Annotated in this window: 43 protein-coding genes, 1 pseudogene and 1 riboswitch; of the genes and pseudogenes, 3 read left to right on the top strand and 41 right to left on the bottom strand. The window is 50.4% G+C overall.

Translation table 11 applies throughout. The features are described from left to right. Positions 1-175 precede the first annotated feature (175 nt). A riboswitch (cyclic di-GMP riboswitch) is annotated at positions 176-262 on the bottom strand. Between the two features lie 228 nt (positions 263-490). From IT084_RS15585 to IT084_RS15520, 14 genes are all read right to left on the bottom strand, one after another. Then, complete coding sequence (locus tag IT084_RS15585; RefSeq protein ID WP_195713817.1) at positions 491-1,027, bottom strand: hypothetical protein; 537 nt, start codon at positions 1,025-1,027, stop codon at positions 491-493. Beyond that, entirely contained in the window at positions 1,024-1,500 is a 477-nt protein-coding gene (locus IT084_RS15580) for a TadE family protein (protein WP_243277018.1), read from the bottom strand. The genes IT084_RS15585 and IT084_RS15580 overlap by 4 nt, the downstream gene beginning before the upstream one ends. Positions 1,501-1,502: 2 nt before the next feature. Next, positions 1,503-1,682: a Flp family type IVb pilin gene (locus IT084_RS15575; RefSeq protein ID WP_195713815.1), complete on the bottom strand. Its 180-nt coding sequence runs from the start codon at positions 1,680-1,682 to the stop codon at positions 1,503-1,505. Between the two features lie 50 nt (positions 1,683-1,732). Next, positions 1,733-1,930: a Flp family type IVb pilin gene (locus tag IT084_RS15570; RefSeq protein WP_195713814.1), complete on the bottom strand. Its 198-nt coding sequence runs from the start codon at positions 1,928-1,930 to the stop codon at positions 1,733-1,735. Between the two features lie 110 nt (positions 1,931-2,040). Then, a complete protein-coding gene (locus IT084_RS15565) occupies positions 2,041-2,826 on the bottom strand; it encodes a type II secretion system F family protein (protein WP_195713813.1) in 786 nt (261 codons plus the stop codon). Beyond that, positions 2,823-3,713, bottom strand: coding sequence for a type II secretion system F family protein (locus tag IT084_RS15560; RefSeq protein WP_195713812.1), 891 nt, complete (start codon positions 3,711-3,713; stop codon positions 2,823-2,825). Before IT084_RS15560 ends, IT084_RS15565 begins: the two co-directional genes overlap by 4 nt. Next, the gene (locus tag IT084_RS15555) at positions 3,689-4,930 is read right to left on the bottom strand and encodes a CpaF family protein (protein ID WP_195713811.1); all 1,242 of its coding nucleotides are present in this window, start codon (positions 4,928-4,930) and stop codon (positions 3,689-3,691) included. The genes IT084_RS15560 and IT084_RS15555 overlap by 25 nt, the downstream gene beginning before the upstream one ends. 1 nt (position 4,931) lies before the next feature. Continuing rightward, the gene (locus IT084_RS15550; protein ID WP_195713810.1) at positions 4,932-5,591 is read right to left on the bottom strand and encodes an SAF domain-containing protein; all 660 of its coding nucleotides are present in this window, start codon (positions 5,589-5,591) and stop codon (positions 4,932-4,934) included. Between the two features lie 181 nt (positions 5,592-5,772). After that, positions 5,773-6,141: a DUF5615 family PIN-like protein gene (locus IT084_RS15545; protein WP_195713809.1), complete on the bottom strand. Its 369-nt coding sequence runs from the start codon at positions 6,139-6,141 to the stop codon at positions 5,773-5,775. Positions 6,142-6,151: 10 nt separating this feature from the next. Beyond that, positions 6,152-6,373 carry a DUF433 domain-containing protein gene (locus tag IT084_RS15540; protein ID WP_195713808.1) on the bottom strand — a complete coding sequence of 74 codons (222 nt, stop codon included), beginning with the start codon at positions 6,371-6,373 and terminating at the stop codon, positions 6,152-6,154. Positions 6,374-6,599: 226 nt separating this feature from the next. Then, positions 6,600-8,009, bottom strand: coding sequence for a hypothetical protein (locus tag IT084_RS15535; protein ID WP_195713807.1), 1,410 nt, complete (start codon positions 8,007-8,009; stop codon positions 6,600-6,602). Between the two features lie 105 nt (positions 8,010-8,114). Continuing rightward, entirely contained in the window at positions 8,115-11,795 is a 3,681-nt protein-coding gene (locus tag IT084_RS15530; protein ID WP_195713806.1) for a PKD domain-containing protein, read from the bottom strand. 138 nt (positions 11,796-11,933) lie between these two features. Next, positions 11,934-12,842 (bottom strand): stalk domain-containing protein, encoded by a 909-nt coding sequence (locus IT084_RS15525; RefSeq protein WP_195713805.1) that lies wholly within the window; start codon positions 12,840-12,842, stop codon positions 11,934-11,936. Positions 12,843-13,250: 408 nt separating this feature from the next. Continuing rightward, positions 13,251-13,706, bottom strand: a complete 456-nt coding sequence (locus tag IT084_RS15520; protein WP_195713804.1) for a prepilin peptidase — start codon at positions 13,704-13,706, stop codon at positions 13,251-13,253. A 159-nt stretch (positions 13,707-13,865) separates the two neighbouring features. Between IT084_RS15520 and IT084_RS15515 the strand changes: the two genes are divergently transcribed. After that, positions 13,866-14,351 carry a type II toxin-antitoxin system VapC family toxin gene (locus IT084_RS15515; protein WP_195713803.1) on the top strand — a complete coding sequence of 162 codons (486 nt, stop codon included), beginning with the start codon at positions 13,866-13,868 and terminating at the stop codon, positions 14,349-14,351. A 3-nt stretch (positions 14,352-14,354) separates the two neighbouring features. Next, positions 14,355-14,531 carry a hypothetical protein gene (locus IT084_RS15510; protein WP_195713802.1) on the top strand — a complete coding sequence of 59 codons (177 nt, stop codon included), beginning with the start codon at positions 14,355-14,357 and terminating at the stop codon, positions 14,529-14,531. Positions 14,532-14,537: 6 nt separating this feature from the next. Here the strand turns inward: IT084_RS15510 and IT084_RS15505 are convergent, their stop codons facing one another. Genes IT084_RS15505 through IT084_RS15485 form a run of 5 tightly spaced genes read right to left on the bottom strand, consistent with a single transcriptional unit; the run spans position 14,538 to position 17,623 of the window. After that, on the bottom strand, positions 14,538-15,326 hold the full coding sequence (locus IT084_RS15505) for a GGDEF domain-containing protein (protein ID WP_195713801.1): 789 nt from the start codon (positions 15,324-15,326) through the stop codon (positions 14,538-14,540). Next, entirely contained in the window at positions 15,323-16,051 is a 729-nt protein-coding gene (locus IT084_RS15500; protein WP_195713800.1) for a hypothetical protein, read from the bottom strand. The genes IT084_RS15505 and IT084_RS15500 overlap by 4 nt, the downstream gene beginning before the upstream one ends. Before the next feature lie 27 nt (positions 16,052-16,078). Further along, a complete protein-coding gene (locus IT084_RS15495) occupies positions 16,079-16,786 on the bottom strand; it encodes a pilus assembly protein TadG-related protein (RefSeq protein ID WP_195713799.1) in 708 nt (235 codons plus the stop codon). Positions 16,787-16,797: 11 nt separating this feature from the next. Further along, positions 16,798-17,232: a TadE/TadG family type IV pilus assembly protein gene (locus IT084_RS15490; protein ID WP_195713798.1), complete on the bottom strand. Its 435-nt coding sequence runs from the start codon at positions 17,230-17,232 to the stop codon at positions 16,798-16,800. Continuing rightward, on the bottom strand, positions 17,189-17,623 hold the full coding sequence (locus IT084_RS15485) for a TadE/TadG family type IV pilus assembly protein (protein WP_195713797.1): 435 nt from the start codon (positions 17,621-17,623) through the stop codon (positions 17,189-17,191). Before IT084_RS15485 ends, IT084_RS15490 begins: the two co-directional genes overlap by 44 nt. 242 nt (positions 17,624-17,865) lie before the next feature. Here IT084_RS15485 and IT084_RS15480 point away from each other — a divergent pair. Next, positions 17,866-18,121, top strand: a pseudogene (locus IT084_RS15480) (transposase); the annotation flags it as partial. Here the strand turns inward: IT084_RS15480 and IT084_RS15475 are convergent. The 22 genes from IT084_RS15475 to IT084_RS15375 all read right to left on the bottom strand — a co-directional run bounded on the left by IT084_RS15475 (position 18,114) and on the right by IT084_RS15375 (position 41,858). Then, complete coding sequence (locus IT084_RS15475; protein ID WP_195713796.1) at positions 18,114-18,266, bottom strand: hypothetical protein; 153 nt, start codon at positions 18,264-18,266, stop codon at positions 18,114-18,116. The pseudogene IT084_RS15480 and the gene IT084_RS15475 overlap by 8 nt on opposite strands. Before the next feature lie 119 nt (positions 18,267-18,385). Further along, positions 18,386-20,422, bottom strand: coding sequence for a DNA (cytosine-5-)-methyltransferase (gene dcm / locus IT084_RS15470; protein WP_195713795.1), 2,037 nt, complete (start codon positions 20,420-20,422; stop codon positions 18,386-18,388). A gap of 110 nt (positions 20,423-20,532) precedes the next feature. Beyond that, a complete protein-coding gene (locus IT084_RS15465) occupies positions 20,533-21,039 on the bottom strand; it encodes a phospholipase D-like domain-containing protein (protein ID WP_195713794.1) in 507 nt (168 codons plus the stop codon). Continuing rightward, positions 21,036-22,823 carry a DUF1998 domain-containing protein gene (gene drmB, locus IT084_RS15460; protein WP_195713793.1) on the bottom strand — a complete coding sequence of 596 codons (1,788 nt, stop codon included), beginning with the start codon at positions 22,821-22,823 and terminating at the stop codon, positions 21,036-21,038. Before drmB ends, IT084_RS15465 begins: the two co-directional genes overlap by 4 nt. A 14-nt stretch (positions 22,824-22,837) precedes the next feature. Next, positions 22,838-26,797 (bottom strand): DISARM system helicase DrmA, encoded by a 3,960-nt coding sequence (gene drmA, locus IT084_RS15455; RefSeq protein WP_195713792.1) that lies wholly within the window; start codon positions 26,795-26,797, stop codon positions 22,838-22,840. A gap of 927 nt (positions 26,798-27,724) precedes the next feature. After that, complete coding sequence (locus tag IT084_RS15450; protein ID WP_195713791.1) at positions 27,725-28,429, bottom strand: hypothetical protein; 705 nt, start codon at positions 28,427-28,429, stop codon at positions 27,725-27,727. Between the two features lie 29 nt (positions 28,430-28,458). Further along, positions 28,459-29,808, bottom strand: coding sequence for a hypothetical protein (locus tag IT084_RS15445; RefSeq protein ID WP_195713790.1), 1,350 nt, complete (start codon positions 29,806-29,808; stop codon positions 28,459-28,461). Then, positions 29,808-30,845, bottom strand: a complete 1,038-nt coding sequence (locus IT084_RS15440; RefSeq protein ID WP_195713789.1) for a stalk domain-containing protein — start codon at positions 30,843-30,845, stop codon at positions 29,808-29,810. Before IT084_RS15440 ends, IT084_RS15445 begins: the two co-directional genes overlap by 1 nt. A gap of 116 nt (positions 30,846-30,961) precedes the next feature. Further along, positions 30,962-31,159, bottom strand: a complete 198-nt coding sequence (locus tag IT084_RS19085; protein WP_395879970.1) for a putative toxin-antitoxin system toxin component, PIN family — start codon at positions 31,157-31,159, stop codon at positions 30,962-30,964. A gap of 458 nt (positions 31,160-31,617) precedes the next feature. Beyond that, positions 31,618-32,040, bottom strand: a complete 423-nt coding sequence (locus tag IT084_RS15435; protein WP_195713788.1) for a hypothetical protein — start codon at positions 32,038-32,040, stop codon at positions 31,618-31,620. Between the two features lie 185 nt (positions 32,041-32,225). Next, positions 32,226-32,576, bottom strand: coding sequence for a DUF192 domain-containing protein (locus IT084_RS15430; RefSeq protein WP_195713787.1), 351 nt, complete (start codon positions 32,574-32,576; stop codon positions 32,226-32,228). Positions 32,577-32,632: 56 nt separating this feature from the next. After that, positions 32,633-32,797, bottom strand: a complete 165-nt coding sequence (locus tag IT084_RS15425; RefSeq protein WP_195713786.1) for a Flp family type IVb pilin — start codon at positions 32,795-32,797, stop codon at positions 32,633-32,635. A 21-nt stretch (positions 32,798-32,818) separates the two neighbouring features. Further along, positions 32,819-33,640 (bottom strand): type II secretion system F family protein, encoded by an 822-nt coding sequence (locus tag IT084_RS15420; RefSeq protein ID WP_195713785.1) that lies wholly within the window; start codon positions 33,638-33,640, stop codon positions 32,819-32,821. A 5-nt stretch (positions 33,641-33,645) separates the two neighbouring features. Continuing rightward, positions 33,646-34,479, bottom strand: coding sequence for a type II secretion system F family protein (locus IT084_RS15415; protein ID WP_195713784.1), 834 nt, complete (start codon positions 34,477-34,479; stop codon positions 33,646-33,648). After that, complete coding sequence (locus IT084_RS15410; protein WP_195713783.1) at positions 34,476-35,819, bottom strand: CpaF family protein; 1,344 nt, start codon at positions 35,817-35,819, stop codon at positions 34,476-34,478. Before IT084_RS15410 ends, IT084_RS15415 begins: the two co-directional genes overlap by 4 nt. Then, positions 35,809-36,714 carry an AAA family ATPase gene (locus tag IT084_RS15405; RefSeq protein WP_195713782.1) on the bottom strand — a complete coding sequence of 302 codons (906 nt, stop codon included), beginning with the start codon at positions 36,712-36,714 and terminating at the stop codon, positions 35,809-35,811. Before IT084_RS15405 ends, IT084_RS15410 begins: the two co-directional genes overlap by 11 nt. Before the next feature lie 2 nt (positions 36,715-36,716). Then, positions 36,717-37,364, bottom strand: a complete 648-nt coding sequence (locus IT084_RS15400; RefSeq protein WP_195713781.1) for a hypothetical protein — start codon at positions 37,362-37,364, stop codon at positions 36,717-36,719. Between the two features lie 14 nt (positions 37,365-37,378). Further along, the gene (locus IT084_RS15395) at positions 37,379-39,241 is read right to left on the bottom strand and encodes a hypothetical protein (protein ID WP_195713780.1); all 1,863 of its coding nucleotides are present in this window, start codon (positions 39,239-39,241) and stop codon (positions 37,379-37,381) included. Further along, positions 39,238-39,567 carry a hypothetical protein gene (locus IT084_RS15390; RefSeq protein ID WP_195713779.1) on the bottom strand — a complete coding sequence of 110 codons (330 nt, stop codon included), beginning with the start codon at positions 39,565-39,567 and terminating at the stop codon, positions 39,238-39,240. The genes IT084_RS15395 and IT084_RS15390 overlap by 4 nt, the downstream gene beginning before the upstream one ends. A 465-nt stretch (positions 39,568-40,032) precedes the next feature. Beyond that, positions 40,033-40,266: a hypothetical protein gene (locus tag IT084_RS15385; RefSeq protein WP_195713778.1), complete on the bottom strand. Its 234-nt coding sequence runs from the start codon at positions 40,264-40,266 to the stop codon at positions 40,033-40,035. A 389-nt stretch (positions 40,267-40,655) separates the two neighbouring features. Beyond that, positions 40,656-41,492, bottom strand: coding sequence for a hypothetical protein (locus IT084_RS15380; RefSeq protein WP_195713777.1), 837 nt, complete (start codon positions 41,490-41,492; stop codon positions 40,656-40,658). A gap of 51 nt (positions 41,493-41,543) precedes the next feature. Beyond that, positions 41,544-41,858, bottom strand: coding sequence for a hypothetical protein (locus IT084_RS15375; protein ID WP_195713776.1), 315 nt, complete (start codon positions 41,856-41,858; stop codon positions 41,544-41,546). Between the last annotated feature and the right edge of the window lie 122 nt (positions 41,859-41,980).

Genomic DNA, 41,980 nt, shown 5'->3' with positions numbered 1-41,980 from the left:
GCCCCAATTCCATGACATTAATCAATGCCCGCGCGGCATGGACAAGTGTGGATTTCATGCTACACCTCTTAAATACGGAAATTACTGTGCAATAGTTCACCTGATAAATGAACATGTAAAAAATCAAAAGGACCAGGTCGTTTTTAAGGATGACCTGATCCCTGAAAAAAACAACCCCGGCAACCTGGCAATCATGCTTCATAAGAAGTTTAGACCCATGGCTTTGCGTCCCGCCCTTTCGGACGGTTTGCCTTTGTCGAATATTGTTGAATTATGTGGTTATTGTTTCTTCTTTAGGCACGATTTAGAAATTTCGACAATATAAACGTTTTTCCTTTAAAAAACATCTGTTGCTTTTGGACTAATTTTCCGCGGGACCAACGTCCTATTTTGTAGAATATATGGGCAATCGCCCGTATTACGGCACGGAGTATTATGGCTGCGGCCAGGCGGCGGTAGTTATGCTTGTCGATGTCTCTATCACCTCTTGCTACAAATGTTTTGAAATCAGTTCAGGCATAACCGTTGAATGGACATACATATCGGTATCCGGTTCATCGCTTATAACTCTACCCCAAAAGCTGATTTTTACCGGGAACCTGATTATCCCGGTCACCGCCGGGCGCGATATGGTTTCACTGTAATTGTCAAAGGTATAAGAGAAGGGGAGCCTGTCGCCGTTGACCACCTGAAAATAACATACTTCCACGGGGCCGTCCGCAATTGACCCCGGCAACGGGTTGTTGTTCATATCCAATTTTAGGTTAGCTCGCAATATTTCATAAAATTTATTTGTCGCCGCCGCCTCGTCGATTACAACCCGGTTGTCCTTCAATTCCTCGGGGTCGAGTTCGGCTGCCGCCGCTCTCAGCGACAGGTTCAACATATGCCTGGCGGCGATCCTGGTGGCATACAGCTGGGCCACGTCGGCCAGCAGAGAGCCCACCGCCATAACCGCCACCAGCAGGACCAGGAAGGTGACGGAAGCGACGCCCCTCCGGTCCCGCATGAGCTGATTGATCGTCATTGCTCAAAGAACACCTCACTGGCCGCCTTCATATTAACCTTCAAAACCACCTGGTTTTCACCCGTGGCCCACCGCCCCAGGGCGTCGAAGAAAAATGTCCTGAATCTAAAGGGGTACGCCACGCCGACGTCAATCATGCCACCCCTCTGTACATCTGTGTTGGCGTCGGTGCCGTAGACATAGATGGTTTTTGGATTGACGCTCCCCGGGGGCGCTGTGCCCAACGCGTTCAAACTCATGCTATCCCCGTCCGTGGTCCAGTTCCTGATGTGATCCGCCGTGGCCTGGCGGATGTCGGCGGAGAAACGGCCGGTCATGGCCGCCTCCACCGCCGCCGCGCTGGCGGCATGGTTAACCACCGCCCAGTTGTACATGACAAAGCCCATCTCAATGATGAAAAAGAACAGCATCAGCAGGACCGGCAGCACAAACAGTGCCTCGATACTGACCGAACCCCGGCAATCCTTCCGCATGCTCAAGGGCCGCCCACCTGCCCGATTTTGTCACGCATTTCCTGCATCTTGGTCCCCACTTCGCCTGCAAGGCCCGATACAAAGGGCGCCAGGGCGAGGGTGAACAGTATGATATACAGAGCGACCTCCAGGAACTGGTTGCCCCGCTCGTCCCGCCAGAGCTGCTTTAATAACTCGATCATCCGTTTATGGGGCAGTGGCGTGTACCGCTGCCCCTCCCCTCCCTTATGTTTTAGTTGCCGCCGATGTTGGGCACCTGGGTGTTTGAAACCTGGTTTTGAATATCCGTAAATTTTGCTTTGATACCCTGGTTGGCCAGGGCGTAACCCGCGCCCGCCACCAGAAGCACGACCACGATGATCCACAGGCCGTTTTCGATGAAGGCGTTGCCCCTTTCGTCATTCCATAAACGCTTTAAAAAGTTTTTCATTGGAAAATAACCTCCTTAAAATTTTGTATGGGACTGTGATTGTGTGGGGCTGATTACGAATATTCCCCCTTTCCCGCCCCCTGAAAATAAGAAAACCCGCCGGAGCGGGTTCAGAACGCTTTTAGTTTTTGGATGATGTTTGTGTACATGGGCAGCACCCACAGCAGGATCAGGCTGAACATCAACATGCCGGGCAGGACGGAGAGAATGAGCGGCTGGGCCTTGATCTTCCGTTTGATCTCCGTCACCCGTCGCTCGTAAGCCATGCTGGAGTAACGCTGTAATATCTCGTCCACGTCCATCCCGGACCGGATCCCCTGGAGCACCACACCCACGAAATCCTGCACCTGCCGGAGCCTGCACCGTTCGGCGAAGTTCTCAAGGGCCTCGGCCAGGGGCGATATTTCCAGCTCCGCGCTTAGAACCTGCATCTGCTTGGCCAGCTCGCCCTTTAAGGCGTGGGGCACGATTTTCAGCGCCTGGTAGAGGTCGGACGCCTGGGCGTATATCCTCACCATATCCACCATAATGGGAAACTCGCGGCTGATTTCTTCCCTGCGGTGTTTCTCCAGTTTGTTCAGGTGCGATTCGGGCAGCTTGTAGGCTATTAAGGCCAGCACCAGCAGGGCTATCCCCGGAAATGGTTCCCGCCATATCAGCACGCCGCCGGCAACGACCAGCACAATCGTGGACGAAAAACGCAGGGCCGTGAACAGTTCCGGCGAAACCCTCATGTTCACCGCTTCCAGCCTCACCCCGAGGGCGCGCAGTTTTTCACGGGATGTCACTTTGGACCCGATCTGGGCCAGGATTTCCACCGGACCGGGAAATTTGGACGAACGTAATAGCCATATCAATACCGACACAAACACCAGGGCGCATGATAAAGCTATCATAGTTCCTCCACCACCCCCTTTTTACGGGTAAGGTACCAGGCCGCAAATTCCACCACCGCCACGACGGACAGGACAACCTGCCCCGCTGTGCTGTGGATCAGCACTTCCCTGGAGGTCGGTGAGAATATCCATATCGCCGCCGCCGCCAGGGGCACCAGGAGCAGAAACAGATTGATCGTCATGCTCTGGCCCCTGGTTTCCGCCTTTAACTCGTCACGCAAAAGCAGGCGGCTGCGGATGATCTCGGCGATGTGTTTAATAACTCTGGAAGTATCCGTGCCGTAGTGCTCCGACAGGATCACCCCCTGCACGAATAACTCAATGTCCCTGTTATCGACGCGGTAGGCAAAGTCTTTCAGGACCGCGCTCAGGTCCTTGCCCGCATTGTATTCCGCTATTACCTGCTGGAGTTCCTCTTTTAAAGGTGAAGCGGTGGCCTGGCTCACTTTTTTAAGCGTGTCCACCAGGTCGCCGGTGACCTGGTACAGGCCCGCCAGCATCTGGAGGGCCACCTCGGCCTGCTCGTCGATAACCGCCCGGCGCTTCCTGTAGAACACGTCCACTTCGCCGTGGGCGAAGGCTATGGTCAGCACGAAGGCCACCACGGCCAGAATGGGGTTGTTCAGCGCCGCTATGGCCACCGCTCCAAGGAACGCACCTACCGCGCACGAAAGGATGATAAACGCGCGGTAGCTCATTTTTATCCCCAGGCGCTGCAGTTTGAAGGCGGTATCCCTTTTCCCGCCCGGCGGCAGGAAAAGGGACACGCTGTCAGATTCGGCCCGGGCCAGCAGGCGCCTCATTCCGGAAAGGAACCGTTCCCTTTTCAGGGCCGCGCACCAGGCCAGCGCCGCCAGCACAATTAAAGTGCATGTAATACCGAGCATGTCTTACCTCCTTCGGTTTTCTTCCCAAAGGGGGCGATGGCGGGCAGGGGTTCCCCCAAGAGGTTCTCGCGCATGCGTTCCAGCAGCCCGTCGCTCAGTTTCCCCACCGCCACGTGCTTTTCGTTGATGTAGTCGTACCGGTAAATATCGTTGAACACGGGACGACCGTCCTTGTTTATTACCTCGGTTACGTGGGTGATTCTCCGCTTGCCGTTGGGCAGTTTTTTGATGAAGATGGTCATGTCTATCGTTTCGGCGATCTGGGGAACCAGGTCCTCGGCCTTGACACCGCCGATGCGGATCATGGCCCGCACGAGCCGGTGGACGGCCTCCATTTTGCCGAAATTGGCGTGGAGCGAAGTCAGGCTCCCCTCGTGACCCGTGCCCATCGCCTGCAGAAGTTCAAAGGCTTCGGCGCCCCTTACCTCCCCCAGGATAATGCGGTCGGGGCGCATGCGCAGGGCGTTGACCATCAAATCATATATGCTGGCCTTGTCGGACGCTTCAAGGGATACCACATGAGTATGATCGAGGGCCAGTTCCCGGGTATCCTCGATGACGATAAGTCTTTCGTTTTTTGGGATGTAACTGGCCAGAAAGCGCAGAAAAGTCGTTTTCCCCGACCCGGTGGCGCCGCAGACGATAATGTTCAGTTTGCCTCTTACAGCGTAGTTGAAAAAGGTGGCCATTTCCTTGCTCATATATCCCTGGTCCACCAGGTCCTTTTCGTTGAAGTAGTTGACCACGAATCTCCTGATAGTGACGACCGGGTTTTGTGACACCGGCGCGACGACGATGTTGACCCGGGAACCGTCGGGGAGCCGGGCGTCCACCAGCGGTTTGTTGAAATTGACCCTCCTGCCGCAGCGGTGTACTATACGCTGCACAAAGGAGAACAGTTCCTCGTCGCTGGCAAACTCAACGTCCGCCCGCTCTTTTTCCCTGCCGGATATTTCAATCCAGATTTCGTCTTTCTTGTTGATCATGATTTCGTTGACGTCGGGCTGGTACAGGTATTTCTCCACCGGCCCGAGGCCGATGAGGTAGGAGATCACGGATTCCTCGAGTCCGGGGTCCTCCCTGCCCGTGATCTCCCTTGTTTCCCTTCTGATCACTTCTTCCTTTTTTTCACGATTTTCGTAATCCTCCAGGAACAGATCGCCGTATTTTTTCACGACCCGGTACCGCACCTGTTTTAAGATATCCTGAAAATCCAAGCTATGCGCCTCCTTGTCGTTGCAGTTTGGGATGTTCGGGCAGGAGATAGAACGCCTTGGATTCGGCCTTGGCGAACAGCAGTTTGGTAACTGTTTCGCGGGACACCGCGATGGTAATGGTGGAGGCGTTGTCAGGCACGGCCTGTTTCATGGCCTCAATCTGCCCCAATACGGGCACCGGCTTGTCGGTTCCGATTACCCGCAGGCCCTGACCGACGATCAGCGCCCCTTCATCAGTCACCGCTACGGCGGTTACCCTGTCCCCTTCTTTGATACCCCTGGGCCAGCGGGCCTCGTTCGAGTTGAAGGCGACGTAGGTCTCGTAGGGTTCCAGGTAGCTGAACGCGCCGGTTGTTTTGTCGGGTTCCTGAACCAGCCGGTCGGCGATCAGCTGTTCACCGGGATACAGCTGGGATACCGCGTATTTACCCACGGCATCTTCGAGATTGCGCACCGCCCGGGGGTTCAAGTCACCGGCGAATACCGTGCCCAGCTTCAAATCGCCCGCCTGAAGCTGGTGGCCCGGCTGCACGGTTTTGGCCACGATCACCGCTTTGACCGGTTTGTAGGTGAAGTGGAAAGTAGCGTAAAGGGATACGGCGGCGGCCAGGCTGACGAGCACGGCCATCCAGAAAGAGATGTTTTGTTTTTTGAACCGCAATTTAAATATTATCCTCCTTGTCGTTTTTTGTTCCACACCGGCTCTTTCTTTTACTTATTTAATCAATAAATCACCGCAAATATCACCCCCAATAAAACAGAAAACCAGGCATGTGCCTGGTAGTGTAATTTTTTGTAAATGAAAAAACAAGAAGGGAACGTCGCTTCTTCCCAGCAATGAATTACGAGCTTATACCCCTGATTCTAATTCTATCTTCTTCCACAATCCATAGCTGTCCGCCAATATCCCCAGCGTTAAAGGTAATAAAAGGCAACAATTTATTAATTAAAGTCATGATAGCTTTTTTGCTCTGGTTCTCTACCCTTAAAACAATAATACCCTCAAACTTTTCGGGCGGGTAAACGATAATATTTGAAAAATCGTTATCCAGGGTAATCAGAAGCCGTTTTTCCTTTTTACATATGGCAATTAATTGTCGATCTGAGCACCCTTCAATCCCTTCAGTATAAACTGAATGAACATCATGCCCCGCATTTTCAAGAACATTGATTACATCAACAGGCATATTTTCATCAATCTTAATTCTCATAGTGATCTACCTAAAGTACTATGTGACGTTCCTTGGCTATTAGCGCGGCGTAAGCTAATGCGGCATCAATATCTGCCGGAGTTAAAGAGGGATAACTTTTTAATATTTCTTCACGATTCATTCCCTCTGCTAGATTATCAAGGATAACAGAAACGGGGATTCTGGTTCCGGCAATACATGCTTTACCATGACAGACTTCAGGGTCAATAGTAATGCGTTTTAAAACGTTCATTTTATCACCATCCTTACCCGTTTAAATTCTTTGATGATATTAAGAAAAGTATATCAATTTTTGGTTACCCCCGACAACCGTTATGCCCAATTCGGCGTTAGTTTGGATCCCGACACCGTGAACATACTATTGAACGAGTTGGTGAACCCGCCTTTGCTGATGTTGATTTGAGATCATCTCCTATAAATAAAAAAAGCCCTCCCGTTGTTGCAGGGAGGGCTTTATGCTACCAGGATAACGTCCTGATAATCAGCCTTCTCTTGATATGGCCTTTGATTGTCAGCTCCATCACATCTTCCTTGGCTGTCCCGTTGCGGTACCCGATCACCTTGACCAGATAGGTGCCATCGTCCGGCCATCGGCCCTTTACGGACAGGTCGGGTATGGTGTAGGTGCAATGCCATATTTTATTCGCCGCGTCGTAGTTCATCCAGGCTTCATGCGAAGAAACGCCGGAAGGCAGTGCGCCGCTGCCGTCTGGTTTCTGCGGTAATGGGATGATTACCTTCATGCTGTCGATTAACACCTTTTGCCCGTCGGAAGGTCTTACCGCCGACGCCCTGACGGTGATGTTCCTGCCGCGCTCGCCGGGGTTGGGCGTTATGCTGCCCACCACCTCAAAGCTGTCCAGCACGGTCAGCGTCCGCCGGTACCAGGTGGACCACTTTGGTTCTAACTGGGAAAGTTTCGGCTGGTCCTGGACTCTCAGCTCAATGTCATAGATTCCGGCCCCACCTACGGCGTCAAACCGCGTCGGCGGGTTGGTGAAATATTGCCAGGCCCCTCCATCCTTCCTGATCCGCCACTCCCGGGCCACGATGGGGTCGCCGTCCGGATCGTAGGAGGTGTCCGTATAAGTGACGGTCTGATCTTCATAGACCGGGTTTGGTTGCACCGTGAACCGGGCCACGGGCGGCGTGTTGTCCGGGATCACCTGGACCGTCTGGTAGTACGGCTCGGACCAGAGGGAGCCGTCGCTGACTTTCAGTTCGATTGTCCACTCGCCCACGGTACTGAATTTTGTCGGCGGTGTGCTTGTTGTGCTCCCCCAACTGCCGCTGGGCGGCTTGACCCGCCACTGCCGCTGGGCAATCGGGGTCCCGTTGGGATCGTAGGACAGGTCGGTGATGGTCACCGCCTTGTTGACCACGGCCGGGTTTGGCTTAACGCTAAATTGGGCCACGGGGGGCATGTTTACGTTACGCGTGCTGATGAGCTTGACCACTGGGAAGGACCAGACGCTTTCCATGTCCTTGACCTCGTACTTGATCAGGTAATCGTTGTCCCGTGCCAGTGTCACCGGCTTGCCGGACGTCCAGGATATGTTGTTTGCCGGCCGCCAGGACCACTTGTGTTCAGTTATTCCTTTGTCGGGTTGGGAAAAGTGGTCGAGGTCGTAAGCATCGCTATTGATGGTGACGTTGTAGTAGTCGCCGTTCTTTACGAGTTGCACTCCAAACATCGCCACCGGCCTGCGGTGCACATACAGGTTAAGACTGTCCGCAGGCATGTACGACCACAGGCGATATTCGTCCCAGTTGTCGGCAAGGGCCACGCCCGGCGATCCGGCAAATAGCGCCAACACGCCTGCCATCAACACCAGAACCAGCAAGAAAGGCTCTGCTTTCTTTCTCACGACATTCAACCACCTCCGTTGGAGCTGTTCTCGTCCCTGTTGGAATACCTTCCACCTCCCTTCGCCATAAATAAAAAGACCCCGCTTATGGTGCGGGGCCTTTGGTTACTTGGGATTGTCCCTTGCTTGGAACGTCACAACGAACTTCCCGGTCTTGTCGAAGCGGTACACCGGACCCGGAAGCCACTGCCCGTTGAACGACGCCTCTCCGAGGCTGTTCTCGAAGTAAGCCGGGTTGTGGCTGTATTTCCAGCGTTCGGCCATCTTAGGGTCGTTCTCGAGATCATTATAGTAGGTTTTGTAGTAGACTTCTTCGTTCAGCAGGACGTAGTTTTCCACCGGCGGGTACAGGCTGTTCAGTTTGTTGATGATATAGGTCGTTAACTGCTGCATCGTCGTATTCCGGTTGGTGTTTAATATGAACGTCCCCTGCCCGTCGTTACGGGCGATTATGCTTGTGGCCTGCGACTGGTTGGCGGCGCTGCCCAGCACGGAAAAGTCGATGCGGTCGTTCAGCAGCTTCGAGTAAATGTATGCAGCCTTAACCGGATCGTTGAATTCCGGATAGGAAAGAGCGCTAATGTTGACCAGGAAGCGTGCAGCATCATCCCGCCATATGACCTGGCCCTGGAGAACCTCATCGAGGGTTTTGCCGCTCGTAACCGTCATAACGAGGTTCTTGAAGGTGAACCAGGACAGCATGTTGCAACCGTGCGGAGCATAGCTGGCAATCGGACCAAAACCATTGCCGTACTGATGCGGCAAAGCAAACCCATTTATAAACTTGTTCCCGTTATCCCAGAGATCCAGTCTGTCCGGCGTAACCTCGATCTTGATGCTATGGTCGCCCTTAAGCGCCTTTGGGAACGTCCCTATCTTGTTCGCATAGGGGGCATTGGCCAATAAGTAATACTGCTCGTTGTGGAAGGAGTTTACGTTAACCCCGGGGATTTCATACAGCTCTATGCCCGCCTGCGCGAACAGGATGACATAACCGCTCAGAATGTCGTTCTGGATCTTGCTGTTAAAGAGGAAGCCGCCGCCCTCCATACTATGGTAGTTAATGCCGCTTTCCGAGAGATCGAAAGTAAACGTCTTCTTACCCGAAGTGTTGTCCGGCATGAACAGGAAATCCTTGAAAGCCGGGCTACCGTAACCGTAGAAATATACATCCTTGCCCACTATGATTATGTGGTTCCGACCGGTATAGTAGCCGCCAGTGTTTTCTCCCCATCGACCAACGTGATCGTAGACCTGCCAATTGAATGTATCCTGCATTGTCATGCTTTGCGCCTGAACTGAGCTTATCTGATAATCGACGTTGTTTGCCGCGAGCTCCGGTTTCAGGTACTGGTTAATCAGCCCGTCAAGATTTTGGGCTATAGCCCCATCAAACCCGGTTCCCTGGGTGTTGCCCAGTGTAAAAATGATATCCGCCTTCTTCTTCCGCAGCACATCAAAGCCCACGGAGGGACGGATGTTGATGACCTCCGCCCTTTTCTCGTTCAGAGGTTTGGAGGACGTATCGGCCTTTAAATAGTCCTCGGCAGATACAAACTCCGCGACGGTATCCTCACCGAACCCCTCCGTTACCTCCAGCTCGACGTGATATTTGCCGACCTGGTCGGTCTGGAAACTCGGCGCGGTTTCGTTGCCGTCGCTGAACACCACCCACTGCTCGTCATTGAAGTCACCATCATTGTCGCTGTCGTAACGGTACTTCCAGGTCCGGTGGGCAATTATATCTGCATCCGGTGAATAGGACGTATCCCTGATCTCGGCGGTGGCCTTCTTCCCGACGGCGGGATCGCGCAGGTATGCCTGCTGTACCACAAAGTCCGCCACGGGCGGTTCATCCGGCCTGATGTCCAATGTCTGTTCGTACCACTCGGAGGTGTGACCGGCGGTATTCGTCACCCGCAACCTCACCTTGTAGGTGCCGGGTGTCTTGAACAGCACCTCTTTTTTGTCCGGCGAAACGTCCTTTACCCTGATGGCCTCGGATGTCGCGCCGTTGCCCGCCGGGAGGATCTCCCACTCGTCCAGCTCTTTAATGATGGGGTACCTGGCGGAGGACTGCCCCGCTTCGGTGAGGACAATCCTGCGGTTCTGTTTATAGGCACCGTCATCCGTAAAGAAAGCCTGCGGGATCGCCGGTTCCACGGTCACCGTAACTTCATCGGTGTCCGTGGCCCCCCAGTTGTCCTCGACGGTAAGGGTGATCTTGTACTGCCCCTCCTTGTCGAAGTAAACCGTGCTTTCCTCCCCGGCCAGTTCCCCAACCATGTTTTCAGCCGGGGTCACGGACCAGGTGAGCTTGACGATTTCCCCGTCCGGGTCACGGGAGGCACTGCGGATGGTTACATCGTCGCCCTGCATGATACTGTCGGGAACGACGATCCTGGCCCCGGGCGGCTGGTTTACGACTTCTATTTCTTCTTCGGTGGAATCTTCATCGCCCTTATCATCGGTAACGGTTAGCTTAACCGTGTATGTCCCCAGTTCGCTGAAAACCAGGGTGCCTCCGTCGTCGCCGAGGTTGTTTTCCTTCACCCCGGATGACGGTTTAACGCTCCAGTCCACTTCCGCAATGTAACCGTCAGGGTCGTAGGACCGGTTGGTGACGTTGACGGTCTGTCCCGGGCCGCACTCGGACGGCATGGAAAAACGCGCCACCGGAGGTTTGTTCTCCGGTTCCGGCGGCTCGGACGGCGGTGGGGGCGGCAACGATTCACCGATGGCAATATATTTGGTGCACTCGCCCTTGGCCCCTTTGTTGTCCGTCACGGTCAGCTTCACGGTGTACGTGCCCTTCTGAGTGAATTTCAGGGTGCCGCCCGTGTTGCCCAGCGTGCCGGTATAGGAGGAAGGACTTACGCTCCATTCCCACCTGGTGATCGTACCGTCATAGTCCACCGAACGGTCAAGCACGTTTACCGATTCATTCACTTCCGCGCCGGAGGGCAGGTCAAAGTCGGCCACCGGCGGCATGTTCCCGCCCGGCGGAGGTGTCGGCGGCTTAGCGCCGGCCTGAACGGTAACTGTTTTGGTTACCGTGGTGGTGCGCCCCACTCCGTCTGTTGCCTCGAGTTTCAGCGTGTAGGTCTTGGCGGCCGGGAACGTGTATGATACCTGCTTGGAAAAGCTCTTGTTCCCCGAACCACTGTCAACCAAGCTGGAGTCAACATAGAATTTATAGGTGACCGACTGGCTTTGCGATCCGGCCGGGACGAAGGACGTGCCGCTGATGGCAATCTTCGCCTGCTCCCCCGCCTTGATGGTGGAAGGAGGGTTGATTTGGGCATTGGGTTTCGGTGTGGTTTGCACATATACGACACCCTGGCTGTATCCCGTTACCGTCGCCCCGCAGAGATCGGCAAACCTTCTGATGTATGTCCGTTTTTGGGAGCCGGAACCCCAGCTGATTGTTGACTCGTAGGAACTGATTCTGCTGGTGACGAACGACGGTTCGCCATTCAATTCCCGTGCGGCGCTGCTGTAACTGCTGCTGGATATAAAGTTGTATCCATTGCCGCCGCCGTTCGAGTAAGTGTTTATAAGTATGGCTTTGCCTGTACCGCTTACAGCGCCGCTGATCTGGACATCCCAGACGCCGAGGTAGAAGCCCATAGATGGGCTAAAATTAACCATATTAACCATTTGCCCTTTTGGGCAACCCAGGCCGGAATCGGACCAGGCGTAGGCGGGCGGCCCCACCGGGTACAGGGTTAACAGAAACACCATCAAGAGTGCAAGCATTGTATAGCGCTGTTTTTGTTTTTTCACACAATAACCACCTCTTTTTCAAAATTATCGCTTGCCGGTACTTTATTTCATCCCCCCTTTCTCTGCACCGGCAATTGCCTCTGAAAAATAAAAACCCCGCTCGTTCTGAGCAGGGTTGGCATATTGGTCGATTAATTGTTATTTTTGTTTAATGGTAATGCTTTGCGTTTTTCCTTCCCATATAACGTTCATGCCGATTTGTTCCGAGACAAATCGCAGGGGGATAAGGGTTCTGCCGTTAATTACCTTTGCCGGCACATCAAGTTTTGCCGCCTGTCCATTGACCAGTGCTTCGGTGGAGCCGAGGGTCAGCACCACTTCCTTATCTTCAAGCCGAACTTTAATTTGCTTGCTTTCGGGCAGCCATTCCACGCTTGCGCCGAACTGTTCCATCACGCCGCGCAAGGGGACCATGGTTCTTTTGTTATCCACAGTTGGCGCTGCATCCAAACTGGCTTTCCGCCAGGTACCGTCCCGGGCAACGGAATAGTCCTTTTGGTTCAAATAAAGTACCACGGAGATTTCACCGGGTTCCGGGGGTGGCAGTTCCTTTGTAACGGGTTTGTCTTTTGATACGCCGGTTTCCGGTTGTTTTTCACTGCTGCCGCTCAATATCTGCTTGATTTCGTCTACGGACTTACCTTGGCTGAAAAGACTCCAGACTTCCGCGCCTTTGCCGTTGAAACGCTTGTCAAGGGCGATTTCTATCAGCTCGGGATGGCGGGCAAAATAACTGCCGGTTTCACCATAAAAAGTTAGGTTCTCTTTAATTACTTCCGCGTAGGGTGAATCCTGCCAGGGTACACCGTCGATTTCAATAACTTCCTGTGTCGGGTACCGTTCACCCATTTGTGCCCCAAGATTCCACGCATACTCGCTTGGATTGGGGAAATTCTCAATTACTATGTCTTTACCGAGCCGGTATTTTACTTTAATTGTCCCTTCCCCCGCCCACGCCATTGGAGCAACCACAGCTACCGCGAGTGCGGCCAGGGTGAACATGGCGATAAGTTTCACCGTGATAGATCTCAAAAACCTTTTTTTCATAGTTTCTTTCGACCTCCTTGGTTATTGTGATCAATTGGTTATCTGGAAAGTGTTAAAAACCCCGGTTGTTGACATTTTATATTAACCATTATAATATTGTATTAACAGGGAATATTAGTAATACGGCGTGTGCGCCCCATCAAACCGGGGTTTCATTTAGGCCCTTGAAACTGTTGGCGCAGTTTCAAGGGTTTTCAATTACTTCCGCCGGTCCGTTATCAGGACGACGAGGGTGAGAAAAAGGATAACCACTGTGATAATCTGTATTACGTCTGAAACTGCGATCATTGCCAGCCTCACCCCCTTTCGAGTTGTCTTAACCCCGGCAGGTGAGGCCCGTATACCAATATTCCCTTATCCAATTATACCACAATTATCCTGTTAATTCCGCAAATTCCGCAGTTCCAGTTAAAACCCCAACAGCTTGAACCCCACGGCCATCGGCCCCATCAGTACGGCCAGCGGCACGGCCCCGCCCGGTATTTTGCCCAGGAGGACCATGAGGAAAGTGACAAAGCGTCCTGAATTGCGCCATGCTTTTGTGGCGCTCCACAGCGCGAAAACTGCGGACGCCAGTGCGATACCGTACAGTACGGGTATTGCGCCCAGGAAAAGGGCAAGCCCCGGCGCGAGTTTCGCGTCCCCGCCGCCGATCCAGCCGCGTGACCAGAAGTACAGCATCACCCCGAACACCAGCAAGGCCCCGGTAAGGTTTTCATAACTGCCCGTCCACAGGGCAAATATTAAACCGGCGGCAATGGTTGTTATGGTCAGCCAGTTGGGGATGAGCATGTTCCTGGCATCGTTATATGCCGCCACAAGCGCCACGAAAGAGGACAGAATAATGGGGAATTCTACTGCCATTTTTCAGCACCTCCTTTTCTTGTTTACTCAACTTACCACCTGTAAAATCAACACAAAGTTTTGCTGAGCTTTTTTGTTTTGCAGTTTTATACATTTTTTGCCATCATCATTGCATTTCGCTTTAGCAAAGGTTATACTTTTTTAAATGAGGTGTATGTTATGACGAACAATAAACCAACTTTATATATGGAAACAACAATCCCAAGCTACCTTGCAGCACGTCCAAGCAGAGATTTGATTGTTGCCGCCAATCAACAGGCAACTCATGAATGGTGGTCTGAAGCAAAGGATTACTTTATTATTTACATATCCCAGGCAGTCTTGGTTGAAGCAAAAGCCGGAGACCCTAAAGTAGCTTCTCAAAGGCTTAAATATCTTGAAAGGCTTGAAATATTGCCCGCAACCGAAGAAGTTGAAAAAATGGCCAGAGAATATCAATATGTACTTGATATTCCTGAAAAATCTGCATTGGATGCTGTACATATTGCATATGCGGTGGTATATGGTTTGGACTACCTTTTAACCTGGAACTGCAAACATCTCGCCCACGGGGAAGTCCGCAGGAAATTGAAACGTTTCAATACCTCCATTGGACTGGAAACCCCTGAAATTGTCACCCCCACTGAACTTATGAGGAGGGATTAAATCATGGAAGATCAGATTGTCAATGAAGTACGAAAATCACGTGAGCTTATCCTGGAAAAATTCAATGGCGATTTAAGTGGCTTCTTTAAATTTATCCGCGAAGAAGAAAGCAAAAACAGCAATAGGCTTGCCCGCATCCGCACAATTAAAAAAGAGATAAGGGAAAACGTTTTAAAGTAACCAAACTCACGTTATTATCTCCACACTGTTCCTGCCACTTTGCTTGGCCCGGTACAGGGCCTGGTCCGCCCTTTCCTTTACGGATTCGGGCGTATCCCCTTCCCTGTATTCAGCAACGCCGAAACTCGCCGTGATTTTAATTGCCCCCGCCGAGGTTTTGGCCGGGGCGCTTTCGATTGAACCCCGTATTCTTTCCGCTACCCTGGCGGCCTGTTCAAGGCTGGAACCGCAAACGACGGTGAATTCCTCGCCACCGTAGCGTGCCAGCAAATCATCGGGGCGTATTGATTTTTGGACCACCCTAGCAAAATGCCGCAGCACCTCGTCGCCCACACCGTGCCCGTAGGTGTCGTTCACCTTTTTGAAGTGGTCTATGTCCATCATGATTATTGAGAAAGGTGCGTTCGTTTCGGCTAAATATGTTTCCAGCCGCCTTCTGTTTGCCACGCCGGTCAATTCATCGGTCGTGGAACTGAACATTAATACCAGAGAATCCCCGGCCTGCTTTGCCGCCTGGTCCCATTTCTCCAGCTCGGCGTATTTAAGTCTCTCAAACAGCGCTTTTAGATCGCTTTCCACACCGGCGAATTCCCGGACAGAGAAGGGAAATCTGTCTCCTGTGCCTTGAATTTGTTTGCGCAAGTGTCGTACCCACAGCAGGACCAGGGCCAAAAAAGACCAGAAGGCCAGCAGCCAGAGCGCCTGCACCAATACAACCATTGGCGGGCTGGCCCTGACCGTTACTCCCAAAACAAACAAAACCACCGCGGCAATCCCGGTGATTAAAACCGTCAATTACCACCACCTCCAATTATTTTGATCATTTGATCAGGCGAGCGGATAATTACTGTACTGTTCTCCTGTGTGGTTACCAGCGCCGGTACCGCACCCGGCCACTTTGTTATGTAAAGTTTTCCCTGATAGCCCTTGCCGGTGAGGTAATCCCGCCCGTCCTGCAAGTTGCCGCCGGTCTGCACCGGTATCCAGTGTTCCCCGTATGGATCAAGTTGTACCAGTTTGCTTGTAACTTCACCGCAGGCACTGCATTTGGGGTTGAACAATAAAACCGACTTTTCTGCGGTGTCTAGGCGGGTGTCCGAGCTCCCGTCGCTTGCCTGGATGTAACGGCTGGCGGTGTTGGTGTTCAACACCTGTTCCGCCGGGGCGGCCAGAATGAAGAATGTGAGCAGTATCAACGTCATCCCGGCGGCCGTGCCCCTGGTCCACAGTTTGAACCCGCTTTTGTCGAATACGGCCAGATACACAATGCCACACAGGATCAATGCGTCCGCTTTCAGGCAGTCCGTGCACCGGTAGGACAGCGCCGCCTGCATGACCAAGGAACCGGCGATCATTATTCCACCTATTACAACCGGCCAGGTATATTGTTTTGTGGTTACCAGCATGGCGCATACGGTGCATAAGAGCATGGCCAGCAGGGTTATATGGTCGGGTGGTTTTGATACCGCCATATAGATTGTCGCAGTAATAAAAAAACTCCCGCCAAGGAGTCTTCGCATGATTGATCTTCCTTTCTATACAGTGTTTTAATCGCACCCCTCAGCCGCTGCCCGGTGCCAGCCGCCATCCAGGTCGTAATAAAACGAACCGCCCTGGGAACAGCGGGAAGCGCCTAAAAAAGTAAAGTCGGCGCCCGGAAACAGTTTGTTCAGGGAATTGAGCAGGACCGTCTTTACCCGGCCCGTGGTCATCACGACAACCGAGGGATATTTAGGATTACCACTGTTGCCGTAAACCGTTATATCCGTTATTGCCGAATCGCCGTCCTCAGCGGCGCTCATTTCCCTGGGCTTGTTCAGGTTGAAAAACATCAGGGCCGCGTATTGGGCGTTGTTGCCTTCATACTCAACCCACCGGTCCAGCAGTTTCACCGGGCCGCAGCCGCAACTGCAACAGTAGTCCTGATAACCATCCTCGTCAATCAGTTCCTTTTCGGTCCCCACAACTTCAAAGGGGTCACCGCAGTCAATACAGCATACCCAGCAGTCATCATCACCACAGCATACCGTTTCATAACTGCCCGGATCAATTTCCAGCCGCACGTACCTTGTCGCGCTCATCGCGGCTGCCACCGACGCCGCGTCGCCGGCGGTTTGCAGTTTTTCAGCTGCTATGCCCCTGCGGGCGAAGTCGATGGCCACGGCGGATATGGCCAGCACTATGGCCAAAACGGCGGCCATGATGGGCAGGATACTGCCCCGCTCGTCTTTTAAAATCCTTAAAATGCGCTGCAAATCATCGCCCCCTACGAAAAGTCCCACCAGCCAAACGTAGCTTTGCTGTGAACGTCAAAGTCGAAAAGGCTTTTGCCGCCCACCAGCTGGGGAAAGGTCCTGGAAAACAGGTTGATTCTGTACGTCACATCGCAGGTGATTAAATTGCGGTTGCCGGTGTGCTGGCTGTCAAATTTAATGGTCAACCTGTCAGGTTCAAGGTCGTACAGCCAGGCCGAGCTCATAGCTTTGTTATAACCGCTTTCTATGCTGCCCGTTATGCAGGCTTCCCTTGCTCCTTCCCGGGCGACTTTTTGGATGTTGTAGCAGTCCCTGATTACAAAGGACAGGGTTACGGCTCCGAGGAAAAGGAAAATTAAAAGGATGAATGAGAACGCCGCTTCAATTATGATTACGCCTCTTTCATCTTCGATTAAACGCGCCCGGATTTCTGAAACGGTATTCACGTACCGTCTGCGCCTCCTTTGTTATGGTTACTTTACCCGTCCAGCCGCCGTCGCCCGGGTTGAACAGTTTTTTCAACCCGGGGACGAATGTTTCCATCCGGGTAACCACAACGCTTTGAGTTATGTCCCCGGCCTGGTGGACGGATACCTGGCCGATCTCCGCCGCGACCATTGTTTTTTGTAGGTGGACAGTGGCCTTGTCTCTCGCTTCGGACATGTCCCCGGTCACCGCCATGTAATGGGCCGCGATCCTGGCCGCTTGGCTGGTTTGAGATGAGTTATATATCCACAGCCCGGTTATGATCAGCACGAATATCAGTCCGATGAAGATAGGCGCGATCAGGGCGAATTCAACAAGGACCTGGCCGCTTTGGTCTTTTTTGATTTGCAACTAAATCACCCCTGAAATAAAATACCCCCTGAAATTGCTTCCAGGGGGTATTGGCTTAATTACCGGCGCTAATACCTTGCGTCGATTATTTTCGCATATATTTTCTTGTCCGTGGACTCGGACACTTGAGTTATGATCACCTGGATGATGAACTTATTTTTGTTATCAGACGGGTATGCACAGTATCTTTGCAATATTGTCAATTTATCACCCCAAAAAAAACAAAAAGGCCGCTTAAGTAAGCCACTGAACAACTTCAAGCTGAGCCATATGAGCGCACCAGCGAAAGGAAATGGTACCGTAACAGCACATCCCAGTACCAACTAACCACCCGGGTAGAAACGATAACCTTACGTTTACCGCGTTTCCGTAACGGCTAATTTTCCACCAAAATGTTCGTCCGTTACCAGCGCAGCGAACAGGCCCTCCCTGGTGCTAACCCTGATGGAATTGGTCATTAACAGGGTATCTACCCAAAAGGCCAGCCAAATTACAGAATAAGAGTATATATTACCCCTCCTTTTTTTATTTGTTCCTGAATTTCGTTAAATTTTTTATCTAAATCCTCCAAACCAATTAATATAGTTTTAACTATATTAATCTCATCCCTGGGGTCAAAAATATCTTCCAAGATATCAGTCATAATTAACACATCCCTTAATAAGATTAATTACTCTATAAAATCCAACTATAAGCACACCTTATAGTTTAGCATAATTTTGCATACTTCTTATAACAGCATAATCTTTAAATAACCTAAAACTAGCCTCCCAGTTTTATAATTTTATATGCCTCAACTATTGCTTCTCTAATTCTTCCCGCCATCAACGGTGGAACGGCGTTTCCTACCTGTTTGAACTGCTCGGTTCGCTGACCGCAGAATATGAAATCGTCAGGAAAGGATTGTAGTCTTGCTGCCTCACGTACGGTTATAGAGCGTATCTGTTGTGGATGAATGAACATGTGCCCATCCTTCGCCAGATGAGCCACAATTGTTGTGCTTGGCTTGTTCCATACCTGTTTTTTATACTTGTCCTTGAAAACATCATTTCTGTATATCATTAGTTCGGGACGGCGGTATTTTTCAATTGCGTGCGCAGCGGTTTCTCCCGGTTTTAACAATTTGTAGAGTTTTAAATCCCTGACGTTATTCGGTCTTGCGACGTGATTGAACAATAGACCCGAGCGCCCATCCATGGATTTCTGATATCTCGATTTGATCCCCGGCCGCTTTTTGAATAAAGCAAATTCGAATCCTTGCCCCTGTTCAAGTGGCGGCAGGTCCGAAACAGCCTGTCCAAATGTTACAGGCTTCTTAACTTTTTTTTCTTCGCATTGCATATGTCTAACAATCAGATCAAGCGCATTTTTCGCTGCTATGTTATTACCATTTTCATCCTTTTTCACACCGAATAATAAAAAACGAACTCTGCGCTGAGGAACTCCAAAATCAGACGCGTCCACAAGCAGAGACTTCACAAAATAGAGATCTGAAAAATCCTCGGGTATTTCCTCCCGTGCGCGTCCACCGTTGGCGGCCAATATGCCCGGCACGTTTTCCATTACAAAGAAAAGAGGCTTGATGGTTCTGACAACTTTAACAAATGCGGCGTAATTCTCATTTCCCTCAAGTTCAATAAACTTTTTTCCGTTAACTGGCCTGGTGGATTTCCGACCTTTTGTGCCTATAAGTGAAAAGTCCTGACATGGTGGGCCGCCAATAACAAGGATTACGTTATCATCCTTTGTTAATTCCCTGATCTTATCAAGGGTTTCCTCTTCGTGCAGGTTGGATGTTAATACTCTATCTGCTGGAAGTTCAGGGTGGTTAATCCAGTACGTTTTTGTCGCCCACCTGTCAATGTCAACCGCCACAGAAACTCTGAGCCTTTTATCTGGTGGACCGGTCTGTGACAATCCATAACCGGTTCCTCCAGCTCCGCAGAAAAGGTCAATTACTGCAGGCGTTTCCATGTTAGTTAATTTCTCCCGCTCACCCCTGTATTTCATGCAAAATTTATTGATTGAACAAACCTCGCAGTCCGGGCGGGTGTATGTGCACACGGTCTGACCATGAGCCACAAGGTTTACGTGCAGGTCATAAGCAAGCTTGCCCGGCACAAGCTGTGCAAGTACTTCCTGGGCTCTCTTATGGTTAAGGGTAAGACTCTCGGGTATGTATCCTACTCTTGCCAGTATACGAATACAGTGCGAATCCGCAGGGAACACTTTTCTTCGCAAGGCATACATCATTACGCAGCGTGCTGTTTTTGGACCAACACCCGGCAAGGACACAAGGAAATCAAAGCACCGGGAATTACTGTAACGATGCAGTTTTGATAAATCCGGGCTACCGAACCTTTTCTTTATTTCATGAACTACCTGTAAAAGACTGTCAATGCGGGTTTCAACAAGTCCAAGGCCTGTCAAAATTTTTTTCAGCTTATTTCTAGGAACCAATAATAGATTACCCCAGTTTCCGTTTACCGTTTTTTGAAGCCTGTAAAATGCCCTTCTGCCCTTGGAAATCGGAGTTTTTCTGGTTAATAAAAGGTATATAAGGTCATCCATGGGGTCATCCGGGTTGCCATGGTCAGGTGACCCGTATAAAGCGCGAAGAATTTCAGTTATATAAAACAGATCGACCTCGCCCGGAGGTGTATATGGTGGAATCCATCTGCGACTGGTTGCTTTCTTGGTAATTATTTCAGCCCGTCCTGGTTCCAATTTCTCGGAGTGATAGATTGTCGCAGTGTTCAGTTCCGAGATATTTCCCTGTTCGTATGATTCATGGGCCATTCAAATATCAACTCCCGACATGTTTCTTTCTCTCAAATCAGATGATTTCCTGCCAGATAATTGAATGGTCCTAAGTAAAAATGATTTTTAGTATAAGCTTATATATCCTTCTATAAGACAACTTTTTTCACCAAACCTGAATTTATAATCATATCTATGGCCCTTGCGATATCCTTAACCGCTTCTCCGGTAATCTCCACACCCAGTTCATGGTTTTCAAGCAAGCCCCGTCTTGAAAGATTGAACGAACCCACTAGCGCCACCGTCCTGTCCGCCACCATTACCTTTGCGTGCAGATCCTCACCTTTTGTAATCGGGCAAAAATCATAAACTGAAAGATTCGGGTGGTTTACTAACAAACAATTCAGGTAATCAATAACTGAAAAGGCTTGCTCACTGAGTCTGTTAATTATAAGTGTGACGCTTACGCCCCTTTCCAGTACGTCATTTACACCCTGCAATATAGAATCAGCACCACTGGTAAGAGAGTAGGCACAGATCAGAAGCTCGTTCTTTACCCGCATAAAAAGCCGACTCATGGCTGTGTCAGCCGATCCTATTCCGCCACCCATCCATCCGTTACCCGTTACGATCACCCTCACGTTGTTGTTGCTCATGGAAGGTTCGCCGCCAGCAAATTGCGATCAAGGCACATGTTTCTGTGTTCGCAGGAAGTTTCGGAAATAAGAAGGCAAGCATAACAGGCCGCACCGTTACATTTGCCCGGACCAAATTTCTCATCGCCGCAAAGTGGGTCATTGGAGCACACATCAACATCACTCAGTGCGATGCCCAGTATGCGATCGAATTGCGGAACAAGAGCAATAAGACCACCAAGGGTTCCGTCGCCGCCTGGCTGGACGGTATACAACAGCACCCCGCCGCTTGCTCTTCCAGTTCTTTCGTCAACTTTGACGTACACCCTTTCTCTTACAGCCGCTGACGAGTAGCCGGAATCGACAGAGAGAGCGTTGATTATCCTGTGAGAGAGTGTGTGCCACCATACGAAAACAGGATGGAGATAATCACGTTTCCTTATCATTGCGGGAAGGTTATCGTTGTTATAGCTGCTCCACGCCCGTTGCCACTCAATTGCATCAGAACCATTCAGCCATGGATGGTTTACGGGAGTGAAGGAGTCTACAGAGTCAAGATCGATAAATATTCCCTCTCCAAAAAGTTCAACTCCGGGGTACCAGTTGCGCGTACCGTCATTCAAGTAACATGGAACAATGCTGTTAATTGATTGTTCCATTCTCCTGTAACCTTCCTGAACAAGCACAACTCTAAGGCGACTTACAGGTGTTACTCTGACCGGCAATCCATTGGTCCCACTAAATACCTTAACATCATTTCTGACAACCTCAAAATAAGGAGGAGTTCCGGGCGTTGGAGATGGCCTTGCTGGGGCCCCCCTGACTGCAGCTTTACAAAGCTCATTGAACTCATCGTCCATTAATGTTTGACCCATTATTCTCGCGTTCTTGACATCTTCAACGGCCTCCATTAACGCCGCTTCAGGTACTGACTGGATTTGATTGAGCAGCTGTTCTGAAATTAACCCTTGTTGAAGAATAAGTTCAAGCGCCTGAATCAATTCAGATTTATTTTTAGGTTCTTTTAAAGTAAGCGTGGTTAGGATAACGCTCTTGCCTAGTATCAGGTGCAATTCAGTGTCCAGTTTTGGTATTGTTATGGCGGATCTTAGCTCAGGTATTCTAAGGTTGGCAGCGCCTCGTTGAATTATCCTGGCTTCACTATTACATGGCGCTGTTGAGTATCCGTGCTCGGGTAATCTTCCAGAACATCTCCAACCTCTGGAATAAGCAAGACCCAGATTTGCTTTTTCCTTACAAAGTGGACACTCGATATTGACGTGTTTAAGCGCGCCGCCGCCACCTTCCCATTTCAGGTACCGGGGAGCACACCCTGCCCTGCTGTGATCTATCATTCCGACCCAGTCAACGTCGTCCATATGTCCTTCGGGGCACGCCCTGACGAAACGAATGGCCTCATGGCGCGCCTTTTTCCATGCTTCAAAGTGATTGGGTTCGGCCGGGCATTGAGGACATCCTTCGCGAGAACCCCATCTTGTTTTATAAAGAATTCCATGTTTTACACAAAGTGACCACATGGGAAAGGGTTTGGTTTTATAAATTGACTCGGTTTCGGCCAAACCCAGTTCAGCATTTGAAGGTATCCTGATGATTCCTGCATTATCCCCGATGCTTGCGGAAAGCCGCTGTTCAGTTATTTCAAAATCAGTTATGTTTCGACCGTTATAGATTTCTGATAATTGAAGGGAGCTTATAACCCTTGGGCCGTCAGGCCCCTCCAGAATGCTGCCCGGCCCGTATGTTGTGATGAACTGGGACGGCCGAATTGACTGACCTGTTGCCATAAGAAAAACCTCCCTTAACCGCTAAATCTTGTTGTTGATTCAACATCCCGAAGAGAACCCGGGGCGTTCTTGTACGCCACTGCAAGATTTTGCATCTGATGCTGAGGATCACCCAGAACAACAGGCCTTTCGGGAGGTCTAAGCATTGATGGTTCATGGTAAAGAAGTCTATCATGATATTTACCCGAGAGACTTGCCCAGCGATCAAGTTCCGAGTCCAATTCTCTTGCTATTACCCCGGGAGGTACCCTTCTACCCGGCGGTTGATTACGCGCGCGTTCCTCGAAAATTCGCGCCAGCGCTGCAACTTCTGGATTGAGTCTTAATGCTCTCATCAAGTTTGCGTGACAGACGTAGGTTCCACCTGATAGTCTCTGTTGCACTTTCCAGCGTGTATCAACAAGATTTCCGTCAACACGTTCTCCCTGTCTGAGGATTGCAACCGCAAGTGGGCCAATAGAACGTTCCCTGGCTCTTGGGGAAAATGGAGCAACTGATACCGGTTCAACATTTCTATACAGCGCCCTGTGATAGCCGGTAAAGTATTCATAATGATCCAGGTCGCGCGGCCTGCTGGCCCTCAAAAATGTTACAACAAGTCCTCCGCGCTGTCTTCCCACACGACCGGTGGCCTGTATGTATGAGGCTGTTGTCTTAGGCTGGCCATGAACGACCATCAAACCGAGACGGTCAACATCAACACCGGTGCCGAACATTGAAGTGGCGAGCACCGCATTTTCAGGGTTGCCATTAACAAGATTATTTTCCAATCTTTCAAGCATTCCAGGTAGTTCCAGCGAGTTGCATCGTCCAGAAAGTTCCAGCAACGCCTCGTTCAAGTCCCTTGCTCGACTGCCAGCCATGAACCTGATTCTTTCAGGGATGTCCTGGCGATAAAGCGAGCTTGCACCAGCTAGTTCCCTGATGGCGTTAAAATAACCCACAAGCGTCCAGAAGCGGTCAAGTTCATCTCTTTTTGCTCCCCCTGCTAACAAGTCCTGACAGGTCTGTAGCAAAACCGACCATATTCTTACAATGGGTGTCTGTGCACCCTTTCCCGGGGGACATATCCCCACATACAACCTTCCGGCGTTATTACTATCAAGCGGGTGGGTCTCTTCCATACGTGAAAAAAAGTTATCCTCAATACACAATCCAGGAGGGGGGAACTGGCCAAGTTTTCGAGCGAATATCGACTGAACTTGTGTCCTTGCTTCCCTGACAGTTGCGGTCGAGGCAATATATTTGGGAATTATGACGGTATCATCCTGTTTTTTCGTACATAGTGTATCAATAGCTGTTTCGTATATTCCAACCATGCTACCCAACGGACCCTCAATCAAATGAAGCTCATCCTGGAGTATCAGGTCCGGGCTTTCAAATCGAGAAACCTGCTTATGAAGGGGAGCTTTTCTCCCAAAACCAGGGGGATGCTCAAGGTAACGATCAGGCATGTAACCCCAGTTAGGTGGACATCCCTTTCTGTAATAACCCCAACGTGCGTGATAGTGATCAACATTACCAAATATGGATGAAGCGCGAGGTTCAAAAGATAATCTCGCAAACTTATCCACCGTCGCAACCAAAAGAGACGGGATTCTGTGATAAACCTGATCGTCTATGGTATGAGCCGGGATTGGAATTCGGCTGGAACTTCGGGGACTTCCCATCACCTGAAATGCTGGTAATACTTCTTGCCATTCCATGTCTGATGAATTGGATACTACTTGAGTGTCAATCGCTATCGGGACCTTCTCCGCCCACTGAATTCTGTTCAGTTCGCAATCGGGGTTTGGACAATAAATTTCAAAATCCACAGGTTTTTTACCGTGCCTTCCCGCCAGATAATACCTAATAAAATACCCCGGCCTGCTGGGCCTTGCGCATTGTAGTTCAACCCGTTTACCTAGTTTTGGTTTTATAACATTCTCCCACCATTCGTCAACCTGCTGCGCTTTGAGCACGTTATTCGGTGGTACGGTAAATTGAACGGAAAGCGTGTGATAAGAAGGATTTGAATGTGTAAAAACAGAAACATTGTTTATTGTAATATTACCATACAATAGGTCCGAGACTTCCGGAACCATTAATTTATTGGACTTAAAAACAAAGTGTAAAGTATTACTCCCTGACAAGAAACCCTCATTAGGAACCGCAAGATGTGAGTTGCAGCAAGGGCATCTTAGAACCTGGGCCGGCTCCCCCTCTGCATTTTGGGGGTTTCCGGTCAGGATATCAATCGCTCCGAAAAATCGAATTATTGTGCCGTCCGGTCTACGCGCATTGTTTGTAAGCATATGATTTGGAGTCACGCCTCCACCAACCCATAAGCCGACCGAAAACCTTTCAGTCCCCCACGGATAATTTTCTTTCGTTTTACAGTCCGATGGTCTCCATCCAGTTAATCCACTGTTATCTACCATAACCCTTAGATATTCACAGGCCGTAATCATCCTTAATGCCCTACGAAATTGCTGAATAGTAAGCAATCTTAAAGTATAACGAGATATTACACCAAGCCCTGATCCCTTTAAGAGCCCGTCCGAATCTCGTGGCGCCCGGCGTCTTCTTAAGGCAAGGGTGAAGGCTGCAAGTCCCAGGTAAGCCTCTGTTTTACCTCCACCTGTAGGGAACCATAGAAGGTCACAAATATTGCGATCATTGTGATTTTTTATGGATACAGATGGTATGTTAAGCAGTATAAAAGCTAGCTGAAATGGCCTCCAGTCAAACACACGGCCATTCCTGGCCCAACCAGATTGCAACGCCATTACCTTATTAGCAAAACAAAATGATAGTCTGATATCTTCATCAGATTTAAGTAAATTAAGCGCTTCCTCGATTCTAAGCATAGTCCTTTCTATGTCACCAAGATGCTTTTTAACCGCTAGTTCATGTTGAGGAATTAATACCTGAGAATCACGACGAAGTTTTGATAACCAGTTTTTATATCCTGCCACAAGCGGTCGTAGATTGATTTCAATCTGATCAGGTTTCCAGCATTCAGAAAGAGCCTGAGGGTTTAATTCGGGAGGTGGGCCGTACTTTTTGTCCCATTCCATGTCTGGTGATACGACCGGATAGGATGGCAGGTATTCAGTCCTTACAGCAGCTGGTGAGAACTTGTCTCTTTCCTGTTTCGGAACAATTTCACCATCTTCCCAGAAAAAAGGGTAATGCTGAGGAAGGGGAATTGTGGGATGAGGTCTTTCGGGATCAATCTCCTTCCAGGTAGCGCCTGTAAGGTGCCCCCTAGCAATTGTTGGTTTGTTTCTGTACAAAAGACGCAGAGAATCGTCTTCTGTACACTGATGAGATCCGTTGTTCTTGTTAAAAGGGCTCTTGTCCAGTGCTTCAAGATGGCCACTTTTAATATTTACTCTTATTTGTGGCTGAAAGATATGATCCTCAGTTTGAGGTTTTTTATCTGCCGGAATTTCTGTATTATTTACAAGAAAAAGCGATATCCTCCACTTATTGTCACTACGTGATACATTTCTGCCTCTCATCTCAAGCAGAACACCTTTTTTCGTATCCCAGGTTAATCGTTCTCTAACAATAACCGCACCTGTCAGAAAATATTCCGGCTTGCGTACCCAGTTAACTCCATCTTTACTATACCGTGCCCAAGTTATTATTACCTCTATTTCTGGCAGAACCTTGGGGTTAGCAATGCAAAAAGATAGACCCATCGATCTGGGCAATGATTTGGGATCCAGAGCGGGAGAGATTATTGTATTATCCATGATGGGGTTTTTACTTATATCATCTTCCTCATCGTAAAAAGTATCTTCTGTAATAATCTCACTTTCAGCGTCTATATCAGGCTCAGCCTTAACATTCCTGGGAGCCAAAACACCCATTATATATTCGTTTTTGGGGTCATGCTCCTCGGCCAGGATTTCGTTAATACCTCCCCTTGGCCCAACAAGTTCACGGTAGAGTGCAATAAGTAGTTCTTCTCTTTCAGCCAAATTCCATACCCCCGATACAAAAATCTACATTAATCTATTTAAAGAATCTATTCTATAATAAGGTTCTTGTTTCCTTGAGAAATTTTTGTAATATATTATCGAATAATATCGAAAAGCAATAAGTTCGTAGTACGATGATAAAAGAGTAGTTTAATATATTATTTAAAGAAACATTAAGGAGCTCAGACTGAAGTTTAACGATAAAATGTAAATCTTTAATAAAATGATTTCTTTACTATCGAGTTATTGAAATCCGACGTCAGTAAACATCTCGAAACAAAATTTAATTTTACCCCTAACCCACCCTCTCCGCTAAACAGTTCTGCACCTGGTAGTCACTTTAACTATAAACAGTCTTTTGTCACTTTCCTGGGCATTATTTGTTATACACGGGATTCAAAACCACTGACATTGCCCCTTATGCCGACCATCATCTTTAATGTTATTTTGTGCACGCCCCTGTTTGAAGTATCTAGTTCGCGATAATCATTGGACAGTTTGTCCACTTAATTATGCAGAAGTGACACGTCTATCGTGCTGAAATATTTAACTTCGTGTGTTTTCAACCCCTCCTCAGTCTCCGGTATCCCAAAAAACAGGGCCGGATTGGTTTCCAGCCCTATACTTTTTATACCATCTATTTAATATTTATTCTAATATTTATCGCTGTCCATAATGGCGCAACCTTATTTTCATAAAGACCTACTCAATACAACTTATAGGTTCGTTAATACCTTACGTCAATTATCTCAGCGTGTATTTTCTTGTCCGTGGGTTCGGGGCGCCTGGGCGATGATCACCTCAATGGTGACCCTGTCCCTGTTGTCGGACGGGTAGGCGTCCGTCCAGCTGTTATCCGAGGGCCACGCCTCGGCGGTTATGGTGTAGTTGCCGCCGGACCGTACTAGAAAGTAATGGCTTTCTAAGCTATGATTGGCACCGAAATTTTGAAAAGTATTCCTTTAATTTTTCTGGTTCACCGTGGCTCTTAAAATGTATGTTTATATTTTCATATTTTAAGCCAACCACATAAACACGAAAATCCTCTGCAAACCATTCCTGTAATAATTCATCAGAATCTAATTGATATTTTTTTGCTACATCCAGGTCACTTTGATCTGGTTTACCCGCTATCTTAAGGTATTGTTGTTTTTCTTCCTCGGTAAGGATATTAAACCATACCCAATGACCCAGCTCATGGCTAAATACAGGTGCTATATCATTTTCATTCTTTAATACATTCCAAGTGATAGCGAGGGTATTAAAATCATAGTCATACCATGCCATTGTTTCTCCTGGCCGTCCTTGGAGGTGCACCACTGATGGCACTAAAACCAGTTGAGGTTCTAACCACTTTTCATTATCTGCGTCAAAAGACTGAAAAGGTTTAATTTTTTGAGATACTTGTTCTAAAGCATTTTTCATTTTCTGAATAACGTTTTCGTATTCTAAAGCAAACTCATGTCTTTCTATGGGCTCCACAATCCATTCGCCTGGCGCACTGGGAGAGAGAGGAAAGTAGTTAAAAATAATGTCTTTTGGTAGAAAAGTATTACCAGCCCAACTAGAGGTTGGATAAATGGCGGTAGCAAACACTACCGCCATAATTATTATAACCAATTGTTTTTTCACGCCTATAACCTCCAATTGTTTTGGTTAATTTAATAACCGCCCGCATCTAATATCTCACCGTGTATCCTTGAATCTGTCGGTTTTGGAGGTTGGTAATAGGTTACCTCTATTACCTCTGTATCCACGTTATCTTTCGGATAGGCATCCGTCCAACTGCTGTCAGCCGGCCAGGCTTCCGCCTTGATGCTATAGTTGCCGGTGGATGAAGCTGTAAAGTTGTATGAGTTGCTTTTGTATTGCCCTGGTGCCAGGTTAAAGGTGAATGTCTTGCTGCCGGCTGGACCCTGGACGGTTAACTTGACCGGCAGGTTGCCGCCGCTGTTATCTTTACGCTTAACATTAACCGTGGTTTCAACCAAGTCCGGCAGGCGGTTGGTCGTCCACGGGTCCATCTTGGGCCGTATTTTCACCATAATGTCGTTTTCGGGAACCAGCACCGGCGCTTCGTCGCGGTTGTTTTCCCAGTTGGCGTCCTCGCTTACGCTTATTGGGTTAATTCTTGAAACGATTACCGAGGACCTGTTCTGGACCGTGAATTTATACCGGTATGTTTTGCTTTCCCCCGATTGAAATTCGATGTATCCCTTTGTGTTGGGCGCGTCAGCCGGGTCGAGCGGTTCCAGGGTGACCGGGTATTCGTTTTCACCGATTACGTGGTGTAAGCGCAGCCAGGCCATTTCGGGCTGCGGGTGGTCTTTGTTCAGCGAGTAGGTGACCGTTGAAGTGATCACCTGGCCGGGCTTGACATCCTTGAACTGCTCGACCTCCAGCTGCGTTGAGAAATCGGGCGGTGGCTGGGCGATTCCGTACCAGCTGATCAGCACCGGCATGTACCAGCGCCAGCCTTTGGCGAAATTGGAGAAGTCCCGGTCGGTCATGCCCAGCTCCGCACGGATGTTGGGGTCTTTCAGGTCAAGCACCGGCGGCGTCAGGTCGAAGGTCCTTTGGACGGTGGCCGTGCCGGCGGCCAGGTCCTCGCCGGTCTTTCCCACTTTGTAGTTGTCGGGGAGTTTTCTTAGATATTTTTCACGAAAATCATTCCAGCTTTCCGGGCGGCCTGTACTGGCAAATTCCTCGTCGGTCATGGTGAAGGAACTGTCCATTTTCACCACTTCCACCCTGGTCAGGGTGTACTGGCTTGTGTATTGTGTCCTGGGAAAGGTTGAATCCCACGATACCTTTTTGCTTTTCCAGCCGTAGTAGTCTCGTTTGCCGCAGTTGTCGGTGTCCTGCCAGGTGCCGTCCGTGTGCTGCCACACGTCGAAGCTGCCCACGTCAATCTGGCGCAAAATTAATTGCTCCTGGGGCTCGGCCAGGGCCGATCCCGGGAGCAACAACAGCAGGGCCGCGAGCACAAGTATTAATTTGGTCAACCGCACTACCTGCTACCTCCTTTATAGAGAGGGTTTTTCACAGCCAGAACCTGGTTGCTGTATAGCAGCATGATGTGGGTGACATCCTCGATCTTGGTGTCGGTGCCGGGCCTGGTATCATAGCTTACGTAGTAACCGTGGGTGAAGGGGTTGCTGTCGTATTCCTTCAACGTGTTATCCCTCTGCGCCGACACGTCGTTGCCCTTGGCAAGCACCAGCACTGCCGGTGAAAGGCTACTTGCAGCCTGTTTAACGAAAACCTTATCTTTTTGTACGTTTACATCATAGATAATTTTATAACCTTTACCTTCACCCATCATAACCGGCTTCTGCCGCAGTTCATCCACCGTGATTTCCATGATGGAGGCGCCGGGCAGTTTGAATTCGTAGGGGATGGCCCATCCGCCATAGGTCACATAGTTATTCGGGTTCAGCGGTTTGCCGCTGAATGGTCTGGTTTCCCCCGTTACCGGTGTTACCGGCACCTTGATGTACTCCAGCACGCCTGTGATGTCCGGCTTCTCCGCGCCCTTGGGGTAGCACAGCACCACGCTGGGGAGTTTCGGGTCCCAGTCGACCTGGTAACCCAGGGCCTCGGCCACCCACCGGGCGGGCAGGTAGGTACGGCCCTGCCTTGCCAGCGGGGACACGTCCATGGTGGTGGCTTTGCCGTTGCTCTTGAGCTGTTTGCTGCCGACGGCCAGTTCCACCACCGGGAAGCCGGGCTCGTCCAGCTTCACCCTGGGGCTTTTCCAACCGATGTGCTCGTCGGTGACGCCCAGGGCGTTGGACAGGTAGCGCACCGGCACGAAAGTGCGACCCTGTTCAATGAACGGCTTGGCGTCCATTTTGACGCCGGGAGTCTTGCCGTTGACGAAGTATTGGTCATGACCGACCACGAACACCACGCTTTTCACCAGGTTCTTTTGCTCGTCGTATACGTTAACCTGCTCGTCCGCGCTGGCATGGGTTATATACGGCAAATTGATGGTCAGCAGGGCAAGGGCCAGAATGAAGCCCACGAAAGCGAGAAATCTACGCAATGTGAACACACCTCCATGAAAATTTTGGTACTACTTATTAGACGCGCGAACAGTTGTTTTGGTTCCGGTTATCACCCCCAAAAATAAAAAAAGCCGCTTTAGGCTTTATAAACTTGTTATGGCATTGGATACGCTATTTTAACCCAACCAAAAAAATCTTTCGGTTTTCTAATAGGTATGCCATAAATATTTTTCAACTTCAACATATGTCGAACATCGCTTGATATAATGTATTCCGCATTTCCGGCTATGGCTGCCCACAAGAACGGATCATCATCTCTGTCCGGCGAATGTGGTGGCCAATCATCCGGCATTTCCGGTACTTTACCTTTTTGTCGGAGAATGAGGTCAATTTATAGCTTACGGGAACAATTGCTATCACCCCCTGAAAATAAAAAAAGGCCGCTTATGCCGCCTAACTTGACAGGATTAGTTATTACATGTTAGATTAAATACAGGAATACCATAACATACGGCGTGATGGCCTCGACCTGCCGAGGTTTTCGGTTATGCCCTCTAAGCTGCTGGCACAGTTTAGAGGGCTTTACCATGATTACCTACGGTAGACGATCAGCAACACCACGAGGGTGAGCAATTGGATGGTTGCCTGCACGATCTGAATCACGTCTTGTGCGGAAATCATCCCCGCCCCACCCCCTTTCAGAGAATAATCTCCCGGCAGGTGAGGCCCGCAGTTATGGTATTCCTTGTCTTATTTTAGCAAATGATGTTGGTTTGAACAAGAAACTCTTTCTGTGTTTGTGTTCGTTTCTCATTTTCGTTGTGAATGGGACAGTTCACTTATCGCTTTCCTCTTTTTTAGGTATAAAGACGTTAATACCGGGCTTATTGCTCCGGTTAAAGCAGCTGCAAGTGTTATTCTAGCCAAAGCAAGCATTGAAAGAGATTTTCCAGTTATTATGCAGTAGTGGCTACATATAGCGAATCCCAATAACCCCCCAATAAACCCACAAACAATAAAGTATACTGCCAAACAGGGAGCATATTCGTCTAATGACGATAAAATAGCAATGATTAAAAATACGATCAGCAAAAATTCCAATGCAACGAATCCGCCCCAATAGGCCGCTAACCTTGCGATTTCAGCATTTCCAGTTAAAGCATAACTAATCCAGGCAGAAATGCCCGCACAAAAGCCTATTGCTGCGAAAAAAACAGGTAAAAAAGTTTCCATGAAACACCACCCTGCAAATATTAGTTAATCCTTACAGCTGGACCGTAAGTCTTTCACAACAAAAAACACCCCCGTCTTCTCACTTTTTTCTGTAACCCAGCGAAATCAGCAGAGCCCGGACCAGCGTTAGAATACAGCTGGCCAACGCAAGGGCAAAAAGAATTAGCCCAATTAACAGCAACCTGTCATGCAGGAATCCATGAAACCACCTCCACCACATCCCCCGTTTTAATACCGTGTTCCCTGATTGTCCCGGCGGGCAGTTCGATCACGAAAGCGGCAACCCTGGCTGTTGCAACTTTAAACGGGCGAAGGTCCTCAACCGCTTTAACCACCCTTCCCGACCTGCCGATGAAAAGAACGTCGATATTGAACTTCATGAACCACGTATGTATCGAGTTGCATGGCTTGGTGACCAGCGCGCTCCCCGGGGCCAGGCCCTTGCGTCCCAGCAGTCCCTTCAACCTGGCAGTGAAATTTTGGGCCACAATGACTTCACCCGCGATTTGCCTGCCGTTAACAACCAGCAGTTTCATCACCTCCTGTAAATGAAAAGCCCCACCGGTGCACGGCGAGGCTTTTTTCAGGTTCTTTATTGTAACGCGTCTCCCACTTCCTCGAATTTGGCCTTGATCCTTGTGCCGATGGCGGTCAGCGCCACAATGACCACCACCGCCACCAGGGCGATGATCAGCCCGTATTCCGCCATGCCCTGGCCGGATTCATCGTTATACAAATCTTTGAGAAGCTGAAGCACGAAATACACCCCCTTTCTTTGTTAAGCAAACGCCTTTAACATGTGCCACAGTACCGGGAAGCCCAGAAATCCGAAAAGCGGCAGAAGGATGAATATGATTATCGGGAACAAGAGTTTGATCGTAAGCTCTCCGGCTGTTTTCTGTGCCTCATGGCGCTGTTGTGACCTTATCTTTTCGGCGTGGTGCTTTACCATGTCCGGCAGTGTTTCACTGCCGTAGCGCATGGCCTGGGTGATTTTCCTCACCAGGCCCGTCAGTTCGGGCACGCCACACCTTTTGGCCAGCTTATTGAACGCCACGGCCCGGCTGTCGCCGGTGGCGATGTCCGCGAGGGTTTTGTTGATTTCCCGGGCCAGTTCCCCTTTCATTGACGCCGTGACTTCCTCCAGCGCCAGTATCAGGTCGGCGCCTGATTCCATGGCGTTTGACAAAAGGATACAGAACTCCGGCACATCGGCCCGGATGGTGTTGACCCGGTTTTTGGCCTTTCTGTTCAGCCAGACGCCGGGGGCGAAATATAAAAGTAGCGCCGGTAATGCAACCCAGAAAATATGAATCAGACCGGCGAGCATGAAGGGCAGAAGCGCCGTGACCGCGACCACCGGGAGGGCGATCCGCAGCCCGATGAAATATTCCGGCTCCATGTCGATGTCCGCCTGGGTGAGTTTTTGCTTTAACAGGTTTCTGTTAATTTCATTGCCGAACCGGTTGCCCGCTTTGAGCAGTATTTCCTCGGAGTTGCCCCTGAGCTTCATGCCCCCGGGCAGGTCGAACCTTCTTCCTGCCGTCCAGACCAGGACGGAGGAAGCCGCCAGGACGGAGGCCAGTATGCTTGCATCCAACCTCTCTACACCCCCTTACCGAGTCCCGACGTGACCATGCCCCGGATAATAATGTTGCCGAGTACGATCCAGCCGGTCAGGAAGATGAAAACGACGCCGCCTTCAAACGTCTGGAACAGTGGTTTGGTAAACTCGGGCGCAATCGCCCGGGCCAGGCCCAGGATGAAAAAGGGCAGGGCGGTCAGCACCTTGACGGTCATCATGTTCTGGGCGATGGCCGCCTTTACTTGCGCCCGGAACGATTCCTTGTCCTCGTAGGATTCCAGCGCGGAGCGGCAGATGTCGCCCAGGTTGCAACCCGTGCGGCTGTATAAATTCATGCCCACGGACAATATTGCGAGGTCTTCCCAGCCGGTTTCCCTTCTGACCGCCTCCAGCGCCCGGGCCAGCGTGTCCCCCGAGCGGGTCCGGCGCAGGACTTCGTAAAATATGTCCCTGGCCGGTCTCGGCATGTCGGGCACGGAGTCCTCTATCGCCTGGTAGGGGTTAAGCCCGCCGTACAGTGCGGATTCTATTTGTCCAAGCACATCGGCAAACTGGGTCTGCAAGAGTTCCTTCCGTTCCCGCTCTTTTTGGGCGCGGTGCCACCGTAAAATAAAAAAGCCGCCCAACAGCGCCAGGGAGGTGAAGATCAAATTGCCCGTCACGGCGTAAGTCAGCCCGGAACAGATAACACTGCCGGCAATTATAATCAGAGTGTCGTTGGACGACTTGATATGCTTTGTGCTTTCAAACCGCTGGTCTTTGTATCTCACCGACCTGCCCCGGGTCTTTATTTTGCCTCCGAAGACAATGTAGATCACCGCCAGGCCCGCGAGGAATGAAGCGGCGAAGGTCATGGTCTCCAGCCCCCGTCCTCGACCAGCAGTTCTTTGCGGGTGAACTTTTCGGCCACGTACTCGAAGCTGCCGGTCTCTTTTTTGTACTGCCAGACAGGGTTCAGGGCAATGTTTAAAATGCCGTCCGCGTCGCGCTTCACCCCGGTAACCTCACAGATGTGGTCCAGGCGGCGCCTGCCGTTTCTGTCTTTAAGCACATGGATGAACAGGTCCACGGCGTCGGCGATCTGTTCGATGATCGCCTCGTAGGGGAGGTCCATCTGCGCCATCTGTACCATGTTCACCAGCCTTGACCGGGTGTGCCACGCCGAGTTGGCATGGGCCGTGGTCATTGATCCCTGGTGGCCGGTGTTCATGGCCTGGAGCATGTCGAAGGTTTCACCGGCCCGGCACTCCCCGATGATTATTCTTTTGGGGGCCATGCGCAGCGCCGACTGGACCAGCCTTCTTTGGGTGTATTCGGTCTGCGAGTTGGCCTCCAGCCGCCTTACGTTGGAGTGCTGGAGCTGCAGTTCCGCCGGTTCCTCGATGGTGATAATGCTCTCGTTTTCCGGGATGAACGAGGCCAGGCAGTTTAACAGTGTAGTCTTGCCCGAGCTGGTGCCGCCGCTGACCACTATGTTCAGCTTGGCCAGCACCGCCGCCCTGATGAATTCCAGCACTGGTTCGGAAACCACCCGCCGTTTTAATAGGTTTTCCACCGTCATGTCGGTGCGGAACCGCCTGATGGTGATCATGGTGCCCTCCACCGCCAGGGGAGGAATCTGCGCGATGAGTCGCGAACCGTCAAACAGCCGGGCGTTCACTTCGGGGTTTTTCATGTCAATCTTTCTTCCCGTGGGGGCGATCATCCGTTCCAGCACGTCGCGGATGTGTTGTTCGTCCCGGAACCGCACTCCTTCGGCCACGGTCTCGACCCCGTTTTTCTCAATTCTGACAATGTCCCTGCTGGCCTTGATTTCCGTCACGTCGGGGTCGTAAAAAAACGGCTCGATCGGCCCGAACCCGAGCAGGTCGTTGCCCAGTTCCTCGACGAGCTGCTGGGCCGCCGCTTCCCCCAGGGGCACGTCGTTTTCCAGCAGCGCCCGCATCACGATGCTTTTCAGCTGCGATCTCACCAGGGGATCACGGCTTTTGGACCGGTCTTCGGGTTTCAGGCGCAGGCTTAACTGCTCCTGGACGCAGGTGCGCACGGTGGCGTACTGCTCCATGGTCATTCCCGGCACCTTTTCTTCCCTTGCGGCCGAGCCTGTTTGTTCGGCCTCTTTAAGCATTTCCTCGGTGATGATGTAGGCGTCGCAGTTGACGGCAAGGGTTTTGATCAGCTCGCTATCCAGCATTTTTCGTCACCTCTTCCCTGGGGTCATCAAGCAGTAGTTCGACTATACCGGACAGGGCCAAGCTGAAAATATCCCTCGGCTTCGTTTGCGCCACCAGCCGCCTCCTGTTGTTTTCCTCCGCGACGGTTGCCGAGTACGGCAGCACGGCGCTTATGGTTATGCCCAGTTCTTTGTTTTCCACCAGGTCCGCCGACTTGATCCCGCCGGGAAACCCGGCCTGGTTCAATATAGTGTACAGCCTGTCGCCGCACCCGAGCCGGTTCATGAAGGAAGTGTTTTCGATGTACATGTCCAGGCTGGTGCGGTCGGGTTTGATGACCGTGATCACGGCGTCCGAAACCAGCGCGGCGGCCCAGGTGTTGTTGCCGTGGCCCACCGGCGGGCAGTCCAGGATGATCACGTCAAAGCTATTTTTCAGGATGGTCAGCATTTTCAGGATCAGGTTGGGCTTGACTTTCACCGTGTGGTCGAAATGGATCACGCCCGGCACGACAACGATTCCGGAGGAATGGGTTATTAGCGCCCGGGTCATGTCCCTTGTTCCCTGCACATCCTCCCAGTCGAGGATATTTACCAGAAACTCGCCGGCGGGGAGGCCCAGGCGGCTCCTTACCGAGCCGTAACCGTCGAGGTCGGCCAGCACCACTTTTTCGGGATTGCCTTTGGCCAGCAGCGCGGCAAGGTTGGTGGCCACCGTAGTTGCCCCGTCCCCGTGTTTGGCGCACTGGATTGTGATGATAACTCCCTCGCCGGGTATGGCCCTGGGGCTCACCGGGATGTTGAACAGATGGGTTATTTCTTTTTCCGGTTCCGGCGTGGTTTCCGACTGCCCGCCCTGCCAGATGACCGGCCCCTCGACGATGCGCCTGTCGTTCTTTTTGAACAGTTTTAACATCGTTATTTCACCTCGGTGGAAAGCAGGGTGATGGAGAATTTTTTGCCGCGCACGATCCCGCCGGCGACTTTCTGGGCTTCCTCCGGCAGCACGGCGATGACGAAGGCTTCTTCAATGTCCGCCGGTCCCTTTAATTCCGTTGTGCCGGGGACCTGGAGGACCACCGCGTTGTGGGCCACCCGTTCGATTCTGGTGGCCACCTGCTGGCCCACGATAACCTCCACTTCGCCGTACACGTCCACCCTGTCGCCCATCGCGACGCCTTTCAGGCCGGTCGCGGTACCGGCGGGCAGGTCCACGGCCTGCCGGTCGGGGGCGAGGGCGTTCAGCTTGGCCCGCAGGCTCCCGACCTTGGCTTCCAGGTGCTGTTTTCTGATCACGTCGCCGCCGAGGACGGGGCCTTCAAACACGGTTTTGCCGATGGCCTCGGCCTTGTTGTGTACGGCGTCCGGCGGCACGGCGGCTTTCGGGTAGTTTTCGACGGTGATATGCCGGGAGTCGATCACGGTGCCGACGGGCAGTTTGGTTTGCGCTTTGACCACCGGCACGGACGGCGTGTTGATGTCGATGACATACCAGACCAGAAAACCGGCGGTCGCCGCCAGCAGCAGGCCCAGCAGGACGTGGGCGTATTTTCTTAATATCACCAAAATTGATTTCCCTCCTACCTGTTCCAGATGAATTCGTCTTTTTCGTTGTTTCTCAAAGCCATGCTCAACGCGTCAGCCGGGTTATTACGAATTATCACTTTGGGTTCCAGTCCTTCCGGTACCGCCGGTGGGCTGCCCCTTAAATCAATGCCCGGTATGATGTTTTGTTTTCCTTCCTGAAGGGTTTTCAGCCAGAGCATGGATGTTCTGGTCTCGACGGGATCGCCGCCCGGGATGATCACCAGCACGACGGACCGGCCCGCAAACGCCGCTTGTTGAGCGGCGTTGATGTCGGAGCCGAAATCCAGCACGGTATAGGTGACGTCTTTCCTGACGGTTTTCACCAGGTCCCACAGGTCGCCGTTCGATATGTTGTTCAGGTTTTTTGCGGGGTCAACGGCATAAATGGATATGTTGTCCCTTTTCACCGGGGCCTGCGAGCCCGGCACGCGCCAGTCGGACATGATCAGTTCTTCTTCCGGCACGTCCAGCCATATGGCGCCGGTGCTCTGCCCGGTTGCGGCTATGTATGCCACTTCCCCTCTTTCCGCGAACATCTTCACCGCCTGGGCCGCGATTCTGCCCGCAAGTCCGGGCCGCCAGGGGGTGACAACAGCAAAAAGCCCCCCTGGAACTATCGTGGTGGGGGTTTTTACGATGTTTTGCTTTATTTGTTCTTCCGCTGGCTTTTCGTCCGGCGAAAGCCCTTCTTTCATGTTGATTTTGGCCGGTTTGATTTTCTTTTTGGGTTTGTTTTTGGGTGTGCTTACCGGTTTCAGGATTTTACCCAGCTTGGTGGCGTTTATTTTCAGTGTTTGCAGGCCCTCAACGGGGTTTTGTCTGGCTTTCACTTTGTTCCCGGTATTGTTTTCTTTGATGTCCGCTTCCGCCTCCTGGAGCTTGCGGACAATGTTTTGCATCAGGTAGACCAATTCTTCACCCGAGATGTAACCGCCCGGGGGGCACGAGAGTATGTGGGAAACGCCCGCGTTTTGCACCCGCTCCACCATGCTTGAGCCCGTCTCGTCCAGCTCCCCGGCGATGAACAGTATTTCCGGGACATGACTGGCCGCCCATTCCGCCAGGGCGTCGGCTTCGGGGACGCCTCCGGCGGGGCCGGTTCTCATAATCACGGCAATGTCGGGCCGATAATCCGTCACGGCTTTTTTGAATTCTTCGGGGGTTGAAACCTCGGCCACTATTTCGATTAAATTTGAGAACATGGTTTGAAACGACCTGTTCAAGTCCCTGCCCATGGCCAGAATGACGTGGGGCGTTCCGGTTCTCGGCCTCGTTGGTTTAATAGTTGGTTGATCCGATTCATTTTTATCTTCGTTATTAAAAAGGTTTATGCCTTTCAGCCATTGAACAAGTGTCTGACGTTCTTCCTCCTCCTGGCTGATAACTTTTATTGATTCTTTTGCTGATTTCTCCTGCATTGTTTTAGGTCTAAGCTGTATATCATCTGAGTAATTGGCTATTGTTTTCTTTGTCATTATAATTTGAGGCAAATCTTCTACGTTGATCTTGTCGGCCTTATAGATGTCGTAAATTCCCAGTGCGACAATGCCCTCAATTAATGATTTACTCGCTTTTTCCGAAATGATCAGTTTTATTGAGCTTTCGGGACACGATAACCGTATTTTTTTGAGGTGCTCCAAAAGGACGGCGTTGTAATTTACAACGCCGTCTACTATACCTGTTACCATTGCCGAGCCGAGAATAAGAAAAACGTCCGGTTTTTCTTTAATTTTTTCGACTGCCACGGACGCTTCTTCCAGGGTTCGGCTGAAACCAACTATTTTAAATTGGTCTGAAAGGTATTCGGATATTTTTTCAGAGTGATCACCAAAGATAACATAAACTGTCGTCATCAACTTGCAGCCCCGCCTTTAATAGCGCCAAAGATGCTGCCAATAAAGCCTTTGATTATACCCACAATCTCCAGCGGTTGGTTTACAAGCATATACATAATACCTGCGCCCAGCACAATGCAAACCCCTGCCGATAAAATTCTTTTCGTTACCCCCAAAGCCGCTAATACAAGCCCTACTAAAATAACAATCCCTGCTGCCGTTACTGAAGTTATAATTGCTGGCTCTGATAAACCCTGCCCGAAAGTCATTATTTTTTCTCCCGCGTCATGGGCAGCATTGACGATCTGTTCCGGTGGAATAGGTTCAACTTCTATAGAAGCTAACATTATAATTTTCACCCCCAAAAAATGGACCGGGCACATGCGTACCCGGTCCCTAAATTAAAGAGATTATTTTGTTTGATGCTCACAAAAAACCCCACAAAATACAAAAACAGGACAGAGGGAAAATCTCTCTCCAACCTGCTTTCCTGTTGAGCGTATATACATTCGGAAGGAAAACTTAGTATTTTTATGGAAATTCTGCTTTTCAGGCAAATTGTTCAAATGAAAATAATTTGAGGCACCAGCGTGAATAGGAGGTATATATGGTGGAATTTCTGCTGACATGTAGTTGTTGCAACCAGTCATTTGGAATGGACGCTTACCATCTTAGAGAAAAAGAACATCTCGAATGTCCCAACTGCGCTAACCCAGTTTCAAAGGAGCTTTTCCAAGCGATAATCAGCCTCGCAAAGTGTTGGCCCAAAACCCTTCCAGAAAAAAGGTGGCAAATTCAGATCAAAGGGGTTGCTATTTAACAACCGGTTTTTCTGGCATGGAGAGTTGAATCAGCCCGAGTCGGTACTCGACCGTCTTGAGAACCTCTCGTGCTTCGTGAAGGATCATACCTTTTTGTGCCATTAAGCCGATAATCTCTGTAGCTGCTTTATCAACGATGCCGGGACGAACAAGGGAATCTAACTCATCTTTTTGCAACAATATCAACTCCTTGGTGAAAAATTTTAAAAGCTGGTGCCTCGACAATTAAAGTGACCTCCTCCCCTTAATAAATTGAGGGGCATCCACAGAGAATATCGTCCGTGGTGCCGGGGTCCGTGATTAGGTGCCCCGGAGGTTTCTGCATTGCTGCAGCACACAAGTACAACCTTTCGGTCATACCGTGGCCCGGCCACAGAGGCAAGGGGTCGTTAATTTTTTGACCCGTATATACACCCGGATACCGGCCGGCGCATCAGCGTGGGCCGGACAAAATAACGGTATCCGGTATTATTGCAACAAATAGACCTTATGTTTACAAGAATGTCGCTTCGGGCTTGCGCCCGGCGAAGGGGTCCGTGTATCCGCCTACTAAAGTAGGCGGGATTACAGCCCCCTCGCGCTCCCCCGTTTTTTCTAAGAAGGCGACTTCCGGGTTAAACAAGGTATGGATTTGGCAACACCCGGGAAAGATTAAGCAAATGCCCCTGACGCCAGCACCCCCACCGGTAAATAGTACGGAAAGAAGGCGAATTAAAGTTGAACACATCATTGGCTGGCGCTTGCAAAAGCCATACCTTGGTTTTTGGGTGCTCCGGGCTGATAACCACCTCGGATTCAACGGTGAACTTATTCCGATAGCGGAACAAGCCAAGTTTTTTTCGTTGCTTCATTGTTGACACGCGGTACTCGACACCGGGCATAATCTTAACAAATTGCCCCGAGGTATCTCTACCGACATCGAGCCAAATACTTTGAAATCCAACAGGATCAAACCTCATTAATCCATGCGGAATATGGACCTGCAAGTATGCAATTGTCCCCTGAAATTTGCGGTTTCCAATAGTACAGGAAAAGCGGAATCGACCCGGCGTTCCTTCCGGGAGCAACAGCGACATGGTATCTTCTTTAAGGCAATACACAAATGCTTCCAAACTCTCTACCCCGGCCCTTTTCGCTAGACACACCCGGTGTTTCCCTTCGCTTACCCAGTAACGATTCCCGTATTTTGTAAGGTGGATGGGGTCACTTTTGATAAACGGTGTGCGCCCCTGCCCGAATTCTTCCCAGAATCTCCGGCAGGGGCTGTAGCTGAGGCAGATTTCCAGCATTTTGGGATTTGAGGCACTGCCGCTCAGCGCTTCGAGAAGTTCTTCCTCGGTATTCCAGTAAGCGTTGAAACCTAATTCCTGCAACAGCAGGCACCTGTTACCCAGCATAATTGGAAACTCAACAATATCTCCCACCTTTACAGTGTGCAGTTCCGCTTTCACTTAACTTTACTCCCCTCAAAAAAAACCGTTTTCCCCAAAAGTTCCCTATGATTATCCCAAAACCTTCCGTCGAAACGCATTAATTGCCGCTTTTAATTCAGGGGAGAACGCTGCGTAAGGCAGTACCTGTTCCCTTGAAACAATACCATCGAAGTATTTCCGGTCGCTTTCCCGCGTGAAAAGTTGCATTTTGCATCCTGGGTACCTTTCCGACATTTCCTTAATCGCATCCCTGATTCCACTCCCCCAGTGCCCGCCTATGGGGCGAAGTATAACCTCTTCCTCGCTGGTCAACACTGTAAGCACAGCAAAAACATCCGGCTTGACAAGGCTTTTAACCCCTTCGAGAATTTTTTCTTCATTCATAATCAAAACCCGGCGCGGATACCCCTGAATTTATTCAGGGGAGGAGCGCCGGTTCTGCCTCCTTTCTGGGAATAAACATCAGACCCTTGGCTCTTTCTACTATTTGTAACCGGTTGGGAGTT

The organism is Desulfallas sp. Bu1-1 (assembly GCF_015594625.1).
GTDB lineage: Bacteria > Bacillota > Desulfotomaculia > Desulfotomaculales > Desulfallaceae > JADNRQ01.
The sequence above is the reverse complement of the archived record's forward strand: the minus strand, read 5'-3'. Positions and strand labels throughout refer to the sequence as shown.

Bases quoted from the DNA above. Each gene is read 5' to 3' on its own strand.
- IT084_RS15580 (WP_243277018.1), bottom strand. From the start codon at position 1,500: ATGCGGAAGGATTGCCGGGGTTCGGTCAGTATCGAGGCACTGTTTGTG.
- IT084_RS15570 (WP_195713814.1), bottom strand. From the start codon at position 1,930: ATGAAAAACTTTTTAAAGCGTTTATGGAATGACGAAAGGGGCAACGCC.
- IT084_RS15500 (WP_195713800.1), bottom strand. From the start codon at position 16,051: ATGCGAAGACTCCTTGGCGGGAGTTTTTTTATTACTGCGACAATCTAT.
- IT084_RS15585 (WP_195713817.1), bottom strand. From the start codon at position 1,027: ATGACGATCAATCAGCTCATGCGGGACCGGAGGGGCGTCGCTTCCGTC.
- IT084_RS15475 (WP_195713796.1), bottom strand. From the start codon at position 18,266: ATGACTGATATCTTGGAAGATATTTTTGACCCCAGGGATGAGATTAAT.
- IT084_RS15430 (WP_195713787.1), bottom strand. From the start codon at position 32,576: ATGAAACTGCTGGTTGTTAACGGCAGGCAAATCGCGGGTGAAGTCATT.
- IT084_RS15520 (WP_195713804.1), bottom strand. From the start codon at position 13,706: ATGGCAGTAGAATTCCCCATTATTCTGTCCTCTTTCGTGGCGCTTGTG.
- IT084_RS15465 (WP_195713794.1), bottom strand. From the start codon at position 21,039: ATGAGCAACAACAACGTGAGGGTGATCGTAACGGGTAACGGATGGATG.
- IT084_RS15510 (WP_195713802.1), top strand. From the start codon at position 14,355: ATGGAAGATCAGATTGTCAATGAAGTACGAAAATCACGTGAGCTTATC.
- IT084_RS15515 (WP_195713803.1), top strand. From the start codon at position 13,866: ATGACGAACAATAAACCAACTTTATATATGGAAACAACAATCCCAAGC.
- IT084_RS19085 (WP_395879970.1), bottom strand. From the start codon at position 31,159: ATGCCGGATGATTGGCCACCACATTCGCCGGACAGAGATGATGATCCG.
- IT084_RS15525 (WP_195713805.1), bottom strand. From the start codon at position 12,842: ATGAAAAAAAGGTTTTTGAGATCTATCACGGTGAAACTTATCGCCATG.
- IT084_RS15545 (WP_195713809.1), bottom strand. From the start codon at position 6,141: ATGAGAATTAAGATTGATGAAAATATGCCTGTTGATGTAATCAATGTT.
- IT084_RS15405 (WP_195713782.1), bottom strand. From the start codon at position 36,714: ATGTTAAAACTGTTCAAAAAGAACGACAGGCGCATCGTCGAGGGGCCG.
- IT084_RS15560 (WP_195713812.1), bottom strand. From the start codon at position 3,713: ATGCTCGGTATTACATGCACTTTAATTGTGCTGGCGGCGCTGGCCTGG.
- IT084_RS15415 (WP_195713784.1), bottom strand. From the start codon at position 34,479: ATGACCTTCGCCGCTTCATTCCTCGCGGGCCTGGCGGTGATCTACATT.
- dcm (WP_195713795.1), bottom strand. From the start codon at position 20,422: ATGGCCCATGAATCATACGAACAGGGAAATATCTCGGAACTGAACACT.
- IT084_RS15375 (WP_195713776.1), bottom strand. From the start codon at position 41,858: ATGAATGAAGAAAAAATTCTCGAAGGGGTTAAAAGCCTTGTCAAGCCG.
- IT084_RS15565 (WP_195713813.1), bottom strand. From the start codon at position 2,826: ATGATAGCTTTATCATGCGCCCTGGTGTTTGTGTCGGTATTGATATGG.
- IT084_RS15575 (WP_195713815.1), bottom strand. From the start codon at position 1,682: ATGATCGAGTTATTAAAGCAGCTCTGGCGGGACGAGCGGGGCAACCAG.
- drmB (WP_195713793.1), bottom strand. From the start codon at position 22,823: ATGGCAACAGGTCAGTCAATTCGGCCGTCCCAGTTCATCACAACATAC.
- IT084_RS15540 (WP_195713808.1), bottom strand. From the start codon at position 6,373: ATGAACGTTTTAAAACGCATTACTATTGACCCTGAAGTCTGTCATGGT.
- IT084_RS15390 (WP_195713779.1), bottom strand. From the start codon at position 39,567: ATGTTAGCTTCTATAGAAGTTGAACCTATTCCACCGGAACAGATCGTC.
- IT084_RS15410 (WP_195713783.1), bottom strand. From the start codon at position 35,819: ATGCTGGATAGCGAGCTGATCAAAACCCTTGCCGTCAACTGCGACGCC.
- IT084_RS15435 (WP_195713788.1), bottom strand. From the start codon at position 32,040: ATGGAAACTTTTTTACCTGTTTTTTTCGCAGCAATAGGCTTTTGTGCG.